The 55676-nt window shown below is 71.8% G+C and carries 50 protein-coding genes and 3 pseudogenes (1 of these 53 cut by a window edge); 19 read left to right on the top strand and 34 right to left on the bottom strand.

The features are described from left to right. Window positions 1-15: 15 nt before the first annotated feature. Together ACZ7L1_RS26695 and ACZ7L1_RS26690 are read right to left on the bottom strand one after the other, a co-directional pair. Window positions 16-1323, bottom strand: a complete 1308-nt coding sequence (locus ACZ7L1_RS26695) for an MFS transporter (protein ID WP_471440544.1) — start codon at window positions 1321-1323, stop codon at window positions 16-18. Between the two features lie 113 nt (window positions 1324-1436). Then, window positions 1437-1625, bottom strand: a pseudogene (locus tag ACZ7L1_RS26690) (LysE family transporter); the annotation flags it as partial. 61 nt (window positions 1626-1686) lie between these two features. Here ACZ7L1_RS26690 and ACZ7L1_RS26685 point away from each other — a divergent pair. Then, the gene (locus tag ACZ7L1_RS26685; protein ID WP_471440543.1) at window positions 1687-2547 is read left to right on the top strand and encodes a LysR family transcriptional regulator ArgP; all 861 of its coding nucleotides are present in this window, start codon (window positions 1687-1689) and stop codon (window positions 2545-2547) included. Between the two features lie 20 nt (window positions 2548-2567). On the opposite strand, the gene ACZ7L1_RS26680 is transcribed toward ACZ7L1_RS26685, so the two are convergent. After that, on the bottom strand, window positions 2568-3428 hold the full coding sequence (locus ACZ7L1_RS26680) for a PDC sensor domain-containing protein (protein ID WP_471440542.1): 861 nt from the start codon (window positions 3426-3428) through the stop codon (window positions 2568-2570). A gap of 385 nt (window positions 3429-3813) precedes the next feature. Here ACZ7L1_RS26680 and ACZ7L1_RS26675 point away from each other — a divergent pair, with 385 nt between their 5' ends. Beyond that, window positions 3814-5013 carry an ABC transporter substrate-binding protein gene (locus ACZ7L1_RS26675; RefSeq protein ID WP_471440541.1) on the top strand — a complete coding sequence of 400 codons (1200 nt, stop codon included), beginning with the start codon at window positions 3814-3816 and terminating at the stop codon, window positions 5011-5013. Between the two features lie 46 nt (window positions 5014-5059). On the opposite strand, the gene ACZ7L1_RS26670 is transcribed toward ACZ7L1_RS26675, so the two are convergent. The 3 genes and pseudogenes from ACZ7L1_RS26670 to ACZ7L1_RS26660 form a co-directional block, all read right to left on the bottom strand. Beyond that, window positions 5060-6547, bottom strand: coding sequence for an FGGY-family carbohydrate kinase (locus tag ACZ7L1_RS26670; protein ID WP_471440540.1), 1488 nt, complete (start codon window positions 6545-6547; stop codon window positions 5060-5062). Continuing rightward, window positions 6544-6723, bottom strand: coding sequence for a hypothetical protein (locus tag ACZ7L1_RS26665; RefSeq protein ID WP_471440539.1), 180 nt, complete (start codon window positions 6721-6723; stop codon window positions 6544-6546). Before ACZ7L1_RS26665 ends, ACZ7L1_RS26670 begins: the two co-directional genes overlap by 4 nt. Before the next feature lie 51 nt (window positions 6724-6774). After that, a pseudogene (locus tag ACZ7L1_RS26660) lies at window positions 6775-6957 on the bottom strand (hypothetical protein); the annotation flags it as partial. A gap of 319 nt (window positions 6958-7276) precedes the next feature. On the opposite strand from ACZ7L1_RS26660, the gene ACZ7L1_RS26655 reads away from it, so the two are divergent. Both ACZ7L1_RS26655 and ACZ7L1_RS26650 read left to right on the top strand, forming a co-directional pair. Beyond that, window positions 7277-7948 (top strand): AIM24 family protein, encoded by a 672-nt coding sequence (locus tag ACZ7L1_RS26655; RefSeq protein WP_471440538.1) that lies wholly within the window; start codon window positions 7277-7279, stop codon window positions 7946-7948. A 107-nt stretch (window positions 7949-8055) separates the two neighbouring features. Next, the gene (locus ACZ7L1_RS26650; protein WP_471440537.1) at window positions 8056-8682 is read left to right on the top strand and encodes an alpha-ketoglutarate-dependent dioxygenase AlkB; all 627 of its coding nucleotides are present in this window, start codon (window positions 8056-8058) and stop codon (window positions 8680-8682) included. 207 nt (window positions 8683-8889) lie between these two features. Here the strand turns inward: ACZ7L1_RS26650 and ACZ7L1_RS26645 are convergent, their stop codons facing one another. Beyond that, on the bottom strand, window positions 8890-9480 hold the full coding sequence (locus tag ACZ7L1_RS26645; RefSeq protein ID WP_471440578.1) for a TetR/AcrR family transcriptional regulator: 591 nt from the start codon (window positions 9478-9480) through the stop codon (window positions 8890-8892). After that, complete coding sequence (locus ACZ7L1_RS26640) at window positions 9477-10943, bottom strand: MFS transporter (RefSeq protein ID WP_471440536.1); 1467 nt, start codon at window positions 10941-10943, stop codon at window positions 9477-9479. Before ACZ7L1_RS26640 ends, ACZ7L1_RS26645 begins: the two co-directional genes overlap by 4 nt. Before the next feature lie 424 nt (window positions 10944-11367). On the opposite strand from ACZ7L1_RS26640, the gene melC1 reads away from it, so the two are divergent. Together melC1 and melC2 are read left to right on the top strand one after the other, a co-directional pair. Beyond that, window positions 11368-11760 (top strand): apotyrosinase chaperone MelC1, encoded by a 393-nt coding sequence (gene melC1 / locus ACZ7L1_RS26635; RefSeq protein ID WP_471440535.1) that lies wholly within the window; start codon window positions 11368-11370, stop codon window positions 11758-11760. A gap of 36 nt (window positions 11761-11796) precedes the next feature. Beyond that, window positions 11797-12621 carry a tyrosinase MelC2 gene (melC2, locus tag ACZ7L1_RS26630; RefSeq protein WP_471440534.1) on the top strand — a complete coding sequence of 275 codons (825 nt, stop codon included), beginning with the start codon at window positions 11797-11799 and terminating at the stop codon, window positions 12619-12621. A gap of 94 nt (window positions 12622-12715) precedes the next feature. Here the strand turns inward: melC2 and ACZ7L1_RS26625 are convergent, their stop codons facing one another. Both ACZ7L1_RS26625 and ACZ7L1_RS26620 read right to left on the bottom strand, forming a co-directional pair. Beyond that, window positions 12716-13150: a PPOX class F420-dependent oxidoreductase gene (locus tag ACZ7L1_RS26625; protein WP_471440533.1), complete on the bottom strand. Its 435-nt coding sequence runs from the start codon at window positions 13148-13150 to the stop codon at window positions 12716-12718. 57 nt (window positions 13151-13207) lie between these two features. Continuing rightward, window positions 13208-13897, bottom strand: coding sequence for a ribonuclease H family protein (locus ACZ7L1_RS26620; RefSeq protein ID WP_471440532.1), 690 nt, complete (start codon window positions 13895-13897; stop codon window positions 13208-13210). A 181-nt stretch (window positions 13898-14078) separates the two neighbouring features. Here ACZ7L1_RS26620 and ACZ7L1_RS26615 point away from each other — a divergent pair, with 181 nt between their 5' ends. Continuing rightward, window positions 14079-15083 carry a zinc-binding alcohol dehydrogenase family protein gene (locus ACZ7L1_RS26615; protein WP_471440577.1) on the top strand — a complete coding sequence of 335 codons (1005 nt, stop codon included), beginning with the start codon at window positions 14079-14081 and terminating at the stop codon, window positions 15081-15083. A gap of 3 nt (window positions 15084-15086) precedes the next feature. Here the strand turns inward: ACZ7L1_RS26615 and ACZ7L1_RS26610 are convergent, their stop codons facing one another. Continuing rightward, complete coding sequence (locus tag ACZ7L1_RS26610) at window positions 15087-15950, bottom strand: Cof-type HAD-IIB family hydrolase (protein ID WP_471440531.1); 864 nt, start codon at window positions 15948-15950, stop codon at window positions 15087-15089. Window positions 15951-16242: 292 nt separating this feature from the next. Between ACZ7L1_RS26610 and ACZ7L1_RS26605 the strand changes: the two genes are divergently transcribed. Next, window positions 16243-17295, top strand: a complete 1053-nt coding sequence (locus tag ACZ7L1_RS26605) for a LacI family DNA-binding transcriptional regulator (RefSeq protein ID WP_471440530.1) — start codon at window positions 16243-16245, stop codon at window positions 17293-17295. Between the two features lie 51 nt (window positions 17296-17346). On the opposite strand, the gene ACZ7L1_RS26600 is transcribed toward ACZ7L1_RS26605, so the two are convergent. The 4 genes from ACZ7L1_RS26600 to ACZ7L1_RS26585 are packed head-to-tail and all read right to left on the bottom strand — an operon-like array spanning window position 17347 to window position 21633. Further along, window positions 17347-18411, bottom strand: a complete 1065-nt coding sequence (locus ACZ7L1_RS26600; RefSeq protein WP_471440529.1) for an endo-1,4-beta-xylanase — start codon at window positions 18409-18411, stop codon at window positions 17347-17349. Window positions 18412-18469: 58 nt separating this feature from the next. After that, on the bottom strand, window positions 18470-19339 hold the full coding sequence (locus tag ACZ7L1_RS26595) for a carbohydrate ABC transporter permease (RefSeq protein WP_471440528.1): 870 nt from the start codon (window positions 19337-19339) through the stop codon (window positions 18470-18472). Next, window positions 19336-20334 (bottom strand): carbohydrate ABC transporter permease, encoded by a 999-nt coding sequence (locus tag ACZ7L1_RS26590; RefSeq protein ID WP_471440527.1) that lies wholly within the window; start codon window positions 20332-20334, stop codon window positions 19336-19338. The genes ACZ7L1_RS26595 and ACZ7L1_RS26590 overlap by 4 nt, the downstream gene beginning before the upstream one ends. 6 nt (window positions 20335-20340) lie before the next feature. Then, a complete protein-coding gene (locus tag ACZ7L1_RS26585) occupies window positions 20341-21633 on the bottom strand; it encodes an extracellular solute-binding protein (protein ID WP_471440576.1) in 1293 nt (430 codons plus the stop codon). A 284-nt stretch (window positions 21634-21917) separates the two neighbouring features. Here ACZ7L1_RS26585 and ACZ7L1_RS26580 point away from each other — a divergent pair, with 284 nt between their 5' ends. Next, a complete protein-coding gene (locus tag ACZ7L1_RS26580; protein ID WP_471440526.1) occupies window positions 21918-24155 on the top strand; it encodes a beta-xylosidase/alpha-l-arabinosidase in 2238 nt (745 codons plus the stop codon). Between the two features lie 217 nt (window positions 24156-24372). Here ACZ7L1_RS26580 and ACZ7L1_RS26575 read toward each other — a convergent pair whose 3' ends face one another. The 4 genes from ACZ7L1_RS26575 to ACZ7L1_RS26560 all read right to left on the bottom strand — a co-directional run bounded on the left by ACZ7L1_RS26575 (window position 24373) and on the right by ACZ7L1_RS26560 (window position 27982). After that, a complete protein-coding gene (locus ACZ7L1_RS26575) occupies window positions 24373-24807 on the bottom strand; it encodes a protease inhibitor (RefSeq protein ID WP_471440525.1) in 435 nt (144 codons plus the stop codon). Between the two features lie 384 nt (window positions 24808-25191). After that, entirely contained in the window at window positions 25192-25716 is a 525-nt protein-coding gene (grpE, locus tag ACZ7L1_RS26570) for a nucleotide exchange factor GrpE (RefSeq protein WP_471440524.1), read from the bottom strand. A 2-nt stretch (window positions 25717-25718) separates the two neighbouring features. Continuing rightward, window positions 25719-27584, bottom strand: coding sequence for a molecular chaperone DnaK (gene dnaK, locus ACZ7L1_RS26565; RefSeq protein ID WP_471440523.1), 1866 nt, complete (start codon window positions 27582-27584; stop codon window positions 25719-25721). Between the two features lie 38 nt (window positions 27585-27622). Beyond that, window positions 27623-27982, bottom strand: a complete 360-nt coding sequence (locus ACZ7L1_RS26560; protein ID WP_471440522.1) for a J domain-containing protein — start codon at window positions 27980-27982, stop codon at window positions 27623-27625. Between the two features lie 294 nt (window positions 27983-28276). On the opposite strand from ACZ7L1_RS26560, the gene ACZ7L1_RS26555 reads away from it, so the two are divergent. Continuing rightward, the gene (locus tag ACZ7L1_RS26555) at window positions 28277-28753 is read left to right on the top strand and encodes a hypothetical protein (RefSeq protein ID WP_471440521.1); all 477 of its coding nucleotides are present in this window, start codon (window positions 28277-28279) and stop codon (window positions 28751-28753) included. Here the strand turns inward: ACZ7L1_RS26555 and ACZ7L1_RS26550 are convergent. Beyond that, window positions 28717-29079: a MerR family transcriptional regulator gene (locus ACZ7L1_RS26550; RefSeq protein ID WP_471440520.1), complete on the bottom strand. Its 363-nt coding sequence runs from the start codon at window positions 29077-29079 to the stop codon at window positions 28717-28719. The genes ACZ7L1_RS26555 and ACZ7L1_RS26550 overlap by 37 nt on opposite strands. 321 nt (window positions 29080-29400) lie before the next feature. Here ACZ7L1_RS26550 and ACZ7L1_RS26545 point away from each other — a divergent pair, with 321 nt between their 5' ends. Beyond that, window positions 29401-30990 (top strand): purine-cytosine permease family protein, encoded by a 1590-nt coding sequence (locus ACZ7L1_RS26545; RefSeq protein ID WP_471440519.1) that lies wholly within the window; start codon window positions 29401-29403, stop codon window positions 30988-30990. Then, window positions 30990-31667 (top strand): cyclase family protein, encoded by a 678-nt coding sequence (locus ACZ7L1_RS26540; protein WP_471440518.1) that lies wholly within the window; start codon window positions 30990-30992, stop codon window positions 31665-31667. Before ACZ7L1_RS26545 ends, ACZ7L1_RS26540 begins: the two co-directional genes overlap by 1 nt. Window positions 31668-31673: 6 nt before the next feature. Here ACZ7L1_RS26540 and ACZ7L1_RS26535 read toward each other — a convergent pair whose 3' ends face one another. Beyond that, window positions 31674-32840 (bottom strand): PucR family transcriptional regulator, encoded by a 1167-nt coding sequence (locus ACZ7L1_RS26535; protein WP_471440517.1) that lies wholly within the window; start codon window positions 32838-32840, stop codon window positions 31674-31676. 127 nt (window positions 32841-32967) lie between these two features. Between ACZ7L1_RS26535 and ACZ7L1_RS26530 the strand changes: the two genes are divergently transcribed. Both ACZ7L1_RS26530 and ACZ7L1_RS26525 read left to right on the top strand, forming a co-directional pair. Beyond that, the gene (locus tag ACZ7L1_RS26530; RefSeq protein WP_471440516.1) at window positions 32968-34137 is read left to right on the top strand and encodes a lactate 2-monooxygenase; all 1170 of its coding nucleotides are present in this window, start codon (window positions 32968-32970) and stop codon (window positions 34135-34137) included. Next, on the top strand, window positions 34134-35171 hold the full coding sequence (locus tag ACZ7L1_RS26525) for a 2-hydroxyacid dehydrogenase (protein WP_471440515.1): 1038 nt from the start codon (window positions 34134-34136) through the stop codon (window positions 35169-35171). Before ACZ7L1_RS26530 ends, ACZ7L1_RS26525 begins: the two co-directional genes overlap by 4 nt. 7 nt (window positions 35172-35178) lie before the next feature. Here ACZ7L1_RS26525 and ACZ7L1_RS26520 read toward each other — a convergent pair whose 3' ends face one another. From ACZ7L1_RS26520 to ACZ7L1_RS26500, 5 genes are all read right to left on the bottom strand, one after another. Further along, window positions 35179-36279: a glutamate--cysteine ligase 2 gene (locus ACZ7L1_RS26520; protein WP_471440514.1), complete on the bottom strand. Its 1101-nt coding sequence runs from the start codon at window positions 36277-36279 to the stop codon at window positions 35179-35181. Window positions 36280-36426: 147 nt separating this feature from the next. Continuing rightward, window positions 36427-38016 (bottom strand): RICIN domain-containing protein, encoded by a 1590-nt coding sequence (locus ACZ7L1_RS26515; RefSeq protein ID WP_471440513.1) that lies wholly within the window; start codon window positions 38014-38016, stop codon window positions 36427-36429. Window positions 38017-38548: 532 nt separating this feature from the next. Next, window positions 38549-38926, bottom strand: a complete 378-nt coding sequence (locus ACZ7L1_RS26510) for a toxin Doc (protein ID WP_200423029.1) — start codon at window positions 38924-38926, stop codon at window positions 38549-38551. A gap of 3 nt (window positions 38927-38929) precedes the next feature. Beyond that, window positions 38930-39175 carry a hypothetical protein gene (locus ACZ7L1_RS26505; protein ID WP_471440512.1) on the bottom strand — a complete coding sequence of 82 codons (246 nt, stop codon included), beginning with the start codon at window positions 39173-39175 and terminating at the stop codon, window positions 38930-38932. Between the two features lie 111 nt (window positions 39176-39286). Next, on the bottom strand, window positions 39287-42382 hold the full coding sequence (locus tag ACZ7L1_RS26500; RefSeq protein ID WP_471440511.1) for a glycoside hydrolase family 2 TIM barrel-domain containing protein: 3096 nt from the start codon (window positions 42380-42382) through the stop codon (window positions 39287-39289). A gap of 365 nt (window positions 42383-42747) precedes the next feature. Here ACZ7L1_RS26500 and ACZ7L1_RS26495 point away from each other — a divergent pair. Further along, window positions 42748-42945 (top strand): annotated as a pseudogene (locus ACZ7L1_RS26495) (ATP-binding protein); the annotation flags it as partial. A 19-nt stretch (window positions 42946-42964) separates the two neighbouring features. Here ACZ7L1_RS26495 and ACZ7L1_RS26490 read toward each other — a convergent pair. Together ACZ7L1_RS26490 and ACZ7L1_RS26485 are read right to left on the bottom strand one after the other, a co-directional pair. After that, window positions 42965-44911, bottom strand: a complete 1947-nt coding sequence (locus tag ACZ7L1_RS26490; RefSeq protein WP_471440510.1) for a ricin-type beta-trefoil lectin domain protein — start codon at window positions 44909-44911, stop codon at window positions 42965-42967. Window positions 44912-45260: 349 nt separating this feature from the next. Then, window positions 45261-46163, bottom strand: a complete 903-nt coding sequence (locus tag ACZ7L1_RS26485) for a helix-turn-helix domain-containing protein (RefSeq protein WP_471440509.1) — start codon at window positions 46161-46163, stop codon at window positions 45261-45263. Window positions 46164-46226: 63 nt separating this feature from the next. On the opposite strand from ACZ7L1_RS26485, the gene ACZ7L1_RS26480 reads away from it, so the two are divergent. After that, complete coding sequence (locus tag ACZ7L1_RS26480) at window positions 46227-47021, top strand: phytanoyl-CoA dioxygenase family protein (RefSeq protein WP_471440508.1); 795 nt, start codon at window positions 46227-46229, stop codon at window positions 47019-47021. Between the two features lie 27 nt (window positions 47022-47048). On the opposite strand, the gene ACZ7L1_RS26475 is transcribed toward ACZ7L1_RS26480, so the two are convergent. The 4 genes from ACZ7L1_RS26475 to ACZ7L1_RS26460 all read right to left on the bottom strand — a co-directional run bounded on the left by ACZ7L1_RS26475 (window position 47049) and on the right by ACZ7L1_RS26460 (window position 50107). Then, the gene (locus tag ACZ7L1_RS26475; protein ID WP_471440507.1) at window positions 47049-47933 is read right to left on the bottom strand and encodes an alpha/beta fold hydrolase; all 885 of its coding nucleotides are present in this window, start codon (window positions 47931-47933) and stop codon (window positions 47049-47051) included. Between the two features lie 66 nt (window positions 47934-47999). Then, a complete protein-coding gene (locus tag ACZ7L1_RS26470; RefSeq protein WP_471440506.1) occupies window positions 48000-48533 on the bottom strand; it encodes a flavoprotein in 534 nt (177 codons plus the stop codon). Window positions 48534-48676: 143 nt separating this feature from the next. Beyond that, complete coding sequence (locus ACZ7L1_RS26465; protein WP_471440575.1) at window positions 48677-48877, bottom strand: ferredoxin; 201 nt, start codon at window positions 48875-48877, stop codon at window positions 48677-48679. A gap of 21 nt (window positions 48878-48898) precedes the next feature. Continuing rightward, on the bottom strand, window positions 48899-50107 hold the full coding sequence (locus ACZ7L1_RS26460) for a cytochrome P450 (protein WP_471440505.1): 1209 nt from the start codon (window positions 50105-50107) through the stop codon (window positions 48899-48901). 260 nt (window positions 50108-50367) lie between these two features. On the opposite strand from ACZ7L1_RS26460, the gene ACZ7L1_RS26455 reads away from it, so the two are divergent. Together ACZ7L1_RS26455 and ACZ7L1_RS26450 are read left to right on the top strand one after the other, a co-directional pair. Next, window positions 50368-51000, top strand: a complete 633-nt coding sequence (locus tag ACZ7L1_RS26455; protein ID WP_471440504.1) for a LysE family transporter — start codon at window positions 50368-50370, stop codon at window positions 50998-51000. Between the two features lie 117 nt (window positions 51001-51117). Continuing rightward, the gene (locus ACZ7L1_RS26450) at window positions 51118-51564 is read left to right on the top strand and encodes a nitroreductase family deazaflavin-dependent oxidoreductase (RefSeq protein ID WP_471440503.1); all 447 of its coding nucleotides are present in this window, start codon (window positions 51118-51120) and stop codon (window positions 51562-51564) included. Window positions 51565-51628: 64 nt separating this feature from the next. On the opposite strand, the gene ACZ7L1_RS26445 is transcribed toward ACZ7L1_RS26450, so the two are convergent. Both ACZ7L1_RS26445 and ACZ7L1_RS26440 read right to left on the bottom strand, forming a co-directional pair. Next, entirely contained in the window at window positions 51629-53965 is a 2337-nt protein-coding gene (locus ACZ7L1_RS26445; RefSeq protein ID WP_471440502.1) for a SpoIIE family protein phosphatase, read from the bottom strand. 128 nt (window positions 53966-54093) lie between these two features. Continuing rightward, the gene (locus ACZ7L1_RS26440; RefSeq protein ID WP_471440501.1) at window positions 54094-55110 is read right to left on the bottom strand and encodes a cation diffusion facilitator family transporter; all 1017 of its coding nucleotides are present in this window, start codon (window positions 55108-55110) and stop codon (window positions 54094-54096) included. A gap of 157 nt (window positions 55111-55267) precedes the next feature. Between ACZ7L1_RS26440 and ACZ7L1_RS26435 the strand changes: the two genes are divergently transcribed. Continuing rightward, window positions 55268-55676: the 5' end (the start) of a glutathione S-transferase family protein gene (locus tag ACZ7L1_RS26435; RefSeq protein ID WP_471440500.1), read on the top strand. The gene runs 617 nt beyond the window's last position; only the first 409 of its 1026 coding nucleotides appear in the window; its start codon is at window positions 55268-55270; its stop codon lies off the right edge, out of view.

Raw genomic sequence — 55676 nt, 5'->3', positions numbered from 1 at the left:
GCGCGGATTGCGGATTCAGATCCGGTATGTGCGCAGTGCGGGCGTCGCCATTGCCAGGACCAGGGTCGCCGCGATGACCAGCAGCCCGCCGCCCGCGATGGCGGCGCGAGCGCCGAGGACCGAGCCGGCCGTGCCGTGGAGGGCGTCGGCGAGGCGCGGTCCGCCCGCCACGACGACCGTGAACACGCCCTGCATCCGGCCGCGCATCTCGTCGGTGGCCGCCGACAGCAGGATCGCGCCGCGGAAGACCATCGAGACCATGTCGGCCACGCCGGCGAGCGCCAGGAACGCGACGGCCACCCAGAGGTTCGTGGTCAGGCCGAGGCCGGTGATGGCCGCGCCCCAGCCGATCACCGCGGCGATCACCATGAGGCCGTGGCGGCGGGCGCGGGAGAACGTGCCGGACAGCAGGCCGCCGAGCACCGCTCCGATCGGGATGGCCGCGAACAGCAGGCCGAGCGCGAGGCCTTCCCCGTAGGGCGCGAACGTCTGCGCGGCGAGCTGCGGGAACAGGGCGCGTGGCATGCCGAGGACCATGGCGATGATGTCGGCGAGGAAGGACAGCAGCAGCACCTTGTGGAGGGAGATGTAGCGGAAGCCCTCGGCGATCGCCTGCCAGCCCGCCCGGCTGTTCGCCGAGGCCGCCTGGGGCGGCAGGGCGGGGAGCCGGACGACCGCCCACACCGTGACGCACAGGGCGAGGGCGTCGATCAGGTACAGCTCGGACAGGCCGATGACGGGGATCAGGGCGCCGGCCAGGAGGGGTCCGGCCACCAGGCCGGTCTGCATGACGGTGGAGCCGAGGGCGTTGGCCGCGGGGAGTTCGTCCGCCGGGACGAGACGGGCGATGGAGGCGTTGCGGGCCGGGGAGTTGAGGCCGAAGAAGGCCTGCTGGAGGGCGAGCAGCACCATCAGGACGACAACCGACTCCAGGCCGGTGACGGCCTGCACCCAGAAGAGCACGGAGGTGACGGCGAGGCCGGAGTTGGTGATCAGCATCAGCCTGCGGCGGTCCATGCTGTCGGCGATCGCGCCGCCCCACAGCGCGAAGAGCGCGAGCGGCAGCAGGCCGGCGAGGCTCGCGTACCCCACCCACGCCGACGAGCCCGTGATGTCGTAGATCTGCTTGGGCACGGCGACCGCGGTGAGCTGGCTGCCGACCGCCGTGACGATCGTCGAGGACCACAGCCGGCGGTAGGCGGGGCGGCGCAGCGGGCGGGTGTCCATCGCCCAGCGTCGCCAGCCGCGAGCCCTGGCCTGTGCCGGTTGCGGGCCCTCCTCCGGGGCCGCTCCGTTGTCGGTCGTGCTCTCGCTCGTGTCCACGGACTTCCTTGCCTCGTACACGTTTCAATTCCGGGTTCACTATCACCGATCCTTCCGGCGGACGGACACCCGGGTCGCTCCTGCGGCGTCGGCGGGTGGGCAATGGCCGCGCCTCAGGCGCCGGCCACGAGCATGCCGCCCGTCGTGATCATCGTCGCCGCCACCAGGCCGTCCAGGACCCGCCAGGAGGACGGGCGGGACAGGAAGCGGGCGAGCAGCCGGGCGCCGAAGCCGAGCGAGGCGAACCAGCACAGGCCGGCCAGAGCCGCGCCGAGGCCGAAGGTCCAACGCAGCGCAGCGCGCCGTGGCCGGCCGCGATCGAGCCGCGCGCCGTGGCCGGCCGCGCTGCGGACGCTGCTCGCGGTGGTGGACGAGGGCACCTTCGACGCCGCCGCCCGTGTCCTGCATGTGACGCCCTCGGCGGTCAGTCAGCGGGTCAAGGCGCTGAAGCAGCGCACCGCGCGGGTATTGCCGACCAGGACCGAACCGGTGCGGCCCACCGAGTCCGGCGAGGTCGTCGTGCGGTTCGCACGCCAGCTCGCCCAGCTGGAGGGGGACGCCCGCACCGCGCTGGGCATGACCGGCGCCGGGGAGACGACGCGCCTGTCGATCGTGGTGAACGCGGACTCGCTGGCGACCCGGTTCCTGCCGGCGCTCACCCGTGTGGCCGAGGAACTGGACATCGGGTTCGAACTGCGCCGCGAGGACGAGGCCCGTACGGCCGCCCTGCTGCGCCAGGGGCAGGTGATGGCCGCGGTCACGTCGTCGCCGGACCCGGTCGCGGGGTGCGGTGTGCGGAGCCTGGGGCGGATGCGGTACATGGCCATGGCGAGCCCCGGATTCGTCCGGCGGTGGCTGGCGGGCTGGCCCGAGGTACCGCTGCGGGACGTGCTCGGCGGGGCGCCGGTCGTCCCCTTCGACCGGTACGACGACTTCCAGGACCGGTTCCTACGGGAGCTGCGGCCGTCCGGTGGTGCGCGCGGGCGGCGGCACCTCGTCCCGACGTCGGAGGGTTTCGTGGACGCCGTCGCGGCCGGAATGGGGTGGGGCATGGTGCCCGTGCAGCAGGCCGGGCCGCTGCTGCGCGCGGGGCGGCTGGTGCACCTGGCCGAGGACCGGCCGGCGGACGCGCCGTTGTACTGGCAGCAGTGGGAGCTGGACTCGCCCGCGTTCGCGGCCGCAGCGGTCGCGGCGGCGGCTGAGGAGGCGCTGGCCAACGGCTGACGTGCCGGGCGGCGACCCCGTCAGCCCTCCGCCACCACGAGGACGAGCGGGATGTCGTCGCACGGGACCAGGCGCAGCCCCTGGTGGCGGCCCGGTCGCGCGTCGGCGAGGAGGGCGCCGAAGTCGGGGCCCTTGGTGAGCGAGCCGACCAGGTGGGCCGGGTCGGCCGAAGCCGCCACCCGGCCGCGGGCGTTGACCAGGTGGGCCGGTGCGGGCAGTCGTCGCAGCAGGGGCATCACGGCCGCCTCGAAGTGCCGCAGATACACGTCGGCGGCGGCGACCCCCACGAAGCGGCCCTCGACGTGGACCGGTGCGGACAGGGTCAGGCTGTACTCGTCGGAGCAGAGGTAGTCGACGTAGGGCCCGGCGACCGCGCGGCAGCCGGTGTCACGGGGCAGGGCGAACCAGTCCCAGTGCGTGTAGTCGGAGTACGCCGACTGCCGCGGGTCCAGATCGAGCAGCAGCGGGTGTACCGAGCCGTCGGCGCGGGTCTGCCACCACTCCAGCCAGGCCGGAACGTCGGTGAGCAGACCGGGTGCCGCGATGAAGCCGACGCCGGAGACCAGCTCCTGCCGGGCGAGGTGGAGATGCAGCCCGGGGCGCAGCGCCGCGAGGTCGTCGGTCGCCGGGCGGCGGCCCCGGGCGCCGATACGGGTCAGCAGCGCCGTGGTGTCGGCACGGACCTGGGCGACGGTGTCGAAGACGGCCTCCAGGGTGCCGCGCACCCGAGCCGCGACACCCGTGTCCGTGACCGGATCGAGGAGTGCGGTCGCCGCGCCCGTACGGCTGCTGCCCACACTCGCGGCAGCGCTCGGACCCGTCGGGGCGGGGGGCGGGACGAGGCAGGGCGAGGAGCCGGGCTGCTTCAGGGAGTCGGACATGACCGCGACCGTATACGCCCCGTTCGCCTCACGCATCTTGACTCAGCGTCAACTCCTTTGCCGCCTGCAGAAGTTGAACCGGACGGCAACGCTCCGTAAGGTATTGGCCACGCCGTCGCCCGAAGGCGCCACCCCGGCCTGCGGGCGAACCCCGGGCAGGGTCACCAACCCGCCCGCGGCCTGGAGCATCGCCCGTTCGCCACCGCACCCCGTGGTGACCGGAGCCGCTCCTGTCATCGCGCCACCCCCATGCGGGCACGGTGCGCGGCCCGACCGCCATGCCGCTCATCCGCGTCGCATCCTGTACGCCCGCGCAGCCACTGTCACCCACCGTCACATTTTCACCCCCGATTCCCCCCACTCCCCCACACCCGTGGAGACTTCCTTGCGACTGAACAGATCCCTCAAAACGACGGCCGCCGCCTGCTCCCTTCTGCTCGTCAGCGCCTGCGGACTGTTCGCCGAGTCGAGCGCGTCCTCCTCGGCCGGCTTCAACCCGCCGGACCTGAAGGCACAGTCGGAACTGGGCCGGACGGAGGGGCAGGTGAACCTGATCTCCTGGGCGGGCTATGTCGAGGACGGATCCTCGGACCCGAAGGCGGACTGGGTCACTCCCTTCGAAAAGCAGACAGGATGCCAGGTTCACAACAAAGTGGCGGCCAGCTCGGACGAGATGGTCAAACTGATGAAGACCGGCGCCTATGACGCCGTCTCCGCTTCGGGCGACGCCTCCCTCAGGCTCATCGCCTCCGGAGAGGCGGCCCCGGTGAACACGGACCTGGTGCCCAACTACAAGGACGTCTTCTTCGGGCTGAAGAACCAGAACTGGAACTCCGTCGACGGCACGGCGTACGGCATCCCCCACGGCCGCGGCGCCAACCTGCTGATGTACAACACCAAGGAGGTCTCGCCCGCCCCCGTCTCCTGGTCCGCGGTCTTCGACGACGCGGCCAAGTACAAGGGTCACCTCACCGCGTACGACTCCCCGATCTACATCGCGGACGCAGCCCTGTACCTGCACGACACCCAGCCGGGACTGGGTATCGAGAACCCCTACGCGCTCGACCAGAAGCAGTTCGAGGCGGCCGTCGACCTGCTGAAGCGGCAGCACGCCAACGTGGGCGAGTACTGGAGCGACTATCTGAAGGAGATCGCCGCCTTCAAGAGCGGCGACTCCGTCATCGGCACCACCTGGCAGGTCATCGCCAACCTCGCCCAGAGCGAGGGCGCCGAGGTGAAGGCCGTACTGCCGCAGGAGGGCGCCACGGGGTGGTCCGACACGTGGATGCTCTCGTCCAAGGCGAAGCACCCCAACTGCGCCTACAAATGGATGAACTGGATCATCTCCCCGAAGGTCAACGCGGAGGTCGCCGAGTACTACGGCGAGGCGCCCGCCAACATCAAGTCCTGCGACCAGACCAGCGACCCGGCCTTCTGCGACACCTTCCACGCCACCGACGAGAGCTACTGGAAGGACATCGCGTTCTGGACGACGCCCATCGAGCAGTGCCTCGACGGACGTACGGACGTCAAGTGCGTGCCGTACACGAAGTGGGTGCAGGCCTGGACCGAGATCAAGGGCTGACCCGGCTCTGAAGGGCGTCCGCCGTGCCGCCTCGGCGCGGCGGACCTCACGCCGGCGGGGCCTTCGCGGTCTCGCGCTGGTGACGGGCGAGCGCATGCCCGATGTCACGGGTCGCCGGGTACAGCCGCAGATACAGGTCGTAGAGGTCGTCGTAGCGGGACCGCGGGCGGGCGTCGGGGGTGACGCGCTCGCGCACCGGGTTCCAGTCGTCGATGTCGGTCTCCCCGATCGCGCTCGCCGCCAGGAACGCGGCGCCGTAGCTGGCGCCGAGCGTGACGGTCCTGATCTCCTGTTCGAGGCCGGTGACATCGGAGACGATACGGGTCCACAGGCCTCCGCGGGTGCCTCCGCCGACGGCGACGACCCGGCGGATGTCGGCACCGGCCGCGCGCATCGCCTCCACGTTGTGCCGTACGCCGAACGCGGTGGCCTCCAGCGCGGCGCGGTAGAGGTCGCCGCGGGTGTGCTCCACGGTCAGTCCGGCGATCACTCCCCGGGCGTCCGGGTCGGCGACCGGGGTCCGCTCCCCCGCGAAGTAGGGCAGCATCAGAAGGCCCCTGGCGCCGGCCCCGGAGGCCTCCGCCTCGGCGAGCAGCGCGTCCGCATCGCCCTCGCCGAGCAGGTCCCGCAGCCAGTCGGTGATCACCCCCGAGGTGGCCATACCGCCCGCGAGGCTGCGCGTCCCCGGCAACGCGCCGACGGTGCTCCACAGTTCGGGCACGAGCAGCCGCTCCGACACGGTGTTGATGAGGAACATGGTGCTGCCATACATGAGCATCAGGTCGCCGGTGTGCTGGGCGCCGACGCTCAGCGCCTCCGACCAGGCGTCGATCGTCCCCGTGACGACCGGGATGCCGGCGGGGAGCCCGGTGATCGCGGCCGCGTCGGCGGTGACGTGGCCGGCGATGTCACCGGGCCAGTACAGGGGCGGCAGCTCGAGGTCCGGTGCGATACGGCGCGCCCAGGGCCGGTACCAGACCTGGGCGGTGGAGTCGTACAGCGGCACGGACTGGCTCGCCGAGTGGTGGTCGAGGACGTACCGGCCGGTGAGCCGGTTGACCAGGTAGGAGCTGGGCATGTACAGCCGCCGGGCGCGGGCGGCGACGTCGGGGCGGTGCTCCCCGAGCCAGGCGATCTTGGGTCCCACCGCCTGGGTGGACAGCAGGGATCCGCAGCGCCGCAGGACCGCGTCGCGGCCCAACTCGGCGTCGAGACGGGCGATCTGGGCGGTGGCGCGGGTGTCGACGCCGTAGAGGATCGCCGGGTGCAGCGGGGTGTCCGTCTCGTCGGCGAGGGCGACGCAGGGGCCCATTCCGCTGACGCCGACCGCGTCCACGTCGGTGCCGGGGGCTAGCAGTTCGTGCGCGAGCGATACGAACTCGTCCCACCAGACCCGGGCGTCCATCTCGACGTGGCCGGGGGTGGGGCGGCTGACCGTGTGCGGGCGCGTGGCCGTGCGGAGAACCGTTCCGTCGTCGCCGACCAGCACGCCTTTGCCGCTGGACGTTCCGATGTCGACACCGAGCACCGTCATTCGTTCCCGTCCTCCCGCATCGAGACTCCCGGGACATCGTTCCCCGCTTCGCCGCCGATCACCGGTCGAACGGGAGAAGCCGGCGCCGAGCGGCGTGGCGTCGCCCAGAACCCCGCGTCCGTGCCGAGCTCCAGGCCGAGCAGGACGTCGTTCTCGGTGGAGCGGGCGGTGAGCATCTATACCGGGTGTCGTCGTCGCGGCGCAGCACCCGGCACACACGGCCGATGCCCGCCCCGGCTCCCCCCGAGCGGGCGGGTCCAGTCACGCGGTGACGTGCCCGGCTTGCGGTTGTAGTTGATGGCCACCACGTAGTCGAAGGCGCCGGCGAGCGACTCGCCCTCAAAGCCGGTGCCGAGGGCGGTGAAGCCGTGGGAGTGGTCGTACGGCGGCCGGGTGCCGGGGCCGGGCAGTTCCTCGGGCGCGTCCGGTGGCGCCGCGGGCGAGGACGCGGGTGCGGGCGGGCCCTTGGCCCCGTCGGCGGCGATGGCCGCGCGCGTCTGTGCCGCCCCGCCGCCCGACTGGCACCCGGCCGGCAGCAGGGAGGCGGCGAGCACGGCTGCCGGTACACGTATTGCTGTGATCATGCTTCGACGGTGACTGAGACATGTAAAGAAGTGGTGAGGACGCGACCCGTCCGAACCGAACTACTCATGAAGAACCATGAGTTGTTGCGGTTTCAGAACAGCCGTGATCTTGGCGGAGCGGAGCCGTCCGGGACAGGATGCCCGCATGAAGGGTGATCTCTTTTCCAGTGACCACATGGTGCAGCCCGCCGCCGCCCCGGGCATGTCCCTACAGAACGCCAAGTCCATCCGGTACGTCGTCGGCGGCGAGATGTTCGCGCGGCAGGGCTCGATGGTTGCCTACCGCGGGGACCTGAGGTTCGAACGCAAGGGCCAGGGCGTCGGCGGAATGCTCAAGCGGGCGGTCACCGGTGAGGGACTGCCGCTGATGTCCGTGCGCGGGCAGGGCGAGGCGTGGTTCGCGCACGAGGCGCAGAACTGCTTCACCGTGGACGTCGAGCCGGGTGACGAGTTCACCGTCAACGGGCGCAACGTGCTCTGCTTCGACGCGAGCCTGTCGTACGAGATCAAGACCGTGAAGGGCGCCGGGATCGCCGGCGGCGGGCTGTTCAACAGCTTGTTCACCGGGCATGGCCGACTCGGCCTGATCTGCGAGGGCAATCCGCTGGTGATACCCGTCACGCCCGAGCTGCCGGTGTTCGTCGACACCGACGCGGTGGTGGGCTGGACGGCCCGGCTGCACACCTCGCTGCACCGGTCGCAGTCCATCGGCTCGATGCTGCGCGGCGGTTCGGGTGAGGCGGTGCAGCTGAAGCTGGAGGGCGAGGGGTACGTCGTCGTACGGCCCAGTGAGCTGACTCCGCAGAAGGAGCACTGACGAAAAGGGGCCCCGCTCCGCGAAGGGAGCGAGGCCCCTGCTGGTCAGTGCACGCATCACCGGGACGCGATTGAACATACATTCGAATCGCGCAGTACGCTGCCTGTATGGCCGCGCATCTCCAGGGCTCGCTGTTCGACCAGACCGACGACATCCGGCTCGGCTCGCTCGACGGGCTGCGGCGGACTCATCTGGGCGCCGGGGCGTGGATCGATGTGCTGCCGGGCTGGCTCGGCGGGGCCGACGCGCTGTTCGTACAGCTGGCCGAGGAGGTGCCCTGGCGCGCGGAGCGGCGGCACATGTACGACCACACGGTGGACGTGCCGCGGCTGCTGGCCTTCTACCACGCCGGGGACCCGCTGCCGCACCCCGTCCTGGAGGAGGCGCGCGACGCCCTGTCCGCGCACTACGCGACAGAACTCGGCGAACCCTTCGTGACGGCCGGTCTCTGCTACTACCGGGACGGCCGGGACAGCGTCGCCTGGCACGGGGACCGCATCGGCCGCGGCGCACGGGAGGACACCATGGTCGCCATCCTGTCCGTGGGCGTGCCGCGTGATCTGGCACTGCGACCGCGCGGCGGCGGGCAGGCCGTTCGGCGCCCGCTCGGGCACGGGGACCTGATCGTGATGGGCGGCTCCTGTCAGCGGACGTGGGAGCACTCGATCCCGAAGAGCAGCCGGGCGACCGGACCCAGGATCAGTATCCAGTTCCGGCCGGCCGGGGTGGGCTAGTGCTGTGGCCGGAAAGGTTTGCCGGAAAGCTCGCGGCGTCCGGTGCGGTGCATCGCAAAGCGGAGCGTCGCCCGCGTACCGGATGTACTCGGGCGATGCGACAACGCGGCGAGGTGCCGTGCCGGGCGTCGCGAGCCGGTGAACCTTTCCGGCCACAGCACTGGAGTCCGGCTTTAGGATCAGCTCGGCTGTAAGGAACAGTCCTGTTCACCCCGGGTCAGGGTTCAGCTGTGCCTGTACGGCCGGTGCCCATCGGTCGGCGATGTCGTCGAGGTCGGCTGCGCGCAGGTGGGTGCCGCGCGCAATGCCGAACATCACGCCGAGGCCCAGCAGGGCGCTCACCGCGAGTTCGGCGCGCAGGCCCGCGTCGGGACCGCTCAGACGCGCGGCGAGGCGGTCGCTGACCTGGGTGCGGAAGTTGGCGCGCAGGATGTCGCCCTGCTCGCCGTGCAGGGGCGCGAAGACGATGCGCAGGAGCGGGTCGGCTCCCTGTCGCGTCTGGCTGAGCAGCACATGGCGGACCATGTGCCGGCCGAGGTCCTCGAGCGGTGCGTCCAGCAGGGCGGCGGAGTCCGCCTCGAAGGACATCACCTGGGAGAAGAGGGTGTCCTTGTTCCCGAAGTACTTCAGGATGAGCGGCGGGCTGACCCCGGCCCGGTCGGCGACCGCCTTGAGCGTGATGTCCGCGTGCGCGTGCCGGGCGAGCAGATGACGGGCGGCGCGCAGGATGGCGGCCTTGGTCGTCTCGGCGTCGCGGCGGGTGGGGGCGGTGGCCGGTGACGTGGTCACGGTGCTCAGGCTCCTTCCAGCGCCGTGTCGGGCGACGGCGTCCTGCGCCCGGGGGTGCCGCCCGGAGTGCGGTCCCCCGGGATGGCGAGGGCGGTGGCACACGCCACGAGGGCGACCGTACCCGCCATCGCGAACGCCAGCAGATAGCCGTGCAGCGTGGGGACGGGGGCGCCCCCCACCAGGGCGGTGTGGTGAACCAGAACGGCGGCTACACAGGCGCTGCAGGTGGCCTGGCCGATGGTGCGCATCAGCACGTTGACGCCGTTCGCGGAGGCGGTCTGCCCCGCCGGCACGGCGCGCAGGATGAGGGTGGGCAGCGCCGAGTAGGCGAGGGTCGTGCCGGTGGCCACGACCGACGCGCCCACGATGATCATCCACAAGTGGCGGCTGTCCGCGATGCGTACGGCGTATCCGAGGGTGAGCACGGCCGCGCCGAGGGCGAGGGTGGTCCGGGGGCCTCGGGCCTGCGAGATGCGGGCGGACACCGGGGAGAACAGCAGCATGATCACTCCGCCGGGCAGCAGACACAGACCGCCGCCCACGACGGACAGGCCGAGCCCGTAGCCGGTGGCCTTCGGCGCCTGGACGAGCTGTGCCGTCACCAGCGAGTTGGCGTAGAAGCCGAAGCCGACCAGCAGGGCGGTGAGGTGCGGCAGGGCGACGCGGGGGCGGGCGGCCAACCGCAGGTCGACGAGGGGCCGTTCGGCGCGCAGCTGTTGCAGGCACCACAGAGCCAGGACCAGCACGCTGCCCGCGAACAGGCCGAGGATCCGCGCGCTCCCCCATCCCCAATGGCCGCCCTGCGACACGGCCAGCAGCAGACAGACCAGCCCCGCGGCAAGGCCCAGTGCGCCGAGGACGTCGAAGCGTCCGGGGGCGCGGACGGGCGACTCGCGCACCGCCCACCGGGCGAGGGCGAGACCGGCGGCGCCCAGGACGGTGGTCACCCAGAACATGGCGTGCCAGTTCACGTACTGGATGACGAGCGCGGCCAGCGGCAGGCCGAGGGCCGCGCCGATGCCGACGGTGGAACTCATGAGGGCGACCGCGGATCCGGTGCGCTCGGGCGGCAGCTCGTCGCGCAGGATGCTGATCGACAGCGGGACGACCGCGGCGGCCGCGCCCTGGAGCGCCCGCGCCGTGATGAGCACGCCGATGTCGGACGAGAGCGCGCAGAGCACCGAGCCCAGCGTCATCAGGGCCAGTGCGGTCAGCAGCACCCGTCGCTTGCCGTACATGTCCCCGGCGCGCCCGAGCACCGGGGTGAGCACTGCTCCGGACACCAGGGTGGCGGTGACCATCCAGGAGACGGCGCCCGCGGAGGCGCCGGTGAGCCGGGGCAGGTCGGGCAGCAGGGGGACGACGACCGTCTGCATGACGGCCATGAGGATGCCGCCGAAGGCCAGCGCGGGAACCGCCGGCCGGTCGCGCGCTTCCGGCCGCCCGGCCGGTCCGGCGGCTATGGGGGCCATGCGCACTCCAGTGGATCGACAGGGGGAATCCCGGTGAATGGCGATTCACCATAGCGGGTGAATGGCCATTCACCCAAGGATTCACCCAGGGAATCACCAAGGTTTTGACGCTGGTGACGTCGCCCGATCCCCCAACAGCCCTGCCGACGAAGGCGGTTCGCGCCACATATGAGGCGTGAGCCGGGCCACGAGACGGCCGTCAGGAGAGAAAGATCCACTTCCAAACCCCCTGGAGAAAGCGGAATTTCCTGTTCCAACGCCCCCCGATCAGCCGCGACAGCAAGATCATCTTGGTTCAACTTTGTAGGGCAAGGCGGCAATTGTCCTGATCGTAGCCAACCACCATCGCTCGATTTCCAGGGCTCACCGGTCGGCGGATAGGCAGGACACATCACATCAACCCCCTTCGTCCCGGAGGATTCGTATGCCCCGACTCACCCGCCGCCGCGCCCTCGCGGCAGGGGCCGCCGTCGCCGCCACCGCCGGCCTGTCCACCCCGTCGGCCGCGGCCCCGGGCCACAGCCACGACGACAGCCACGACGACAGCCCTGGACACAGCCACGGCCACGGCGCGCCGGAAGCCTTCGACGAAGTCTGTCTGGGCCGCCGGATACAGGGTCGCCCGCTGGTCGGCGGCCACCACCACGGTGCGGGATACGGCGTGTTCATCGACGGGGTCGAGCTGCACGTGATGCGCAACGCGGACGGCAGCTGGATCAGCGTGGTCAGCCACTACGACCCGGTGCCGAGCCCGCGTGCCGCCGCGCGCGCGGCCGTGGTCGAACTGCGGGGCGCCCCGCTGGTCCCCCTCACCTGATCGCCCGCACCCAATATCTTTCGGAGCCTCCCGCACATGACCGTACGCAAGAACCAGGCGACGCTCACGGCCGACGAGAAGCGGCGGCTGGTCGCCGCGCTCGTGGAACTCAAGCGCAGCGGCCGCTACGACGCCTTCGTCACCACCCACAACGCCTTCATCATGGGCGACACCGACACAGGGGCCCGGACGGGGCACCGCTCGCCGTCCTTCCTGCCCTGGCACCGCAGATTCCTGATCGAGTTCGAGCGGGCGCTCCAGTCCGTCGACTCCTCCGTCGCCCTGCCGTACTGGGACTGGACCGCCGACCGCTCGCCGCGCGCCTCGCTGTGGGCACCGGACTTCCTCGGCGGCACGGGGCGCCCCCTGGACGGACGGGTGATGGACGGGCCGTTCGCCGCGTCCACCGGCAACTGGACGATCACGGTGCGCGTGGACGGTCGCACATATCTGCGGCGCTCGCTCGGCGGTGGCGGACGCGACCTGCCGACCCGGGCCGAGGTCGACTCCGTGCTCGCGATGTCCACGTACGACACGGCGCCCTGGAACAGCGCGTCGGACGGCTTCCGCAACCATCTCGAAGGATGGCGGGGCGTCAACCTGCACAACCGCGTCCATGTGTGGGTGGGCGGTCAGATGGCCACCGGGGTCTCCCCCAACGACCCGGTCTTCTGGTTGCACCATGCCTACGTCGACAAGCTGTGGGCCCAGTGGCAGCGCCGCCACCCCGGCTCCGGCTACCTTCCCACGGGCGGCACACCGGACGTCGTCGACCTGGAGGAGCCGATGAGGCCGTGGAACGACGTGCGCCCGGCCGATCTGCTGGACCACAGGGCGTACTACACGTTCGACACCGACTGACGGCCCGGCCCGGACATTCGCCGCCGACCGACGGCCGGGGGCCTCGGCAGCGGACAGCCGGCTCGCGGGGTTGTGACAGGGATTCCCGGCCCTCTCAGTGCGAGGACGACGCCCAGGGCCCGACGCCGCCGACGCGCTCGATCGTGTAGCGCACGATGAACCCGGGTCCCCTGGGTGCCGGGAACTCGGCGTCCGGGGCCATGTAGACCTTGGCGAGGCGGTTGAGCAGGTCCCAGGCGCCGTCGCTCGACTCCACCGCGGCCCGCGCCCGCAGTACGGCGTACTGGTTCAGGAAGACCCCGGGCACGCGCGGGGCGTCGAAGGACAGCACGACCCGCGGGTCCCGCTCGATGTTGCGCAGCTTCACCTGCCGCGCCATATGGCCGCTGACGACGTCGTCGCCGTCCAGTCCGATCCAGATGACGGTCACCTGAGGGCTCCCGTCCGGGTTGATGGTGCTCAGATGCGCCATGGGGCCGGACTCGATCAGCTCCCGCAGCTCATCCGGCAGACGGCTGTTCCCGTTCATGGCTCAGGAACGTACCGCTCAGTGCGCGAGGGCGCCCGGGAACCACGGAAACTCGTCTCAGGTGTCGTCGGCCGTACGGCAGTCCGGGTGACCCCAGCCCTGGGCGTTCTTGGCGATGGGCTCGCCCGCCGCGTACGGGCGGCCGCAGACGCAGCGGCCCGGGAATTTCGCCTTGATCGTGCGCGTGGTGGTCCGCTTCCGCGCGGGCGCGCCACGGCGGGCGGGGGCGGCGGCGGCCGGCTCGGGCGACGGCGGCGGCTCCGGGGAGCCGTAGGCGCTGCCCGCCGGCTTCTGCACGGTGGCCGCCTGGCTGGCGGCGCGGTCCGCGAAGTCGTTGAGGCGGTCGCCGCCGACCTGGTGGGCGGGTACGTAGCGGAACTCCACCTCGCGGCCCGCGAGCAGCTCGTCGATGCGGACGACCAGTGCCTGGTTGGCGACGGGCTTGCCGGCGGCGGTCTTCCAGCCCTTGCGCTTCCAGCCGGGCAGCCAGGTGGTGACGGCCTTCATCGCGTACTGGGAGTCCATGCGGATCTCCAGCGCGATGCCCGGGTCCACCGCGCTCAACAGCCGTTCCAGCGCGGTGAGTTCGGCGACGTTGTTGGTCGCGGTGCCCAGCGGGCCGGCCTCCCAGCGGCTCGGGATCTCGTCGAGGTCGGCGACGACCCAGGCCCATCCGGCGGGTCCCGGGTTTCCCTTCGAAGCCCCGTCGCAGGCGGCCACAACACGTTCAGGCATGCCCCTGATCATGCCACGCCCCGGCCGCCGCCCGGGCCCCGGGCCGGGCACGGCCGGGCACCCGCGCTGTCCGCAAGGCACAGACCGATGCTGCAACGCTCGGGCCGCCCCGAGCACGGAGGCCGTGCCGCGCGCCGGAGCGTCGGCATGGCGACACTGGAAGGAGGCAGTCGTGGACGGGACGGGGCACGTGATGCGCGCATGGGTGGTGGACCGGCCGGGGCCCGTCCAGCGGGAGCCGCTCGCTTGCGTGGAGCGGCCGGTCCCGGTGCCGGGCTCCGGTGAGCTGCTGGTGCACGTGCGGGCGTGCGGTGTGTGCCGTACGGATCTGCACGTGGCCGAGGGTGACCTGCCGGTGCGGCGGCCGCGGGTGACGCCCGGGCACGAGGTGGTCGGCGTGGTCACCGGGATCGGCGGGGGCGTGAGCGGGTGGGCGAGCGGCGACCGGGTGGGCGTGGCGTGGCTGCGCCGCACGGACGGCACGTGCCGGTACTGCGTGCGCGGCGCCGAGAACCTCTGCCCGGCCTCCGAATACACCGGCTGGGACGCCGACGGCGGCTACGCGGAGTACACCACCGTGCCGGCCGCCTTCGCCTACCGGCTGCCGCAGGAGGTGGACGACGTGGCCTCGGCGCCGCTGCTGTGCGCGGGCATCATCGGCTACAGGGCGCTGCTGCGGACGTCCCTGCCGTCGGGCGGGCGCCTCGGGCTGTACGGGTTCGGCGGCAGCGCGCACCTGTGTGCGCAGGTGGCGCTGGCGCAGGGGGCCACGGTGCATGTGCTGACCCGGGACGAGGCCTCGCGGAGGCTGGCGCTCGAGCTCGGGTGTGCGTCGGCGGGCGGTGCCTACGACGCGCCGCCGGAGCCGTTGGACGGGGCGATCCTGTTCGCGCCGGCCGGTGATCTCGTCCCGGTGGCGCTGCGGGCGCTGGACCGGGGCGGGGTGCTGGCGATCGCGGGCATCCATCTGAGCGACGTCCCGGCCCTGCGGTACGAGAGCGAGCTGTTCTACGAGAAGGAGTTGCGCAGTGTCACCTCGAACACACGCAAGAACGGCCGGGAGTTCCTGGACCTCGCCGCCAGGTACGGGGTACGGGCGACCACGCACCCGTACCCGCTGTCCGAGGCGCGGCGGGCGCTCGGCGACCTGAAGGCCGGGCGCTTCGACGGGGCGGCCGTGCTGGTGAACGACCTCTGAGTGTCAGCCGGTGGGCAGGTGCATCAGGCGGGTGATGGTGCGCAGAACGCCGTTCTCGGTGTTGGGGGGCGCGAGGTGGCGGGCGCGGCGGACCACGTCCGGGTGCGCGTTGGTCATGGCGAAGGACCACTCCGCGGCGTCGAGCATCTCCAGGTCGTTGAGGTAGTCGCCGAACGCCAGCGTCTGCGCGGGTGTGATGCCGAGGGCGCGCTGGAGCCTGCGCAGGGCGGCGCCCTTGTTGGCGGTGCGGTTCATGATGTCGACCCAGTGCTCGCCCGAGACGACGACCTGGTGGGTGGCCGTGATCGGCTCCAGGGCGGGGGCGGTGGTGCGCTCGACGGAGCCGAAGTCGAAGAGGGCCACCTTGAGGAACTCGTCCTCCACGGTGGTGAGGTCGTCGACGGGCTTCAGCAGGGCGTAGTACCTGCTCGCCTCGGCCATGAAGGCGTCGTCCGTGCGCTCGACGTAGGCGGAGTTCTTCCCGCACAGGACCGCTCCGACATCCACGCCGTCGGCCGCGAGCCGCCGTGTGGTCCCGACGACGCGGGCGGCCACCGCGGGGTCGAGGGGGTCGGAGCTGAGCTCCACGCCGTCACGGACGACATACGTGCCGTTCTCGGCGACGAACACCATGCCGTCGTCGGCGTCGGCGAACTGACGGGCGAGCGTGGCGTACTGGCGGCCGCTGGCGGGGCTGAACAGCACGCCGCGACGCCGCAGCTCGGCGAGGAGGGGCCACAGCCCGTCGGGGATGCGTCCGCTGCCGTCGAGGAGCGTGCCGTCCATGTCGGTCACGACGAGCCGGATGTCGACGGGGTCGCTCGGCAGCTCGGGGGCGGTGAGGAGGCAAGCGGGCGTGGCGGACATGTCCTGCTTTCTGTGTGAGGCCGAGGGAGGGGGGCTCGGCCGGGGGTCTGCTGTCCTCGGCGCCGTTGCCTCGTCAGGCACCCGATGATAGTCGGCGCTCTTCTTCGAGGTGATCGAGGGTGCTCCTGGGGACCGGCAGCCCGACGCGACCTCGGCCGGGATACCGAACGGGCCAGGACTAGGCTCGGGCGCGCAGGACGTCCCTCTCACACGGCTTCACACGACCGCCGTTTTTCCGGAAGACTTCTGCAAAGTTTCGAGAGTGCGTCCCGGAGCAACGGAGGTGGGGCAAGTGGCAGCGCACGAGGCCGACGCGGAGGAGGCACACGAGGAGCGCGGCAAGGTCACGATCACGGAGATCGCCCGGCAGGCGGGGGTCTCGGTGCCCACCGTGTCCCGTGTCGTCAACGGCCGCTCCGACGTGGCCCCGGGGACCCGTGCCCGGGTCGAGGACCTGCTGCGCCGGCACGGCTACCGCAAGCGCGCATCGGCGGCCGGCACCCGCGCCGCCCTGCTCGACCTGGTCTTCAACGACCTCGACAGCCCCTGGGCCGTGGAGATCATCCGGGGGGTCGAGGAGGTGGCCCACGCCGCCGGGGTGGGCACGGTGGTGTCGGCGATCCACGGGCGCTCCGGCGACGCCCGGGAGTGGATGCAGAACCTGCGGGCGCGGGCCTCCGACGGGGTCATCCTCGTCACCTCGGTGCTCGAGCCGGTCCTGCACGAGGAGCTGCGCATCCTGGGCGTGCCGATCGTGGTCGTCGACCCGGCCGGCTCCCCCGCCCTGGACGCGCCCACCATCGGCGCGGCCAACTGGTCGGGCGGCATGGCGGCCACCGAGCATCTGCTGAGCCTCGGGCACCGCCGCATCGGACTGGTCGCGGGCCCGCCCCGGCTGCTGTGCTCGCGGGCCCGGCTGGACGGCTACCGCGCGGCGCTGGAGGGCGCCGGGATCGCCGTGGACGAGTCCCTCATCGTGCCCGGCGACTTCTACCACGAGTCCGGGTTCACCGGCTGCAACGCCCTTCTTGACCTGCCCGAGTCGCCGACCGCGATCTTCGCGGCGAGCGACCAGATGGCGCTGGGCGTGATCGAGGCGCTGCGGCGGCGCGGGCTGCGGGTGCCGGAGGACATGAGCGTGGTGGGTTTCGACGACCTTCCGGAAGTCCGCTGGTCGGCTCCGCCGCTGACCACCGTGCGCCAGCCGCTGGCCGAGATGGGCAAGTTGGCCGTGCGTACGGTGCTGCGGCTGGCCCGTGACGAGCAGCCGGACTCGCCGCGCGTGGAGCTGGGCACGGAGCTGGTGGTGCGGGCCAGCACGGCGCCGCCGCGGAAGGTGGGCTGACACGTGTGGCCCGGCGGTGCGGACACCGCCGGGCCACGACGCGGTACGCCGTTACTTCCCTCCCAGCGCCTCTCGGAGCGCGAAGTACGCCGGTTTGGGCCGCAGTTGGTCGTCCCACGGCAGGGCGGCGCCCTCGCCGGGGAAGACCGCCGGGATCCACGAGTACTTGTCGGTGTAGTCCCACACCGTGACGCCCACGCAGCGCCGCACCGCGAGGCACGCCTTGGTCAGATCGCGGTACCAGGTCGCCTGCTCGGCCAGCTTCTCGTCGGTGGCGGGCAGTTGCATACGGACGTCGACCTCGGTGAGCGCGGTGTCGAGACCGAGCCGCGAGAAGCGACGCAGGTTGTCCTCCAGCGTGGACGGATAGCCGTACTGCAGGGCTAGATGGGCCTGGAAGCCGATGCCGTCGAGCGGGACGCCCTGCGCCTTGAGGTCCTGGGCGAGTCGGTGGTAGGCGTCGCTCTTAGGGCCGGTGGCCTCGATGTTGTAGTCGTTGAGGTACAGCTTGGCGTGCGGGTCGGCCTGGTGGGCCCAGCGCAGCGCATCGGCGATGTAGCCTGGGCCGAGCGTCTTGTACCAGATGGTCTCGCGGTAGGTGCCGTCCTCGTTGAACGCCTCGTTGACGACGTCCCAGGAGTAGACCTTGCCGCGGTAGTGCCGTACCTCGGTGGTGATGTGCTTCTTCAGCACGGCGCGCAGTTCGCCGGGCGTCCAGTCGCGCGAGGTGAGCCAGTTCGGCAACTGGCTGTGCCAGACCAGGGTGTGGGCGCGGACACGCTGGTGGTTCTTCCGGGCGAGGTTCACGATCTCGTCGCCCTTGGCCCAGTCGAAGACGCCCTGCTCGGGCTCGGTGGCGTACCACTTCATGCCGTTGCCGGGGGTGATCATGTCGAACTCGCTGCCGAGGAGCGCGGTGTAGGCGCCGTCGGTCAGTTCGGGGTTGTCCGTCGCGCTGCCGAAGTAGCGGCCGTGCCGCTGAGCGAGTTCGGCCAGGGTCGGCGGCTTCTCCTTCGCCTGGGCCGCCGGGCCGGTGGCGAGGCCGACGCCCACGAGGAGCGCGGCGAGGGAGCCGGCCAGTCTGAGCCGGGTGCGGGACGGGGTGCTGGTGCGCATGGTGCGACTCCTCACAGTCAGGTGTGTGCTTGAGCCGTACGTTGGCGGGACGGGTGCGTCATCCCTTGGTGGCGCCCGTGGTGAGGCCGCCGACGAGCTGGCGTTCGGCGACCGCGTAGAAGGCGAGGGCGGGGACCATGGCCAGGACGAGGTACGCGAAGACGCGGGCGGTGTCCGAGGCGTACTGGCCCTGGAACTGCTGGACGCCGACCGGGATGGTCCACCATTTCGGCTCGTTGAAGACGAGCAGCGGCAGCAGGAAGTTGTTCCAGCTGCCGACCACGGCGAGGACGGAGACGGTGCCGAGCGCGGGTCGCGCCATCGGCAGCAGCACCCGCCAGAAGAAGCCGAACGGGCCGCAGCCGTCGAGGGTGGCCGCCTCCTCCAGTTCGCCGGGGATCTCCCGGAAGAAGCCGCGCAGGATGACGATCGTCATCGGCAGTCCGAAGGCCGCCTGCGGGAGGATCACGCCCAGCGGGTTGTCCAGCAGGTCCATCGAGCGCAGCAGCAGGAACAGGGGCAGCACCGCCACCGCGAAGGGGAACATCAGCCCCACCGTGAACAGCGTGAACAGCACCTCGCGACCGCGGAAGGCGAACCGGGCGAAGGAGAACGCGGCGAGCGCGGACACCGCGACGACGAGGACGGTCGTCGCCACCGCGATGAACGTGCTGCTGCCGACCATCCGCCAGAACGAGCCGGAGCCGAGGATGCCCGTGTAGTTGGACGTCACCCAAGGGTCGGGCAGCCCGATCGGGTTGCGGGAGAGCTGGTCGGTGGACTTGAAGCCGGACAGCAGGGCGTACAACACGGGCACGGCCATCACCGCGCCGACGACGACGAGTACGGCGTGCACCGGCAGGGTGCGCGCCCGGGTGGCGCCCTTGCGCGGTGGCCGGGTGGTGGAACCGGCCTTGGTCAGCGTCATGCGCCGTCTCCTCGCATCGTGGTGGTGGCTCCTTCCAGGTCGCGGCGGAGGACGAACCGCTGGTAGGCGAGGGCGAAGACGAGGCTGATGCCGAACATGACCACGCTGATCGCGCTGGCGTAGCCGACCTGGTAGCGCTTGAAGCCGTACTGGAACATGGTCACGGCCATCGTCTCCGAGTGGTGGTCGGGGCCGCCCGTGGTGACCACCCACACCAGGTCGAAGAGCTGGATCGAGCCGATGACCGACAAGAACGCGCTGATGCGCAGTGTGGGGGCCAGCAGTGGCAGGGTGACACTGCGGAACCGCTGCCAGGGCCCCGCGCCGTCGATGAGCGCCGCCTCGGTCAACTCGGCCGGGATGCCCTGCAGTCCGGCCAGGTAGAGCATCATGTGGAAGCCGAAGTACTTCCACATCATGACGAGAAACAGGGTCGCCATGACGGTGGAGGGGTCGGAGAACCACTTCCCGCCGAGGCTGCCGAGGCCGATGTCGCTCAGCAGGTGGTCGGCGAGGCCGTCGTCCGGGGCGAAGAGCATGCTGAACAGCACGCCGGTGATGGCCTCGGACAACACGTAGGGGGCGAAGAACAGCATCCGGTAGACGGCCCGGCCGCGCAGCCGCTGGTTGAGCAGGACGGCCATGGCGAGCGCGAACGGCAGCTGCAGCGCGAGCGACAGGACCACCAGCATCAGGCAGCGCCACAGGTCGCCGAGGAACACCGGGTCCTGGAAGAGCCGGGTGAAGTTGTCGACGCCGACGTAGTCCGAGGGCATGCCGAAGCCGCCCCAGCGGAAGAACGCGGCGTACACGGCGAACAGCAGGGGCAGCAGGACCAGGACACCGAACAGCACCAGGGCCGGCAGTTGGAAGGAGACCGCGGTGAGCCAGTGCAGCGCGCGCCGCCGAGCCCGCCCGCGGGCCGCGGCGGCGGCCGGGGGCGGAACGACGACACCGGGGCCGGATTGCTTGTCCGGGAGATAGGTGGAGGTCATCGCCGGCTACTGCTCTTCCTTCGCGACCTTGGTGATCGACTGCGCGACCTGCTCGGGTGACTTGGAGCCGGCGATGAGGGCGGCGACGCTGTCGTTGACCTCCTGGCCGACGGCGGGCGCGTAGGCCTGGTCGAGGTAGAGCTGGAAGCCGGTCGCGTTCTTCAACTGCTGGTTCACCGCCTTGAGGTTGGGATCGGCCAGGGCGTCCTCGGCCGCGGTGACCACCGGTATGACCCCGGTCCTGGCGACCAGGGTGCGGTCGGTGGCGGCGGAGGCGAAGAACTTCAGGAAGTCGATCGCGGCCTGTGGGGCGCCCTTGCGCACGGCGTGGCCGCCGCCTCCGCCGAAGACCTCGGTGAGGGAGCCCTTGCCGCCCTCGACCGTGGGGAAGGGGAAGAAGCCGAGATCCTTGCCGATGCCCTTGCCTTCGCTCTTCTCCGTCTGGGGTGCCCACTGGCCCATCAGCTCCATGGCCGCTTTGCCGTTGCCGACGGCCGCGGCCTGGCCGGTGGGGGTGGAGTAGGCGGCGCCCAAAAACCCCGTCTGGAACGGCTGGAGTTGGACGAGGTCCTTCAGGTGCTGCCCGGCCTCGACGAACCCGGCTCCGGTGAAGTCCTTGCTGTCACTGGCCTTCCGGAGTGCGTCGATGCCGGCGGTGCGCATGGCCAGGTAGGCCCAGTAGTACATGCCGGGCCACTTCTCCTTGCCCGCCAGGGCGATGGGGGTGATGCCGGCGGACTTCAGCTTGCGCACGGCGTCGAGGAAGGCGCTCCACGTGGTCGGCGGCGCGCTGACGCCCGCCCGCTCGAAGAGCGCCTTGTTGTACCAGAAGCCGACCATGCCCATGTCGAACGGGATGCCGTAGACCTTGTCGTCCAGCAGGTACGGCTGCCGCGCGACCTGCAACAGCGAGCCGCTCCACGCCTTGGTGCCGTCGGTGAGGTCCTCGACCAGCCCGGCGTCGACCTGCTGCTTGAGGACACCGCCGCCCCAGGTGTGGAAGATGTCCGGCAGCTTTCCGGAAGCGGTCAGCGCGGTCATCTTCGACTTGTACGCCTCGTTCTCCAGCGCGACGATCTTGATTTTCACCTTGGGGTTCTGCGCCTCGAACTGCCGGGCGAGGGAGGCCCAGACGCCCTTCGCGGGGTCTGTGGTGGTGATGTTCCACCACTCGATCGTGGTCGTCCCCGACGACCCTCCGTCCGAGCCGCCGCCTCCGCAGGCGCTCAGTGCCGTCATTCCGAGACCGGCGGCGGAGGCGGCCAGGAAGCCGCGGCGGGACAGAGCCGGGTCGCCCATCATGAGCTCCTTGGGGTACGGGACGGAACGTCCACATCCGTCCGATGAGGTGATCACAACAGTCAGGACTGAAAAGTTTCCGAAACGCTCCGGAAACGGGACTGCTGCCGCACCCTAGAGACAGCCCACGAAACGTGGCAACCCCCTGTACGCCGCGAATTCCCGCCCAACCGAGAACGGTCGCCGGGGCGTTGACAGCCCCCAGGTCGCCCCGTAACTTCCGAGCACATCAGTCCGAGAATTTCTGACGGATTCCGGAAACCCCCCTGGGATCAAGGAGTTCCATGGTCCAGCCCTGGCAGGACACGACGCTGCCCGCTCCTGTACGCGCGGCCGATCTGCTGGCCCGGATGACCCTGGAGGAGAGACTGGCCCAGCTGTACAGCGTCTGGCTCGGCACCTCCGCCGACGGCGAGGATGTGGCGCCGCTGCAGCACGAGGTGGCCGAGGACGTCGACCTGGATGCCCTGCTCCCCCATGGACTCGGCCAGCTGACCCGCCCGTTCGGCACCGCCCCGGTGGAGCCGGAGAAGGGTGCCGTGCGTCTGGCGAACCTCCAGCGCAGGGTCGCGGCGGCCAACCGCTTCGGCATCCCCGCGCTGGCCCACGAGGAGTGCCTGACCGGCTTCACCGCCTGGCGCGCCACGGTCTTCCCGACGCCGCTCGCGTGGGGCGCGTGCTTCGATCCGGCGCTCATCGCGGAGATGGCGGCAGGCATCGGCGACGGCATGCGCGAGGCCGGCATCCACCAGGGGCTCGCGCCCGTGCTCGACGTGGTGCGCGATCCCCGCTGGGGCCGCACCGAGGAGTCGATCGGCGAGGACCCGTACCTGGTCGGGACCATCGGCACGGCCTACGTACGCGGCCTGCAGTCGGCCGGGGTCATCGCCACGCTGAAGCACTTCGCGGCCTACTCCGCCTCACGCGGCGCCCGTAACCACGCGCCCGTGTCGATCGGTCCGCGGGAGCTCGCGGACGTGATCCTTCCGCCGTTCGAGATGGCGGTGCGCGACGGCGGGGCACGGTCGGTGATGCCCGCCTACAACGACCTGGACGGGCTGCCCGCCCACGCCCACGCCCCCCTGCTGACCGAACTGCTGCGGGAGGCGTGGGGGTTCGAGGGCACGGTCGTCTCCGACTACTTCGGCGTGTCCTTCCTCGAGTCCGCCCATCGCGTGGCGGACTCGCCGGGCGGGGCGGCCGCGCTGGCCCTGACCGCGGGCGTCGACGTGGAACTGCCCACCGTACGCTGCTTCGGCACCCCGCTGCTCGAGGCGGTCCGCTCCGGACAGGCGCCGGAGCCGGCGGTCGACCGGGCCGTGCTGCGCGTGCTGACCCAGAAGTGCGAACTCGGGCTGCTGGACCCAGACTGGGAGCCGCAGCCGCCGCCGGTCCTCGACCTGGACCCGCCGCGGCTGCGCGAGTTGGCGGCACGGGTCGCCGAGGAGTCGGTGGTGCTGCTGGCGAACGCGGGCGGTGTGCTGCCGCTCGGCGACGGGGGGCGGATCGCCGTCGTGGGCCCGCTCGCCGACGATCCGGCCGGGATGATGGGCTGCTACGCCTTCCCGCGCCACGTCGGCGTGGAACACCCGGACGTGCCGATGGGGGTGAGGGTGCCGACCGTGCGGGAGGCGCTGGCGGCCGAGTTCCCGGGCGCCCGGCTCGTCGACGACCCCGCCGCGGCGGATCTGTGCGTCGCGGTGCTGGGTGACCGCTCCGGGCTGTTCGGGCGCGGCACCTCGGGCGAGGGCTGTGACGCACCCGACCTGCACCTTCCGGACGGCCAGGGCGAGTTGCTCGACGCCCTGCTGGAGACCGGGACTCCGGTGGTCCTGGTCCTGCTGACGGGGCGGCCCTACGCACTGGGCCGCTGGGCAGACCGGCTGACCGCCGTGGTGCAGGCGTTCTTCCCCGGTCAGGAGGGCGGCCGGGCCGTCGCGGGGGTGCTGTCCGGCCGGGTCAACCCGTCCGGGCGGCTGCCGGTGAGCGTGCCGCGGGACCCCGGCGGGCAGCCGTGGACGTACCTGACCCCGCCGCTGGGGCAGGTGAGTGGTGCCAGTTCCATCGACCCGACGCCGCTGTTCCCGTTCGGGCACGGGCTGTCGTACACGCGGTTCGACTGGGAGGCGCCGCAGGTCGACGACCCGGCTCCGGCCACGGACGGCGAGACGTCGCTGCGGCTCACGGTCCGCAACGCGGGGGACCGGGCCGGCACGGAGGTCGTGCAGATCTATCTGCGCACCCCCGTGGCCCGGGTGGCGCGTCCGGTGACGCGTCTGATCGGTTACGCGCGGGTGCCGCTGCGGCCGCAGGAGTCCGCGGTGGTCCACGTCACGGTCCCGGCCGACGCGGCGGCGTACACGGGCCCCGACGGCTCACGAATCCTCGAGCCGGGGCCCCTGTTCGTCGATCTGGCCACCTCCAGCACGGACACCCGCCATACGGTCGAGCTGACGCTGACGGGCGAGAAGCGGGTGGTCGGGCACGACCGCCGGTTCGGGTGCGAGGTGAGCGTGAAATAGCCGAGACGTCCCGGCCACCTGGTCGGAACGATGACCGCAGGACCACATCGTGGGCGCTGGGCCGTCGAGGCCGAGTGATTCCGGGGGCCGGCCGGCAGCCCCACTCTGTCCGGCCGGCCCCCGGCGGGGGATCGCGTGGCGTGTCGCGACAGGGCTCGCACTCCCCAGTCACGAGCCTTGGATCCTTGCTCGCGTCAGTCCGCGCGACCCCGGTCTGTCAGAACTCGAAGACGGCGGTCCCGTAGGAGTTCTTCACACACTCGTTGGCGAAGGTGCGCTGGTAGTCGACGCGCTTGCCCTGCCAGACGCCCTGCACGGTGACGACCACCGGGTTGTAGAGCTTGGTGCACATGACGCCCTCCTGGTACGACAGGGCATCCAAGTCGCCACCGACGGCGCGGAGTTCGGCGCAGGCATCGGGGGCGTCGGGATGACTGCCGGAGGCGGTCGGGGCGCAGTTCAAGGTGACGGCGCGCTCAGGGGTGGCGGTGGCGGCCTGCTGACCGCGGCCCATGGTCAGCACGAGCGCCGACGGGGCGTAGAGGGTCGCGGGGGCGGCGGTCGGGGCGGCGAGCGCGGACCCCGTGAGGGGGCCGCAGACGGCGGTGGCCGTCAGGGTGAGGGTCGCTGCCCAGCGCGCGGTGTTCGGCATTGTGTGCATCCTTCCGCTCGGGTCGGGTCGCCGGCACGGCCCCGACGGAGCCTGTGCCGGAGCCGTCCGGTCGGGTGCCGGTTCGGCGAGCGCGAGTCTGCCGACTCCTGACACGAAACTCACATCGACCCCTCACATTTCAGTAACTTTGAGTATTGAATCAGTGGCGTGATGTCACAGAAATCGAACGCTCAGGGCCTGAAACTGAGCGGGTGAGGGTCGCTGGAATCGGTCGAATGGCCGGATTCCCCCGCCTCGGCAATCGGCCTGAAACATTCCGCTTATCGGCTTGAGCAAGCGCTCTCTCCTGTCCGGGCGAACCGTCGGCCCGGAAAGGGGGCCGAACCCGCGGGGTCCGGCCCCCTCCTCCACGGAACTTCTGCGTCACCCGGCGGCGGGACCGCCCCGTTCGCCGCCGGCCCGCTCCACGGCGCTCCCCTCGTCGACCCGGGTCGCGCCGGACGGCGGCGGTCCCGCGACGGTCACGCGGGCCGGACGCAGCAGGCGGTCGCCGACCCGGTAGCCGGGCGTCAGGATCTCCGTGCACATCAGGCGGTCGGCGTCCGGGACGACCACATGCGTGACCGCCTCGTGCCACTCGGGGTCGAAGGGCTCACCCTCCTCCCCGAACGTCTGCAGGCCCACCGAACCCAGCTGGGTCCCGAGGACCTCCGCGACGGCTCTGAGACCCGGCGTCATCGCCTCCTGTCTGCGGGCGGCCTCGACGGCGTCCAGCACGGGCAGCAGTGCGCGCAGGACGTTCTCGACGGCGATCTCGCGCACCGCCATGCGGTCGCGCCGCACCTGCTTGCGGTAGTTGTCGTACTCGGCCTTCACCCGCTGCAGGTCGGCGGTGCGCTCGTCGAGCAGACGCCGCAGCTCCGTGCTCCGCGGCCGGCTCCGGTCCATGGTCAGCCCGCCCGTGACGTGTCGTCGTCGTCCACGATCTCGGCGTCCACGACCTCCTCTTCGGCCTTGGCACCGCCGCCCGCCGCGGCACCCTGCTCCGATGTCGTGCCGCCCTCGGCGCGCGCCTTGTCGTACATGGCGCTGCCGATCTTCTGGGCCGCGGCGGCGGCCTTGTCGATGGCCTGCCGGATCGCCGCGGTGTTGTCGCCCTTGAGCTGCTCCTTCAGTTCGGCGACGGCACTTTCCGTCTCGCTCCTGGCGTCGGCGGGTATCCGGTCCGCGTTGTCGGCGATGAGCCGCTCCGTCTGGTAGACGAGTTGCTCGCCCTGGTTGCGGGTCTCGGCGGCCTCGCGCCGCTTGCGGTCCTCCTCGGCGTGCTGCTCGGCCTCGCGGACCATGCGGTCGATGTCGTCCTTCGGCAGGGCGGAGCCGCCCGTGACGGTCATCTTCTGCTCCTTGCCGGTGCCGAGGTCCTTCGCCGTGACGTGCATGATGCCGTTGGCGTCGATGTCGAAGGAGACCTCGATCTGCGGCACTCCGCGCGGGGCCGGCGGCAGACCGGTCAGCTCGAACATGCCGAGCTTCTTGTTGTACGCCGCGATCTCGCGCTCGCCCTGGTAGACCTGGATCTGCACCGACGGCTGGTTGTCCTCCGCCGTCGTGAAGATCTCCGAGCGCTTGGTCGGGATCGTGGTGTTGCGCTCGATCAGCTTGGTCATGATGCCGCCCTTGGTCTCGATACCCAGCGACAGCGGCGTGACGTCCAGCAACAGAACGTCCTTGACCTCACCCTTGAGCACACCCGCCTGCAGCGACGCGCCCACGGCCACGACCTCGTCCGGGTTGACACCCTTGTGCGGCTCCTTGCCGGTCAGCTCCCGCACCAGGTCGGTCACCGCGGGCATCCGGGTGGAACCGCCCACGAGGATCACGTGGTCGATGTCGGACACCTTGATCCCGGCGTCCTTGATCGCCTGGTGGAACGGCCCCTTGCAGCGCTCCAGCAGATCGGCGGTCAACTGCTGGACCTGGGCGCGTGTCAGCTTCTCGTCCAGGTGCAGCGGGCCCTCCGAGGAGGCCGTGATGTAGGGCAGGTTGATCGTGGTCTCGGAGGAACTCGACAGCTCGATCTTGGCCTTCTCGGCGGCCTCGCGCAGCCGTTGCACCGCCATCTTGTCCTTGGACAGGTCGACGCCGTACGCGTTCTTGAACTGCTTGACCAGGTGGTCGACGATCCGCTGGTCCCAGTCGTCACCGCCCAGGCGTGTGTCGCCGTTGGTGGCCTTGACCTCGATGACGCCCTCGCCCATCTCCAGCAGGGACACGTCGAAGGTGCCGCCGCCGAGGTCGAAGACGAGGACGGTCTGGTCGTTCTCCTTGTCGAGTCCGTAGGCCAGCGCGGCCGCCGTCGGCTCGTTGATGATCCGCAGGACGTTCATCCCCGCGATCTCCCCGGCCTCCTTGGTGGCCTGCCGCTGGGTGTCGTCGAAGTACGCGGGCACGGTGATCACGGCGTCGGTGACGTCCTCACCGAGGTAGGCCTCCGCGTCCCGTTTCAGCTTCTGCAGCACGCGCGCGGAGATCTCCTGGGCCCGGTACTGCTTGCCGTCGATGGTGCCGCTCTCCGGGAAGCGCCAGCTCTGGTCGTCCATGTGGCGTTTGACGGAGCGCGCGGTGCGCTCGACGTTGGTCACCGCCTGCCGCTTGGCCACCTCGCCGACCAGCACCTCGCCGTTCTTGGCGAAGGCCACGACCGACGGCGTGGTCCGGGCGCCCTCGGTGTTGGTGATGACGGTGGGCTCGCCGCCCTCCAGGACCGCGACCACCGAGTTCGTGGTGCCGAGGTCGATACCGACCGGACGTGCCATGGGGCTTCCCTCCTCGTCGTCCGTCTTCCTCCAGCGGGTCAGAGGGTCCGTTCCACCCGGACCGGGCCCGCGCGCAGGAGGGGCGCCCGTACCGGGATCCGCCCCGTGGCAGTCGTCACGACGGCCGCAACACCACGCACCGGCGCGGGGACGGCAGCGGGCGCAGCGCGTCGCCGGCGGTCCAGGGCCGCGCGTGCGGCGGGGTCACGGAGCGTCTCGTAGGCGCCGAGCACCCGCGCGAGCGCCTCCTCGGTCACCTCGTCCGACCGGGTGTCGGGGTGCAGTCGGCGTACCAGGCGCCGGTACGCCGAGGTGATCCGGTCGGGCGAGGCCGAGGGATCCACCCCGAGGACGTCGTAGGGGTCCGGCGCGGCGCCGGCGGCCCTCCGCGTGTCCACCGTCCCACCTCCTCGCCCACTGCGAGCGGCCCGGCGGGTGCCCCTCCGGGCTGCGGGTTCGCACCTGACTTCCTCACTAGTCTGGATAAAACTTGAGTCGCCTCTTGTCAAGCAGGGCCCGGCGAGGTATATGGGTGCCCGTAGGCACCGGTGAACGCCCACCGGAGCGGGGGCTCTTTCATCGTCCGCCTCGATCCGCCGGGCGTCGATCCGGAGTCCGCCGACGTGAACGTGGAGCGCGATCCTGACCGTGGGCACCGATTGTCCCGCCACCGACGTCAGGGTGATCGCCAGGTGACCGAAACCGGGTGCGGCGGGCGACCGCGCAATCGCGGTGCGCAGGCGGGCACCGTCGTCATCGCCCGTCCGATCCCGGCCGACCGATCGGAGGTGGTGTGTGTGATCACCGAACTGGCCGTCGAGCGTGTCGAGTTCACCTGTGGCTCGTGCTGGCACCGCTGGAGCCTCGACTACGACGTCCAGCGGTCCACGGACGGCCACGGGGACGAGTGGGAGTACTTCTATCGGGACAACACCCCCGTACCCTCCCCGTACACACTGCAGGGTGCGCCGCCGTGCGTGCACTGCGGCCGCCGCTGGGTCGGCCGTCTGGTGGCGCGCCGTCCCGTGCCGCTACCCGGCGGCTCCGACGCCCCGCGCAGCCCGGTGCCGGGAGACGGCAGCCACCGCCCGGAGCGGCACGACGCGCCGCTGCTGCCGGCCGACGCCCACCCTCAGCCGGAAGCGGCTCCCGGCCGCTCGTCCGGGTGACCGTCCGCCCGGCTCCGTTCCCCGGGCGGCGCGGCCGCGGCGCGCGCGGCGGCCAGGTCCTCCTCCAGGATCCCCACCCGCTCGCGCAGTGTCAGCACGCGCCGCACCCCGGCGAGGGTGACCCCTTCCGCGACCAGGTCCATCACCTCGGCCACCCGGTCGATCTCCCGCCGGGAATAGCGGCGCTGGCCGCCCGTGGAGCGGGCCGGGACCACGATGCCGTGGGCGTCCAGCCGCCGCAGGAAGGCGGGCTGGACGCCCAGCATCTCGGCGACCTGGCCGATCGTGTACAGCGCGGCATCGGCATCGTCGATGGAGAGGGCCATCCCGACTCCTCGGTCCGAGGGACCAGACCTCCACCTCAGATTACAGATTTCCTGTCTGCCCCAGAACAGGGTGGAAGGCCATCGGGTCGCATCATCGGGTCGCATGGCCCGTCCAGGGTCCGTGGTGGATGAACCATCCACCGAGCGCTCCCGAACTGGATGAAGAATCCTCTGGTGCCGGCCACGTCCGCGGTTTTAACGTCGGCGAATCCCCGTGGGACGGCTTCCTCGCGCACCGCACACCCCTGCGGTGGTCCGGAGCCGTCCGGCCCCGCAGCGCCACGAACGCGCTCCACCGTCCCTCCCCCCGCTGGAGCCCCGTTGCCCGAGAATTCCACCCCCTCCGCCGCCGCGCCGCCCTCCCTCACCGAGGTCGAGGCGTACGGCGTGGAGCGCATCCCGGACGCCGACCGCACCGCGACTCCGCTCGACCTGTTCCGGGTCGCCTTCGGCGGCGCGAACACCTTCTCGACCTGTGTCCTCGGCGCCTTCCCGATCCTGTTCGGCCTCTCCTTCCGACAAGGACTCGCGGCGACGGTCCTCGGCGTGGTCGCCGGTGCGCTGATCCTGTGCCCCATGGCGGTGTTCGGCCCGGTCAACGGCACGAACAACGCGGTCTCCTCGTCCGCGCACCTCGGGGTGCACGGCCGCGTGGTCGGATCTTTCCTGTCCCTGCTCACGGCCATCGCGTTCTTCTCGATCTCGGTGTGGAGCTCCGGCGACGCCCTGGTCGGCGGCGCGCACCGGCTGTTCGGGCTCGAGCGCAACACACCGTCGTACGTCGTCGCCTACGCGCTGTTCGCCGGTCTGGTGCTCGCGGTGTGCGTGTACGGCTTCCGGTTCATGCTGTTCGTCAACAAGATCGCGGTGACGTCGGCGACGGTACTGTTCCTGCTCGGCGCGGTCGCGTTCGCCGGGGACTTCGACCCGTCGTACGCGGGTGTCTTCACCGCCTCGGCCGATCCGGCGACCAAGGCGCTGTTCTGGCCGTCCTTCATCGGCGCCGCGCTGATCGTGCTGTCGAACCCGGTGTCGTTCGGCGCGTTCCTCGGTGACTGGTCGCGCTACATCCCCGCGGACACGCCGCGCCGCAAGGTGGTCGGCGCCGCGTTCCTGTCGCAGATCGCGACGCTGCTGCCGTTCGTGTTCGGGCTCGCCACCGCGAGCATCATCGCCAAGCAGGCGCCGAAGTACGTCGACCCTTCGGCCCCGGACTTCGTGGGCGGACTGCTCGCGATCTCACCGACCTGGTTCTTCCTGCCGGTGTGCCTGCTCGCGCTGATCGGGGGCATGTCGACGGGCACGACGTCGCTGTACGGGACGGGCCTGGACTTCTCGTCCGTCTTCCCACGGCTCACCCGAGTGCAGGCGACGCTGGTGGTGGGCGTGCTGTCGATCGCGTTCATCTTCATCGGCCGTTTCGGGCTGAACCTGGTGCAGTCGATCTCCACGTTCGCCACGATGATCATCACCTGCACCACTCCCTGGATGGTCGTGATGATGCTGGGCTTCTACACCCGGCGCGGCTGGTACGACCCGGACGCGCTCCAGGTCTTCAACCGCCGTCAGCGCGGCGGCCGTTACTGGTTCGCGCACGGCTGGAACTGGCGGGGCATGACCGCCTGGTGGGTGGCGGCGGTGATCGGCGTGCTGTTCACGAACATCCCGGGCCAGTTCGTCGGCCCGCTCGGAGACCTGGCGAACGGCGTCGACATCAGCCTGCCGCTGTCACTGGCCGTCGCCGCGGTCCTGTACCTGGCGCTGCTGCGGCTCTTCCCCGAGCCGCGGGCGGCGTACGGGCCCGAGGGCGCGCGACTGGCCCGTACCGCCGAGGCGCCTGTGCCGCCGATCACCGGTCCGGGCGCGCCGCAGGGCGACTGCGCTCCGGCACTCGCGGTCGAGGGCGGCTGATGGAGTCCTGGCTCGACCTGTCGGTGCCCGTGGTCACCGGGATGCCCGTGTATCCCGGTGACCCGCAGGTCGAGGTGGAGCGGGCACTTCGGGTGGCCACGGACGGGGTCAACGTGCTGGCGTTGCACCTGGGTTCGCAGTCCGGCACGCATGTCGACGCGCCGTACCACGTGGACTCGGCGTGGCCCGCGCTGGACGCGCTGCCGCTGGAGCGGTTCGCGGGCCCGGCGGTGGTGGCGGACGTAAGGGGCCTGCCGGCCCGGACGCCGATCACACGCGAACTGCTCGCGCCCGCGCTGAGCCTGCTGCGACTGCGGCCGGGCGCGATCCTGCTGGTGGCCACGGGCTGGTCGGCGTACTGGGGCACGGACGCCTATCCGGCCCATCCCTGGCTGACGCCGGAGGCGATGGAGGCGGTGGTGGGCGCGAGCGTCCGCACGGTCGGCGTGGACGCGCTGAGCGTGGACGCGACCGGCGACCCGGACCTGCCCGCGCACCGGGTGCTGTGCGGGGTGGGCGGGGTGATCGCCGAGAACCTGCGGGGCCTGGACCAGGTCGTCGCCGCGCAGGCGGCGGGCCGCCCGGTCGACGTGTTTCTGTTCCCGCTGCACCTGCCGGGCGCGGACGGCGCACCGGTCCGGGCGGTGGCCCGTGTGGGTACCGGAGCCAGGGCGTGAGGCCCGTCAGGCCCTGAGTGTGCGGGCGATGTCCAGGGTCAGGCGCTGCCAGGGGTCGCGTGGGTCGCGGGACGTCAGGGTGTGCACGCGGCGCAGGCGGTAGCGCAGGGACTGGGGGTGGAGGTGGAGGGCGCGGGCGGCGGCGGTGGCCGAGCCCGCGTCGATGTACGCCGTCAGGGCCTTGAGCAGGTGGCGTTGTTCCGGGTCGGTGAGGGGGCCTAGGACGAGACGGGCGATGTGGTCCGGGGTGGCCGCCGGGTGCCCGGCGAGCAGGGCCAGCACGTGTGCGTCGGCGTCGTCGAGGACGCGGCCGGGCCGGTGGGCGTGGGCGGGGGCCGTGTCGAGGGCGTCGGCGGCCAGTCGGTGGGCGACGGCGACCCGGTCCAGGCCCTCGCCCGTGATCGCGCAGCCACGCCACACCCGGGCGTCCAGGAGGGCCGGTGCCCGGCCGACGGCCGTGGCGGGCAGCAGCAGGACCGCGCGGGAGCCGCGCACCGTCGACAGCGCCCCGGCGCCGCCGAGCGCACCGAGGAGTCCGGCGGCGGCCTCGTACGACATGTCGGGGCCGCCACCCGTCGCGGGCTCGGCCACCAGCAGGCAGTACGGGTCGGGGAGTTGGACGCCCAGCCGGGCCGAGCGGTCCGTCAGCGCGCCCACCGAGGCGTGCCGGCCGGCGATCAGGTCGTCGAGCAGCAGTCGCAGCGCGCGGTCCCGGTCCCCGGCCAGGTCCTCGGTGGTCGCCGCGTACGCCGTGGCCATCTCCTCCGACAGGGTGTCCAGAGCCGTCAGCAGGACCCGGGCCAGGGCGAGGCCGTCCGCCGCCGTGAGCGCGCGCCCACGCGCGGCGACCTCGTCGGTGAGGACTGCGGCGGCCACCCGGTAGGCGCGCAGCACGGCCTGCACGGGGCGGCCGTCGGCGGCGCGGGCCGCCGCGATCCCGCGGAAGCGGCGCAGATCGGCCGGTCCCAGGGTGCCGTCGGTTGCCCACAGGTCCAGCAGCCGGTCCACGCCCCAGGCCGCGATGGCCCGGACCTCCGGCAGCCGGCTGTCGTCGAGCGAGGCGTACACCGGCACCGTCGCGTGGACGGCGGCGACGACCGCCTCCACGACCCGCGGGTCGGCGACGGTCTCCGCCCGGACGGCGCTGCGGGTCTTGAGCGGCTCACTTGTCACAGGGTGATGATTCCAGCCGTGCGATGTGCGCACCACGGTGGACGGACCTTGTCACGTTCGCCAGGATCATCGGCGTACAGCGTGGTCGTACTACGCGGTCTCAGGGACGAGAGGCGGGACGTACGGGATGGCGAAGCACTGGGCGGACTTCCAGTACGAGATCTATCTCAACGGCATGACGGGCGCGGTACCGCGGCTGCCCACCGATCTGACCCGGCTGGAGGCGCTGACCGAGCAGCGGCTCGGTCCCGGCCCGGTCGGCTATGTGGCGGGCAGCGCGGGCACCGGCAGCACCGCCCGGGCGAACCGGGCCGCGCTCGAGCGGCACCGGATCGTGCCGCGCATGCTGCGGGACGTGCACGAGCGCGACCTGTCCGTGGAGGTGCTGGGGCGGCGGCTGCCCGCACCGCTGGCCCTGGCTCCGATCGGCGTGCTGTCGATCATGCATCCGGACGCCGAATCGGCGGCGGCGCGGGCCGCGGCGGCGCAGGGCGTGCCGTTCGTCCTGTCCTCGGCGTCCAGCACGCCGATGGAGCAGGTCGCGGAGGCGTCGGGTGACGGTGAGCGGTGGTTCCAGCTCTACTGGGCCAAGGACCGCGAGGTCACCCGCAGTTTCCTCGCCCGGGCGAGGGCGGCCGGTTTCACGGCGCTGTTCGTGACGCTGGACACCCCGCTGCTGGCCTGGCGGCCCCGCGACCTGGACCAGGCGTATCTGCCGTTCCTGCACGGGGTGGGCACCGCCAACTACTTCTCCGACCCGGCGTTCCAGGCGGGTCTGGCCAAGCCGGTGCACGAGGACCCCGACGCGGCCGTGCTGCACTTCGTGAACATGTTCGCGGACCCCGGGAAGACCTGGCCGGACCTGGCGTTCCTGCGGGAGCACTGGGACGGTCCGATCGTCCTGAAGGGCATCCTGCATCCCGACGACGCCCGCGCGGCCGCCGACGCCGGGATGGACGGGGTGGTGGTCTCCAACCACGGCGGCCGGCAGGTGGCCGGTTCGGTGGCCGCCGCGGAGGCGCTGCCACGGGTGGTGGAGGCGGCCGGGGACCGGCTGACCGTGCTGTTCGACAGCGGGATCCGCACCGGCGACGACGTGGTCAAGGCGCTCGCGCTGGGGGCGCGGGCGGTGCTCGTGGGACGGCCGTACGCCTACGGTCTCGGGCTCGACGGCCAGGCGGGCGTCGAGCACGTGATCCGCTGTCTGCTCGCCGAGTTCGACCTCACCCTCGCCCTGTCCGGGCACGCCCGCCCCGCCACGCTCGGCCCCGCCGACCTGCTCGAGGAAACCCGATGACCCACACGACCGGCACCACCGGCGCCGACAACGCCACCGACGCCTCCGACGCCTCCGACGCCTCCGACGCCAACAACGTCCTGGCCGTCGTCTCGCCGCACGTCGGCGGGCGGCAGGCGGGTTCCGCGCTCGCCACCTTCTTCCCCGGCGAGGCGCGGGTGACCGTGGTGGAGAGGACCGACGAGGATCCGGTGGCGCTGCGCGAGGCCCACGTCATCGTCACGGGGCTCGGCCCGGTCACCGCGGAACACATCGCCGCGGCACTGGAGTTGAGACTGATCCAGTGCGCGAGTCACGGCTTCGACTACGTCGACCTGGACGCGGCTCGCGGCCGGAACATCCCGGTCTGCAACATCGGCTCGAGCGGCGCCGAGAAGCAGAACGTGGCCGAGCAGACCTTCGCGCTCATGCTCGCCCTGGCCAAGCAGCTGGTCCCGGCGCACACCGCGCTCGTCGACGCCGACTGGGCGCTGCCCCGGCTGCAGCAGTCGATCACCGAGCTGTCCGGCAAGACCCTCGGCATCGTCGGGCTCGGCCACATCGGCCAGGAGGTGGCACGTCGGGCGGCCGCCTTCGACATGTCGATCGTGTACGCGGGCCCGGAGCCGTTGGACGCGGAGACGGAGGCCCGGCTCGGGGCCCGGTACATGGGCCTCGACGAACTGCTGCGCACCTCCGACTACGTGACGCTGCACGCGCCCCTCACCGACGCGACCCGGCATCTGCTGAACGCCGAGCGCCTGGCGCTGCTGAAGCCCACCGCGTTCGTGATCAACACGGCGCGGGGCGCCCTGATCGACCAGGACGCGCTGGCGGACGCGCTGGAGACCGGCACGCTGGCCGGGGCGGGGATCGACGTCTTCGACCCCGAACCGCCCACCGCGGCCCTGAGGTTGCTGAAGGCGCCGAACGTGGTGCTGTCGCCGCATGTCGCCGGTGTCACCCGGGAGACGCTGGTACGGATCGCGCTGGCGGCGGTCCGCAACGCGGCGGACTTCCTGACGAGCGGGGAAGTTCACGACGTCGTGTCCTGACGCAATGTCAGGACTGCGGCTCGCCCTGGGTGTGGCGTACGCACTCCAGGACGACGTCGCGCAGGCTCCCGGTCCGCTCCATGAGTTCCCGCTGCACCCGGGCGCCGTTTCCCCGCTCCAGCAGCCCGGTCACGGCCTGATCCGCTCGGTCCACGTCATCGGTGCCGGCCAGCGCGTCACCGACGTGGTCGAGCAGGTCCCGCACCACCGACTCCGCCGGCATGCGGCGCATCGTCCTCGGGTGCAGCAACTCACGCGCCAGGCCGGCCCGGGCCGCCTGCCAGGCGGCCAGCCGCAGCAGACTCACGCTGTGGTCCACCGGCTCCCGGCCCGCCCGCCACTCGCGCGCCGCGGTCTCCACCAGCCCGCGGGCGAGGGTGGCGATCAACTGCGCGGTATCCGCGTGCAGGCAGACATCGGGGACCCGGATCTCCACCGTCGGGTACCGCTCGGACAGACGCGCGTCGAAGTAGACCATCGCCTCGTCGAGGATGACTCCGGTGGCGACCATGTCGGCCACCCGCCGGTGGTACCGCTCGGGAGAACCGAACAGCTCGGTCGGCCCCGCGGAGGGCCAGCGCCCCCACACCCGGCTGCGGTAGCTGTCGTAGCCGGAGTCCCTGCCCTGCCAAAAGGGGGAGTTGGCGCTCAGGGCGACCAGTACGGGGAGCCAGGGCCGTACGCGGTCGACCACCGCGACGGCCTCCTCGTCCGACTCGACCGAGACGTGCACGTGACAGCCGCAGACCAGCTGTTCCCGCGTGGCGAGGCCGTACTGCTCGGCCATCCACCGGTAGCGGCGGTTCATGCTGAGGGACGGGCTCACCGGCAGCGGTGAGGTGGCCAGCGCGGCCACGGCGCAGCCGATCCCCCCGGCGTGTTCGGCCGCCTCCCGGCGGCAGCGGACGATCTCGGCGCCGAGTTCCGCCATGTCCGTCTGCGGATGCGTGGCGAACTCCAGCATCTGACCGTAGAGCTCCTTCTCGAACAGGCCCTCGTCCGCCTCGTCCTGCGCGGCGCGGGCGAGCACCGCGGCCGACAACGCCTTCGGCTCACCGGTCTCCGGGTCGACCAGGAGGAGTTCCTCTTCCACACCGACGGTCCGCACGTCATGCCGCCTCTCTGTCCGTCTGCCGCGACCACTGGTGATCACGGAGTCATCCGCCCACCCCGACTACCCTCCCGGACGGACGGTAGTCGGCATGAGGGCGCGGCCCTCGGCTCGCCGGTGTGTCTCCCGGAGCGGAGCGGTGGCTCAGACAGGATCGAGGGTGGGTCCGTCTGCGGCCGCCTGCTGCCCGTACGAGCGGGGGTCGGTCGCCCACCGCTGGGCGTCGGAACCGTCCCGGTCCTTGACGACGATGTCGGCGTCCGGGTCGGGGCTCGCGGGCGTGACGGCGAGGCCCGCGCCCCACCGCGGGAGCAACTCGCCCCCTACGGTGAGGTCGTAGCGGACGTCGTCGGCGTGCGTCTGGCCCGCCTCGACGCACGGGGCGAGCGTGACAGCTCCGTCGGTGGCGTGGGAGTCGAGGCACAGGCCCGGGTCGGCGACACTGCGCAGCAGGCCGTCGCTCTCGTACGACCACTTCTGGGTCCACGCCGACGAGCAGGTCGCGAGCCGGGTGCCCGCACCGGCCCTGACCGTGCCGCGGATGTCGAGGCAGAGACCGGCGGCGGCGCGCAGCCGGGTCTCCTGCGGGGCCGTGGGCAGTCCGGCCGTGTCGGACGGCGCTTGGGGGCCGGAGCGGGGCGAGGGGGAGTTCGGGCCGCCGGTCGCGCTCGTGGAGGCGACCGGGTCGGCGCCGCTTCCGTCGTCGGTCCAGACTCCGGTGACCAGCAGGGTCAGCAGGACGGCTACGGTGGCGAAGCCGACGCCGGTCAGCAGGTTCCTCGACTTCCGCTCCCCCGCGGTGATCCTGCGGCCCGCCGCGGGGATCCGGGTGAGCAGCCGGTGGCGTCCGCCCCCGCCCGGGCGCCGTCCGCGGGAGCCGGTGCGCGCGGGGTGTGGGGTGCGGCCGTGCCGGGAGTCGAGGTAGCGCCGGGCGCCCCAGCCGAGGACCGCCTCGGCCAGCAGTGCGCCGAGGCCGTCCTCGCACCGGCGCAGTTGTTCGGCGGCGCAACGGCAGTGGCGGCACTGGAGGACGTGCTGGTACACCTCGGGCAGCAGGTCACCGCCGCGGCGCAGGGGGATGTCGAGGAGCCGGTTGTGGAAGCGGCATTCGGCGCTCGGCGCGAGTTCCCGGTGGGCGCGTACACAGCCGGTCCGGAATTCTTCGCGTGCCTGTTCCAGTGCGGCCGCCGCGGTCTCGGAGTCCATGCCGAGCAGAACGGCAGGGACGGATATGTGTTCGGCTTCGACCTCGGTGTGCCACAGCAGGGACTGGGCGAATGGGGACAGAGCACGGAAAGCGTGTTCGGCGAGGGCGCTGTTTTCGGGTGTCAGGAACTTCGCGGCGCGCATACCGCGACCCCCCGCGGGTTTCCTCAGCTCCGGCAGAACACCGGATATCCGGTCCTCCGCCGCCCATTCCGCGACCGTGTCCCGGACCGCGACGAGAAGGCCCGGACGCAGCGCCACCACGGAACGGGAGCGGGTGAGGTCGCCGAGGACCCGGTGGAAGGCGGCGGCGGTGGCCATCGCGGCGACGTTGCGTGAGGAGGCGAGGCAGATGACCGCGTAGTCGTACGCCGCCTGCCAGTGTCTGGCCATCAGCAACGCGACGGGCAGGGTGGTCTCGCCCACGGGCCGGCCCCTGAGCCGGGCGGCCAGGTTCTCGTCGGATTCTCCCGGTGCCGCGCCGGGACGGGGCGGATAGGGCGGACGCGGGGGGTGGGGGGTGTGCACTGAGCGGGTTCCTTCCAAGGCACAAGGTCGCACACGGAGTTCTGTACGCCGAAAGAACCCGACTGCTGGGCCTTTTCGGCGCCGCGCCGGGAAAAGGGCCACGGGTGACGGCTGCACGGCGGTCATCGGCTGATGAGCCTTTTGAGCTCGCCAACGGCCCGGAATAGCGAGCAGCGATGCCGCCCCGGCCATTGCCCCTGCGCAGACAGGTCACCTTTGCACAGGTCACTCATGGCCAACAAGGCACTTGAACAACATCGGCACCAGGAAAAGGAACAGGGGAGCTCTTGGCGCCAACTCCCTCATTGCGTAACCGCTTTCGCTGTCCCACGCGCCCCGTGTGAACCGCGCGCCCACGCCGGCGCCGCTCGCACGCTCCCGCCGCGGCGGGGCTCCGTAGTCCACTGGAGCCGGCCTCTCTTCGGCCCCGCGCGGCACGGCGGCACTGCCGCGCGCAACGGGCCGCCGACCCTGATCTCCCGCCCTCGGTCGGCGGCCCAGAAGGCGGGCGGGACAGGGGATGTGAGCGACCTCAGATCTGCCAGGACCGCAGTCGGTCCGCTGCACCGTAGACGTCGGCCTTGCCGGAGATCAGGTCACGGGTGAGGTCGACGAGGGCGCCGTAGGGCGGGTCGATGCCGACGCCGCTGACGAACATGTACGCGACCGCGGTGGCGCAGGCGAAACGGGCGTTCGCCGACGGCAGCGGCTTGAGCAGCGCGAGGGTGTGCAGCAGGGCGGCGGCGCGCCAGGCCGGGTCGGAGTCCACACCGAGGCGGGGCGGGTCCACGCGGTGCCGGGCGACCGCGGCGACCAGCGCGGAGAAGTCGTTGATGACGGGCTGGTCCGGCAGGACCTCTTCGTGGCGCTGGAGCAGCCAGGGCACGTCGATATGGATGACGGAGGTCATCGGTCAGGCGTCCTGCCCCTCGCCCCTCACGGGTGGCTCGTCGTCGGGGAAGGCCGCCGCGAACTCGTCGGCGTGCGTGGCGAAGAACCGGCGGAAGGCCTCGGCGCCCTCCTGAAGGGCCCGGTGCCGCGCGATGTCGGCCGCGGCGGCCTCACGCACCAGGGCCTTCATCGACGTACCGCGCTCCTTGGCGATCTGCCGCAGGTCCTCTAGCTCCCGATCACTGAACTCCACGTTGAGGGCTGGCATGCCGTAACGGTACAGCGAGGGTACTTACTCGTAAATACCCCCAGGTCAGCGTGGGGTGCCCACGGTACCGGCGGCAGTGCGGCACAGCCGCCGGTACCGACAGAGCCGGGCTCAGCCGGACGGGACCTCCAGCCGGCTGATGCGGACCGCGCCGTCGGCGGCGCCCGGGCGGGCACTGGTCATCGTCAGGCGCAGGCGGGAGCCGCGGACCGCGTCGAAGGTGATCACGGTCGGGGCGTCGGAGGCGGTGGCCCGGTCCACGGCGGCGCCGGTCACGGGCACGTACCGCTCGCCGTCCCAGACGGAGACCTCGACCGAGGCGGGCTGCGCGTGGGTCGCGTCGACGGTGAAGGAGACCTCGACGCGGTCCATGGTCCGTCGGCGCCCGAAGTCGACCGACACCCAGTCCTTCGGCCGGGCACCGTTGAAGGCGGGCAGCAGGGCGGTGGCCGACTTGTAGAAGGCGTTGGACCACCCGGTGGCCGGATCACCGTCGAGCATGGCTGCGGGAAGGGTGTCGGGGCGGCCGGAGTAACCGGCGTCGGCCTGGGGGTAGGTGGGGGCTGCCGGGAGGTCGGGCTTGAACACCGGCGCCGGTGTGAGCGCGGTGGACGGCGCTGCAGTGGTGCGGACGGTCGCGGTCGCGGTGCGCAGCCCGTCCGCCCGGGCCGTCACCTTCAGGGCACCAGCCCTGGCGCCCGAGCGCACGATGGCGAGCGCCTTCCCGTGGAAGGCGGTCCGGGTGGTGGCCTGGTAGCGCTCGGCGCTCTCCTCCCGGCCGTTGTCCAGCCCGGCGAGGGAACCGCCCTTCACGTCGAAGGTGATCAGATCCCCGGCGTCGGGCACCACCACGCCGTGGGCGTCGACGACTTCGGCGGTCACGAAGAGGAGGGAGCGGCCGTCGGCCGCCAGGGACGTGCGGTCCGGAGTCAGGCGCAGGGCGTGCGCCGGCCCCGTGGTGCGCAGGACGTCGGTCGCGACCACCTTGCCGTCCCGTCGCGCGACCGCCTTCAACTCGCCCGGTTCGAAGGGCACCTTCCAGGTGAGGTGCAGCTTGCCCGCGCTGCCGTTCGGGCTCGTGTAGCTGCCGGGGTAGGGGCCCGAGGTGAACGTCTTGTCGTCGCCGGTCGCCTCGGTGGTCTCCAGATAGGTACGCCCGTCCGTCGTCTTCTTGGTGTCGAACTTCCTTGTCCCGAGGGACTTCCCGTTCAGGAACAGCTCGACGGTGTCGACGTTGGCGTACGCCCAGACCTCGACCGTGTCCCCCTTCTCGTGGTTCCAGGTCATGGGCACCAGATGGACCATGGGCTCGTTGGTCCACTGGCTCCTGAACAGGTGGTACATGTCCTTGGGGAAGCCGGCCGTGTCGACGGCGCCGAAGAAGGACGCCTTCACCGGGAAGACGTCGTACGGCGTGGGCTCCCCGATGTAGTCGATGCCCGACCACAGGAACTGCCCGGCGAACCACTTCCGGTCGCGGTCCTTCTTGTGCCCGTACTCGCCGCTCATGGTCCAGGAGGCGAGGTTGTTGTCGTACGAGGAGGTGGCACGTCGGCCGGGAGTGTGGTTCTCGCCGGTGTTGAGGTGCTCGGGCTCCTGGTAGGTGCCGCGCGTCGAGGTCTCGGACGACGACTCGGACTCGAAGAGGAACAGGTGCGGGTAGGCGGCGTGCAGGGCGTCCACAGACTTGGCGGTGTTGTAGTTCAGTCCGAGGCCGTCGAGCTTGGCGAGCATGAGGTCGGCCGCCGATCCCTTCTTCGGGACGCCGCGGTATTTGTCCGAGCCGATGACGAGCGGGCGGGTGTCGTCGACGGCCTTGATCGCGCCTATGATCCGGTCCGCCATGGCGAGCCCGACGGTGGACGTGGAGTCGGGGATCTCGTTGCCGATGGACCACAGGACCACGGCCGGGGAGTTGCGGGCCGCGAGCACCATCTCGGTGGCGTCCTTCTCGCACCAGTCGTCGAAGAACCGGTGGTAGTCGTACGTGGTCTTGCCGGTGTGCCAGCAGTCGAACGCCTCCACCATCATCACGATGCCCAGCTCCTCGCAGACCTGGATCATCTGCGGTGAGGGCGGGTTGTGGGAGGTGCGGAAGGCGTTGACCCCCATCGACTTCATGATCGTCATTTGCCGGCGTACGGCGTCGATGCTGATCGCCGCCCCGAGCGCGCCCTGGTCGTGGTGCAGGTCGACACCCTTGATCTTGGCGTGGGTGCCGTTGAGGGAGAACCCCTCGTCCGGGTCGAAGCGGAAGGAACGGATGCCGAAGGTGGTGTCGCAGCTGTCGACGGTCTCGCCGCCCACCCGTAGTTCGGTGTGCAGGGTGTACCGGTGGTCCGGGGTTGCGAAGTCCCACAACCTGGGCCTCGGCACGGTGAGTTCATGGGTCTCGGTCGTGGCCCCGGCGACGGTGACCGTGGAGGACGTCCGGGCGACCGTCCGGCCGTCGGGGTCCGTGACCGCCGAGCGGATCTCCACCTCCGCCGTGGCGCCCGACTCGTTCACCACCGAGGTGCGCGCCCGGACGACGGCACGCGCATCGGTGATGTCCGGTGTGGTGACGTGGGTGCCCCAGCGTGCCACGTGCACCGGCTCGGTGATCACCAGCCGGGCCTCGCGGTAGATGCCGCTGCCCGAGTACCAGCGGCTGCTCGGGAGCTGGTTCTGGACCTTGACCGCGAGGACGTTCTCGGTGGTGCCGTCGGTGTGCAGCAGATCGGTGAGGTCGAAGGCGAAACCCGTGTAGCCATAGGGGTGGCGGCCGACCTCGGAGCCGTTGCAGTAGACGTACGAGTCCATGTAGACGCCGTCGAACTCCACCGATGTCCGCTTCCCGGCGAGCGTCGGCGGCAGGGTGAAGGCGATGCGGTACCAGCCGAGACCGCCGGGGAAGAAGCCGGTGCCGCTGGTGGTGCCGTGCTCGGTGGTGGGGGTCTGTTCGATGCTCCAGTCGTGCGGCACCGCGACCTCACGCCAGGCCGAGTCGTCGTACCCGGGCGATGCGGCGTCGGCATAGGCGCCGGTCGGGTCGGTGATGCCGCCCGGGTTGACCAGCGCGAACCGCCAGCCGTCACGGAGGGCCACCGTCCGGCGCCCGGGGGCCCGGGCGGCTGCCGCCACCGGGGCGCTCCCGGCGCCGAGGAGTGCGCCGGCGGCCGGGGCTGCCGTGCCGGCGATCAGGACCGATCTACGCGTGACCGTCATGGGCGGCTCTCCCTCATCAGGCCCCAGAAGTACTCACAACTGATCGTGACCAAACAGATTCTGACGGTGTGGCACACACGCCCGTCAAGGGTGCGGCAGCTTCCTTCTGCCCCACCGGCCACCTCCAGCCGGACCCGCCCCCTTCTTCCGGTGGGGCCCGGCGTCCCGCCCCCTTCACGGCCGACGACGTGCTGCTCGCCGAGGAGATCACGGCCCGGGCCGCGGTCTGCGTCGACAACGCCCGCCGGTTCTCCCGCGAGCGCAGGACCACGCTCGCCCTCCAGCGCAGTCTGCCGCCCCGCACCCTGCCGCGGACCGCAGCGGTGGAGGCCGCCTCCCGCCACCTGCCCGAGGCGCGCGCCGGTCGGCTTATCCATGACGCCGCGACACTCATCTGCGAGGTCTCCGACACCAGCCACACCGCCCCGCACCTGCGCCGGGCCAGGATCTACGAGGGCGGCCGCGGACTGCTCCTGATGGCCCAGCTCACCCAGCGATGGGGCAGCCGCCACACCGCCGACGGCAAGACGATCTGGGCGGAGCCGAACCTGGTCCAGGAGTGACGCACGGCCGCCCGCCCGGTCAGCGCCGGCCGCCCCCACCGCCGTCGCGGCCCCAGCCCCCGTATCCGCCGTATCCGTCCCAACCGCCGTACCCGCCCCGGCCGATCGAAGCGCAGTACGGGGAGGAGCACGCTCCCCATCCCTGGGACGAGGGCCGACTCGTCCCCGAGGTGGGTCGGGCGGGGGTGGGAGCCGGCTCCGGGGCGCTGCGAGGTGCGGCGCTCGGGGACGCCGGGGTGGCCGTCCCGGCGCCGGTGCCCCAGTTGACCGACTGCATCCGCAGTGAGTTCGGCGTGTCGGTGAGCCAGCGCTGGGTGCCGTCCCCTGTGCGCGGCTTGACCACGAGCCCCGCGCCGGTGGCCGGCGAGGCCGGGGTCAGGGCCAGGTCCTGGTTCCAGCGCGGGACGATCGCGCCCTGCACGGTGAAGTCGTGGCGGACGTTCCTCGACTCGGGCCGGGGCTGTTCCGCGCACGGGGCGAGCTGCACCGAGTAGCCGAGGTGGGAGTCGAGACACAGTCCGGGTGCGGCGACACTGCGCAGCAGCCCGTCCGTCTCGTACGCCCACTGCTGGGTCGCGGACGAGGCGCACGAGACGAGTACGGCCTCGGCGCCGGCCACCGCCTGCCTGCGGTCCAGGCCGATGCACAGCCCGCTGTCCTGGTTGCGCAGCCGGCCGCGGAAGGCGCCGGTGGGCACCTCGGCGGCGGCGCCGACCCACGAGGGCGATCCGGAGGCGCTCGCCCGTGCTCCGGGGCTCGGCTCATCGGACGGCGCGGCGGTGCCGGCCGGGGCGCTCCCGCCGGAGTGGGCGACGGACCACACCACCAGCGGCAGCAGGATGAGCGCACTCACCGTCGCCACGGCGAGGACGAGCTGCCGGCGCTGCGGGGAGCGGCGCGGGGCCTTGTGCGCGGCGGCGGCCCGGGGGGCATGGCCGGGCTCGCTGCCGGGTGCGTCCGTGACGGGCCGGTACTCGGCGTCGGCAGGCGCCTCGGGCGCGGCGGTGAACCACCCGTACGCGTCGGCGGGATCGGCCGGCGGCTCGGCGGCGGCGAACCGCCGGTCCGCGTCGGCCGGGTCGACCAGCGGCTCTCCGCCCACGGGCGCTGGCGGGACCGATTCGGCCGCCCGGCTGCGTGCGGCCGCGTCGTCGAGGTACGCCTGTGCGCCCCAGCCGAGCACGCCCTCGGCGAGGAGGAGCGGAAGCCGGGGGCGGAAGCCCTCCAGCTGCTCGGCGGCGTGGTGGCAGTGCGCGCAGCCGTCCATGTGCAGGCGCAGGTCGGGGTCGAGGACGGGGTTCTCCCGGCGGAGCGAGACGTCCAGCAGGCGGGCGTAGCGGCGGCACTCCTCGTCGGGCGCGGACTCGCGGTGGACGTCCAGGCATGCCTCGCGCAGCTGCTCGCGCGCCCGCTCGAGCCGCACCTCGGCGTCGCCTGTGTCCATCCCCAACAGGGCCGCAGGAACGGCGAGTTGCTCACGCTCCACCTCGACGTGCCACAGCAGACAGCGCGCCTGCTCGGCGAGCCGCGGGAAGGCGCGGGAGACCAGCCGCCGGTTCCCGGGCGGCAGCAGCCGTGCCGCCGCGCACTCGCCCAGGGCGGGGTCCGAGCGGAGGACGGGGTGCAGCAGCTCGCGCCGGTGGTCGGTGCCCCATTCGGCCGCCAGGCGCCGTACGGCGACCAGCAATTGGGGCCGCCAGGCCGCCGTGGGTCCGCCCTGGCGCGCGGAATCCTCGAAGAGCCGGGTGAATGCGGCGGTGGTGAGCATTCCCGCGGGATGCGCACCGCCCGCGCACAGGCGGGCGTAGGAGAAGGCGGCTTCCCAGTGCCGATCGAGCAGCTCACCCACCGGATGGTGCACGGGCCTCTTCCCGGCGGACTTCTTCAGTTCTGCGGCGAGCTGTTCGTCAGTGACGTCGTACGACGGAACGGGATCGGGGGAATGGTTCAGGCCCCCACCTTTCACGTCCACGTTCCTCCAAAAAAGCCACGCGAGGTTCTTAGTACATACCAATGGAGGCACGACCCGGCCGACAGCACGCGGGGTGTCCTTGAGAGGGTTATCCGGCAGGCCGAACTCCACCCGGGGCAGCTCTCGTGGAGCGGGCGGAGATCGACGGCGCCTGCGTGCGTCGCGGTGAAGGCAATGGTCCGCGCGCTGACGGGGAACACCTTTGCACAGGTCACCGAGTCCGAACAAGAGAGCCCCTCGGTTTTCCATTTGACCTTTCAGATTCGGCCTGTTGACGAAATGTCAGTCAACTGCGGAGCGGTCACCGTGAATTCCCTGCCGTCGGCCCGTCCGCATCCGGAATTCAGCCCGAGCCACCCCGTTGTGCGGCCCGGTAGGCGCCCGGCGGTGTTCCATAGCGCCTACGGAAGAGACGGTTGAAGTGGAACGGGCTGCCGAAACCGGATGCGGCGGCCACCCGTTCGACCGAGAGTTCGGTGGCTTCCAGGAGACGGGCGGCATGCCGCAATCGCGCTTCGCGCAAGGCGCTCATCGGGGAGCGGCCCAGTTGCTCGGTGAAAAGGTGTGCGAATCGGGACGGGGAGAGGGAGGCACCCTCGGCCAGGGACCGCACGGTGTGCGGCGCGGCCGGGTCGGCGGCGATCAACGCCTCGGCGAGGCGGATCCGTTCGTCGATTCCGGAGGGGGACGGGCCCGCCCGGGCGGTGGCGAGCAGCACGATCTCCTCGAGGCAGCACAGGGCCAGCTCGCGGGCGACGGCACCGTGTGCGACAGCGACCTCGCCGTCGACGGGCGGCACCGGTTCGGGCGGTGTGCCGAGCCCGCCCCAACGGGCGTCGGCCAGCATGCGACTGAAGGCCGTCTCGATACGCTCCCGCCCGTGTCCGGCGTCGACCGCGTAGAGACGGTCACCCACCTCATGGGGCCCCAGCCGGCCGACCCAGGAACTCCGCGCCTGGCAGTGCACCCACCAGAACGCCCAGTGCCGGGCACCGGGCGCGATCCCGTACCGGTGGGGCACACCGGGCCCGAGCACCACCAGGTCCCCGTCACCGGCCGTCACCCGGGTGGCGCCCTGGCCCAGGGTGCCCCGCCCGCCGGTCGTCCAGGTGAACAGCCAGCTGTCGGCTCCCCGTGGCCGGTTGATGCCGTATCCCGGCGGCTGGTCGAAGCGTCCGACCGTCACCAGGCCGGGTGGCGGGGCCGGGACAGCAGTCCCGGGCAAGTCGTCAGCACACACAGGCATCCTCCCCACAGGAACTCCCGCCTAGCGTGAGGTACACACCAGACCGTTGAGAAGGGAAGGCCCATGGCAGTCACCGGCATGGAGGGGTTCGAGGAGGACGGGTTCGCTGTCGCGCGCGGGCTGTTCTCCCGGGCCGAGATCGACGCCCTGTGCGCCGAGTTCACGGCGCTGAAGGACGCGGGACCCCTACCGGGGCACTTCGAGCCCCGCGCGTCCGCGGCGGACGAGGCCGCCGATCCGCTGCTGGTCCACCCCCGCGTCATGCACCCGCACCGCATCAGCGAGCTGTCGCTGCGCTTCCTGCTGGACCCGAGGCTCGGGGAGGTTCTCGAGTCGCTGCTGGGCGAGGAGGTGCTGGCCGCGCAGAGCATGTTCTACTTCAAGCCGCCGGGCGCCCGGGGTCAGGCGCTGCATCAGGACAACTTCTATCTGCGGGTGGAGCCGGGCACCTGTGTGGCCGCATGGATCGCCTGCGACGTGATCGACCGGGAGAACGGCGGCCTGGAGGTGGTGCCGGGCACGCACCGCATGGACCTGTTCTGCCCGGAGGAGGCGGACATCGAGCTGTCGTTCGCTCGTGAGTACGTGCCGCCACCGCCCGGCCTCGAGCCGGTGCCCGTCGTGATGGAGCCCGGCGACGTGCTGTTCTTCAACGGCAGCCTGGTGCACGGCTCACAGCCCAACCGCAGCGCCGACCGCTTCCGCCGCTCCTTCATCGGCCACTACGTCGGCGGCTCCGCGGAGCGCATCGGCGCTTACTACGACACCCTGACGATGGACGGCACACCCGTCGCGCTGCCCGAGAGCGAGGGCGCGGGCCCCTGCGGCACCGAGTTCGCCGCCGTGGGTCCGCACTGAGCACCACGGTCAGGGCGGAAGGCACGGTCAGGACGTGAAGGCGAGGATGGCGTCCGCGACCGCCCGCGGGTTCTCCAGCAGCATGGCGTGCGTGCCGTCGATCGGGGCGACGGTCACATCGGGCCGTTCCTCGGCGAGGGCGGCCAGGTCGCGGGCGAGCCCCCTGGCGTAGGCGAGCATCATCGGATCGAACCAGTCCAGGCCGGGGACGGAGGGCACCTGCCGCTGGGCCCGGCCGAGGAGCAGCGGCGCGGTCATCCTGCGGAACAGGGCGAACAGGTCCAGCGAGTCGACGACCTCGAGCATCTGCAGCGCCTGTTCCCGTCCCGGCCGCAGTTCCAGAGCCCCGTCGTCCCGCTCCCGCACGGAGCGCCGGACGCCGGCCTCCAGCAGTTCGTAGGGGATGCCGAGGCGCTCGGAGATCGCGCGCTGTTCGGCGAGGAGGTCCTTGAGCCCGTCCGGGGGCAGCTTCCTGTCCTGTCCGGCGTTCAACTCCCGTACCTGGGCGAGGTGCTGGGCCACATAGTCCGGGGCCAGGCCCACGTACTGGTCCGGGCGCCCCCAGCCGAACCCGTCGAGGTTCACGGCTCCGGGGGTGACGTCCTGGTGCTCCAGCGCGTACACCACGGCGAGGATGCCGCCGAAGGAGTGCCCGACGGGAAGAGCGCCCGGGATGCCGTGCGCCGTCAGGACCTCCTCGAGGTCGCCGAGCACCTCGGGCAGGCGCCAGGGTCCGTCCGGCGAGAGGCCGTGGCCGCGCAGGTCGACGGCGAGCACGCGGTGCCGGGACACGAGGAGGGGGGCCACGGCCGCCCAGTCGGCGAGCGTTCGCCCGGCGCCGTGCAGGAGCAGCAGGGGCGGCCCGTCGCCCCCGTGGTCGTGCACGGCCAGCGCGATACGGTCTGCGGTCATGGCACGACAGTAGAGCGTCAGGTCGGCGTACGTCCTGGTGATACGCCCTGGTGAACCGGGCCCCCGTCAGGCGTGCGGCCCCAGGAGGGCCAGGGCCCGCTCCCAGCGGAACCGCGGGCGGGTGCCGTCCTCGGCCGCCTCTCCGGCGTACGGGTCGCCGAACCGCACCCCCATGCCGGTGAGGCGTTCGAGGCTCGCGCGGTAGGCGGGGTGGGCCGCCAGTGCCTCGCTCACACAGGGCAGGACGGCGATCGGGACACCGAGCCCGTACGCCTCGCACAGGGTGCCGAGGGCCAGGGTGTCGGCTATGCCGGCGGCCCACTTGTTGATCGTGTTGAAGGTGGCGGGGGCCACGACGACCGCGTCGGGGTCCGGGAACGGCCGGGGGTCGCCCGGGGCGCGCCACACGGACCGGATGGGGCGGCCGGTCCGCTCCTCGACGGCGGCCGTGTCGAAGAACCGGAGGGCGAGCGGGGTGGCGATGACGCCCACCTCCCAGTCCGCTTCCTGCGCGGCCGTGATCAGCTCGGGGACGTCCTGTGCGACGCCGGCGGCGCAGACGACGACGTGGAGGAAGGGTTTGCTGTCGTGTCGGGTCACGCCCGCACCCTAGTGATCACGGCGCGCGGCAGGTGGCCGGTTCGGTCTGTTCGGTCTGTTCGGTCTGTTCGGTCTGTTCGGTCTGTTCAACCGGTTCGGTCCGTTCGGCCGGTTCCTCCCGGGCCCGCCGGGGTCGGCCTCCTTCAACTTCCCTTCTCGGAGACGGTGATGGCGCCCACCGGGCAGGCGCGTGCCGCCTCCCGCACCAGTGGGTCGCCACCGCCGTTCTCCTTGCCGGGCAGCACCTGGCTGAAGCCGTCGTCGTCCTGGGTGAAGACTCCTGGGGCGGTCAGGGCGCACTGGCCGGCTCCGATGCAGACGTCCGGGTCGATGGAGATGGAGATGTCGGTCATGGCCGCAGCCTCCTACCAGTTCACGGGGAGTTCCAGCATCCCCTGGACCGTGTCGCCCGGTTTGAAGGGGATCTCCTCCGCCGGGGCGGCGAGCCGCAGTCCGGGCAGCCTGTCGAAGAGCGTGCGCAGGGCGATCTCCAGCTCGGCCCGCGCCAGGTTCTGGCCGAGGCACTGGTGGATCCCGAACCCGAAGGCGACGTGGTGACGGGCCGGGCGGTGCCAGTCGAGGGTGTCCGGTTCGGGGAAGGCGGCGGTGTCGCGGTTGATGACGGACGTGGAGAACAGGACGCCCTCCTCGGCCCGGATCCTCCTACCCGCGATCTCGATGTCCTCGGTGGCCACCCGCACCAGCCCGTCGGCGATGGACAGGAAACGCAGCAGCTCCTCCACCGCGGCGGACATCAGACCCGGGTCGGCGCGCAGTTCGGCCAGCTGTTCGGGGTGGTGCAGCAGGGTGAAGGTGCCGAGGGAGATCATGTTGGCGGTCGTCTCGTGCCCGGCGACCAGCAGGAGCGTGGCCAGGGAGACCAGCTCGTCCCGGTCGAGGGCGCCCTCCCGCAGTTGCTCCTGGATCAGCTCGTCGAGCAGTCCGTCCCCCGGTTCCTCATGCTTGCGGTCGATCAGCTCCTCGAAGTAGGTGTTCAGCCGGTCGCGGGCGTCCTGCGTGTCGGCCACGGCCGGACCGCGCAGCAGCCTGCGCGACTGCTCCTCGAAGAAGTCGTGGTCGGCGTACGGCACGCCGAGCAACGCGCAGATCACCATCGACGGCAGCGGCAGCGCGAAGGCGCTCACCAGTTCGGCCGGCGGGCCCGCGGCCTCCATGGCGTCCAGGAGCCGGTCGACGATGGCCTGGATGCGCGGGCGCAGTGCCGTGGCCCGCTTGAGCGTGAAGCTCGGCACCAGCATGCGGCGCTGGGTGCGGTGCTCGGGATCGTCGACGCCGAGCAGGGCGAGCCTGCGGTTGCGGGCGGCGGCGAAACGTGCGGTGACGGCGGGGAACGCGGACCGGGTCCGGTCGGAGGACAGGCGCGGGTCGGCGAGCAGCGCACGGGCGGTGGCGTGTCCGGTGACCACCCACACGTCGCGGCCGTCGTAGAGGGTGACCCGGGTCAGGGGTCGGGTCGAGCGGAGCGGCTCGTAGGCGGTGGGCGGATGGTAGGGGCAGGTGCGGTCCTGGGGGAAGGCGACGGGTTCTGACACGGTCGTACCGGTTTTCGTCATGAATGACCTCGCACGAAGATTCCCTTTGCCGATCATCATTAGATGCCTCGGGCATCTACAGGGCCACTCGAAGTTCGGCCAGATGCGTCGGCCGCCGCATATGGCCAAAGTAATTCGCTTGCCCGTGCGCCGCCGGTCGTCCAGGCTCTGCGCATGCCGATCGCCGAAGCCCTTCTGTCGCCGTCCTCCGCCGCCGTTCACGGGGTCCGGACACGACAGCAGCACTGCGGCCGGCCGCGGAGGCCCATGACCTACCTGCCATGACCGCCGCACTCGTCGCCGGCCTGGTCGCGGGCTACGGCATCGCGGTGCCCGTCGGTGCGGTCGGGACCTACCTGGTGTCCCTGACCGCCCGTACGTCCCTGCGGACCGGAGCGTGCGCCGCGCTCGGTGTCGCCACCGCCGACGGGCTCTACGCCCTGGTGGCGACCGCCGGCGGCAGCGCCCTCGCCGCGGCGCTCCAGCCGGTGCTGGTCCCGTTGCGCTGGGCGGCGGCGCTGGTGCTGGCCGCGCTCGCCGTGCACGGCGGCGTCCGCGCCGTGCACCGGTACCGCTCGTCCCGGACCGCCGCGACGTCCGATGCGGTGCCGCCGGGCCCCGCGCGGGCGTATCTCGGTCTGCTGGGCGTCACGCTGCTCAACCCCACCACCGTCGTCTACTTCGTCGCGCTGGTGGTCGGCAGCCGCACCACGGAGACAGTACGGCTCCTGGACCAGGGCGGGTTCGTGCTCGCGGCGTTCGCCGCGTCCGCGAGCTGGCAGCTGCTCCTGGCTGGCGGCGGTGCACTGCTCGGCCGGGCACTGACCGGGCGGCGCGGCCGGCTGGTGACGGCGCTGGTCTCCTGCGCGGTCATCGCGGCGCTGGCGACCCGGATGCCGGCCGGCGCGTGGTGAGGATGAATCCGCCGACGGCTGGTGTTGAATCGTGAACCGTGTGGCCCGCGGCCCCGGGCACGGGTCCGCGGCACCACCGACGAGACAGCAGTCGTACACGACGATGGGACGGATGCCATGCCTCTTGAGGGCGAGTACGAGCCCAGCCCGGAGCAGTGGGTGCGCGAACAGGTCGAGCTGTACGAGAGTTCGGGCGGCACGAAGGGCACGACGCTGCTCGACACGGGGCTTCCCGTGGTCATCCTCACCACCCTCGGCGCCAAGTCCGGCAAGATCCGCAAGACTCCCGTGATGCGTGTCGAACACGAGGGCCGGTACGCCGTCGTGGCCTCGCTGGGCGGCGCGCCCAAGCACCCCGTCTGGTACCACAACCTGAAGCAGCATCCCACGGCGGAGCTTCAGGACGGCCCGCAGCGGCAGGAGATGACGGCCCGTGAGGTGACGGGCGAGGAGAAGGCGGCGTGGTGGGAGCGGGCCGTCGCCGCGTATCCGCCGTACGCCGACTACCAGAAGAAGACCGACCGGGCGATCCCCGTCTTCGTGCTGGAGCCGACCGGGACGTGACCCCCTCTCGCCGAGCCGCACGGGCCGCTGGTCCGTGCGGCTCGAACGCGGTGCGGGCCGCCGGTCAGGCCGACAGCGGCTGTTCGGCCCAGATCGTCTTTCCCTCGCTGGTCTGCCGGCTGCCCCAGCGCTGGGTGAGCTGGGCGACCAGAAGCAGGCCGCGGCCTCCCTCGTCGTAGGCGTGCGCGCGACGCAGATGCGGTGAGGTCGAACTGCCGTCGGAGACCTCGCAGATCAGTGAGCGGTCCCGGATCAGCCGCAGCTGGATGGGAGGCCCGCCGTAGCGGATCGCGTTGGTCACCAGTTCGCTGACGACGAGTTCCGTGACGAAGCCGGCCTCGTCCAGACCCCAGTCGGCGAGCCGGTCGACGGCGTACTGCCGGGCCGTGGCCACGGACGCGGGGTCCGGCGGAACGTCCCAGGTGCCCACCCGGTCGGCGCCCAGGGCCCGGGTGCGGGCCAGCAACAGGGCCACGTCGTCGCCGGGCTCCTCGGACAGCACCGACTTCAGGACCGTGTCGCACAGCGCGTCGAGGGAGCCGCTCGGGGTCGCCAGGGCACGGCACAGCTCGGTGGTGCCGTGGTCCAGGTCGCGCTCGCGACCCTCGCCGATCAGCCCGTCCGTGTACAGGGCGATCAGCGAGCCCTCCGGCAGGTCGAGCTCCCTCGCCTCGAAGGGGAGACCGCCGACGCCGAGCGGCGGACCCGCAGACATCGTGACGAGCCGGGCGGTGCCGTCGGGGGCGAGGACGGCCGGCGCGGGGTGTCCCGCGGCGGCCAGCGCCAGGCGGCGGGTGACGGGGTCGTAGACCGCGTACAGGCAGGTCGCCCCGAGTTCGCCCACCTCGTCGCCGCCCTCGCCCGTGACCAGGTGGATGACCAGGTCGTCCAGGTGGGTAAGGAGTTCGTCGGGCGGCAGGTCCACGTCGGCCAGGGTCCGCACGGCCGTGCGCAGCCGGCCCATGGTGGCCGAGGAGCGGATGCCGTGTCCGACGACGTCACCTACGACGAGGGCGACTCTGCTGCCGGACAGCGGGATCACATCGAACCAGTCACCGCCGATACCGGCCAGCGATCCCGACGGCAGATAGCGGTGGGCCACCTCCACCGCGGCCTGTCCCGGCAGGCCGCGCGGCAGCAGGCTGTGCTGGAGGGCGAGCGCGGTCGCGCGTTCGCGGGCGAAGCGGCGGGCGTTGTCGACGCAGACGGCCGCCCGGCTCGCCAGTTCCTCGGCGAGCACGGCGTCGTCCGCGGCGTAGGGGCCGGGACTGACGGTACGCACGAACACCGCGACGCCCAGGGTGGTGCCGCGGGCTCGCAGCGGCACCGCCACCAGGGAGTGGGCGCCCCTGCGGTACGCGGAGTCGCCCATCCCTCGGACGTTGCGCTCCTGCACCCAGCGGTCGAAGTCGGGTTCGCCGGCCCGGCGCAGCACGGCGCGGCCTTCGCGCAGGGCCCGCGCGGGCGGCGAGAAGGGAGGATGGGTGTCGACGTCTCCGAGCCGGACGGCCGCCTCGGGCGTGCCCTCGGTGACCGACCGGTGGGCGATGCGGCGCAGGACGACGTCTCCCTCCGCCTCGACGGGCGGTTCGTCCGCGCCGAGAACCCAGTCGAGCAGGTCCACGCTGGCGAAGTCGGCGAACCCGGGGACGACCACCTCCAGCAGCTCCCCGGCGGTGCGCGGCACGTCCAGCGTGGTACCGATGACGGTGGAGGCCTCGTTGAGCATGACCAGGCGCCGGCGCGCCCAGTACTGCTCGCTGTTGTCCACGGCCGAGATGGCGACGGCGGTCATCTCGCCGGGTGCGCCGCACACCGGCCACATGTCGATGGTCCAGGCGTGCTCCCGGCGCTCCGACGGGGCGCGTGTGTAGCTCTCGTAGTGCAGCGGGAGCCCGGTCTCGGCGACCCGGCGCAGCTGGCGGTGGAAGCGCCGGCCGGACTCGTCGTCGGCCACCGTGTCGGGCAGGTACCGCCCGGTCAACGTGTCGGCGTCGACCTGCAGGATCTCGCCGGCCCTGTCGTTGGCACGGATGTAGCGCTGCCCCAGGTCGAAGACGGACATCGCCACCGGCGCCTGCTGGAAAGCCCTGGCCACCAGCACCGCGTCCGCCGTGGCGGGCGCGGTGGTGACGACGAATCCCTGCGGGGAGCCGTCCGCCCCCGTCACGGGGTGCACGCTCAGGCACAGCGGGACGGCGTGGCCGTCGCGGTGGCGCAGGACGGCGGTGCCGGTCAGGGCGGTCAGCCCCGGCTGCGCCGCGTCCTCGGCGAGCAGCTCCTGTGCGGCGCGTCCCACGACCTCCTCGGCCGTGTATCCCGTCAGCCGCTGGGCACCCTCGCTCCATCCCGTCAGCGTGCCCCGGGCATCGACGATCGCCGCAGCGGCGGCTTGCTCCATATCCTCAGAATGATCCCTGGGGTGCGCAGCCTCAACCGGGCGCCGACGCGGCGGCCGCGGTCGTACGGTGCACGCGCGGCCCGTCGGAACTGACCTGCATGACGCGCTCTGCGCGGGGCAACCGTGCCTCAGGCCCCGCCGTGTTCCCCCGTCGCGGCGGGGCTCTTCGTGTGCGTGTCCGGCTGCCGGGACGCCGCGCGGGTCGGGGCGTCCGTGATGTCGAGGAAGATCTGGTCGGCCTGGGGGACCTCCCGGGTGAGCGAGCGCTTGATGCGCACCGCGACGTCCTCGACCTCCTCGCTGTCCAGGCCGGGGACGAGGTCGATCCGGGCGGCGACCAGGATGGACTCCAGGCCCAGCTGCATGGTCTGCAACGCCTCCACGCTGTCGATCTCGGACTGTGCCTGCAGCAGCTCCTGGATCCGGCGGCTGAGGTCGGGATCGGCGGCCTGGCCGATCAGCTGGTCGCGGGCGTCACGGCCGAGCCGGTAGGCGACGTACACGAGCAGCGCGCCGATCGCCAGCGACGCGGACGCCTCCCACACGACCTGCCCGGTGACCATGTGCAGCGCCATGCCGACGATCGCGAGGACCACGCCCAGCACCGCCGTGCTGTCCTCGGCGAGGACGGTCCGCAGCGCGGGGTCGCGCAGTACCCGCAGGGACGTGCCGTGCTGCCGGCGCACCTGGTGCAGGGCCCGCACCAGGGAGACGCCCTCCGACACCAGCGCCACCCCGAGCACCACGAGCCCGGCGACATAGCCGCTGTGCGACTCCTCCGCGCCGCTCTTCAGCGCCTCGATGCCCTGGAAGAAGGAGAAGCAGCCGCCCATGACGAAGATGCCGACGGCCGCGAGGAGCGACCAGAAGAACCGTTCCTTGCCGTAACCGAAGGGGTGACGCCGGTCGGCCGGGCGACGGCTGCGGCGCAGCGCGGCCAGCAGGAAGATCTCGTTCAGGCTGTCCGCGACGGAGTGCGCCGCCTCGGACAGCAGCGCCGGCGAGCCGGCGAGGAGTCCCCCGACGGCCTTGGCCACGGCGATCAGCAGGTTGGCGCCGAGCGCCACGAGCACCGTGACACGTGTGCTGCCGTCCGAGGACCCGTCGCGCCGCTCCGGCTCGGGTCGCGGCGGCCCGTCGTCCAAGGGCGCCCGTGTGACTGCCGTACTGTTCCGTTCCCTGTCCGAGGATGTCTCGCTCACCTCGCCCGATTGCCCCCATCCGCGCCTCTCACACGGTGTCGGGACGCAAATCGGGGAACCCGAGCGGCGTGCGACGGAAGCCGGTGCGAGGAGGGGCCGCATGACCGACGGCAACAGCGAGTACAGCAACAGCGCGTACGGGAAGAAGCAGTTCAAGCGGTCCAGGAGCCACTTCGCCGACCGCATCACCGCTGATGGGCGCGACGGCTGGCCGGTGGAGGCCGGCCGCTACCGGCTGGTGGCCAGCCGGGCCTGCCCCTGGGCGAGCCGGGCCGTGATCTCGCGGCGGCTGCTCGGGCTGGAGAACGCCCTGTCGCTGGCCATCGCCGATCCCATCCAGGACGACCGCAGCTGGCGGTTCACCCTCGACCCCGACGGCCGCGATCCCGTCCTCGGCATCCGCTACCTCAGCGAGGCCTACGACGCCCGTGAGACCGGATACCCCGGCGGGGTCAGCGTGCCGGCGGTCGTGGACGTGCCGAGCGGCCGGCTGGTCACGAACGACTACC

The organism is Streptomyces sp. NPDC107546 (genome assembly GCF_055639175.1).
The sequence above is the reverse complement of the archived record's forward strand: the minus strand, read 5'-3'. Positions and strand labels throughout refer to the sequence as shown.

Bases quoted from the DNA above. Each gene is read 5' to 3' on its own strand.
- ACZ7L1_RS26680 (WP_471440542.1), bottom strand. From the start codon at position 3,428: ATGTCCGACTCCCTGAAGCAGCCCGGCTCCTCGCCCTGCCTCGTCCCG.
- ACZ7L1_RS26670 (WP_471440540.1), bottom strand. From the start codon at position 6,547: ATGACGGTGCTCGGTGTCGACATCGGAACGTCCAGCGGCAAAGGCGTG.
- ACZ7L1_RS26665 (WP_471440539.1), bottom strand. From the start codon at position 6,723: ATGCTCACCGCCCGCTCCACCGAGAACGACGTCCTGCTCGGCCTGGAG.
- ACZ7L1_RS26655 (WP_471440538.1), top strand. From the start codon at position 7,277: ATGAAGGGTGATCTCTTTTCCAGTGACCACATGGTGCAGCCCGCCGCC.
- ACZ7L1_RS26650 (WP_471440537.1), top strand. From the start codon at position 8,056: ATGGCCGCGCATCTCCAGGGCTCGCTGTTCGACCAGACCGACGACATC.
- ACZ7L1_RS26640 (WP_471440536.1), bottom strand. From the start codon at position 10,943: ATGGCCCCCATAGCCGCCGGACCGGCCGGGCGGCCGGAAGCGCGCGAC.
- melC1 (WP_471440535.1), top strand. From the start codon at position 11,368: ATGCCCCGACTCACCCGCCGCCGCGCCCTCGCGGCAGGGGCCGCCGTC.
- melC2 (WP_471440534.1), top strand. From the start codon at position 11,797: ATGACCGTACGCAAGAACCAGGCGACGCTCACGGCCGACGAGAAGCGG.
- ACZ7L1_RS26625 (WP_471440533.1), bottom strand. From the start codon at position 13,150: ATGAACGGGAACAGCCGTCTGCCGGATGAGCTGCGGGAGCTGATCGAG.
- ACZ7L1_RS26620 (WP_471440532.1), bottom strand. From the start codon at position 13,897: ATGATCAGGGGCATGCCTGAACGTGTTGTGGCCGCCTGCGACGGGGCT.
- ACZ7L1_RS26615 (WP_471440577.1), top strand. From the start codon at position 14,079: ATGCGCGCATGGGTGGTGGACCGGCCGGGGCCCGTCCAGCGGGAGCCG.
- ACZ7L1_RS26610 (WP_471440531.1), bottom strand. From the start codon at position 15,950: ATGTCCGCCACGCCCGCTTGCCTCCTCACCGCCCCCGAGCTGCCGAGC.
- ACZ7L1_RS26600 (WP_471440529.1), bottom strand. From the start codon at position 18,411: ATGCGCACCAGCACCCCGTCCCGCACCCGGCTCAGACTGGCCGGCTCC.
- ACZ7L1_RS26595 (WP_471440528.1), bottom strand. From the start codon at position 19,339: ATGACGCTGACCAAGGCCGGTTCCACCACCCGGCCACCGCGCAAGGGC.
- ACZ7L1_RS26590 (WP_471440527.1), bottom strand. From the start codon at position 20,334: ATGACCTCCACCTATCTCCCGGACAAGCAATCCGGCCCCGGTGTCGTC.
- ACZ7L1_RS26585 (WP_471440576.1), bottom strand. From the start codon at position 21,633: ATGGGCGACCCGGCTCTGTCCCGCCGCGGCTTCCTGGCCGCCTCCGCC.
- ACZ7L1_RS26580 (WP_471440526.1), top strand. From the start codon at position 21,918: ATGGTCCAGCCCTGGCAGGACACGACGCTGCCCGCTCCTGTACGCGCG.
- ACZ7L1_RS26575 (WP_471440525.1), bottom strand. From the start codon at position 24,807: ATGCCGAACACCGCGCGCTGGGCAGCGACCCTCACCCTGACGGCCACC.
- grpE (WP_471440524.1), bottom strand. From the start codon at position 25,716: ATGGACCGGAGCCGGCCGCGGAGCACGGAGCTGCGGCGTCTGCTCGAC.
- dnaK (WP_471440523.1), bottom strand. From the start codon at position 27,584: ATGGCACGTCCGGTCGGTATCGACCTCGGCACCACGAACTCGGTGGTC.
- ACZ7L1_RS26550 (WP_471440520.1), bottom strand. From the start codon at position 29,079: ATGGCCCTCTCCATCGACGATGCCGATGCCGCGCTGTACACGATCGGC.
- ACZ7L1_RS26540 (WP_471440518.1), top strand. From the start codon at position 30,990: ATGGAGTCCTGGCTCGACCTGTCGGTGCCCGTGGTCACCGGGATGCCC.
- ACZ7L1_RS26530 (WP_471440516.1), top strand. From the start codon at position 32,968: ATGGCGAAGCACTGGGCGGACTTCCAGTACGAGATCTATCTCAACGGC.
- ACZ7L1_RS26525 (WP_471440515.1), top strand. From the start codon at position 34,134: ATGACCCACACGACCGGCACCACCGGCGCCGACAACGCCACCGACGCC.
- ACZ7L1_RS26510 (WP_200423029.1), bottom strand. From the start codon at position 38,926: ATGACCTCCGTCATCCATATCGACGTGCCCTGGCTGCTCCAGCGCCAC.
- ACZ7L1_RS26505 (WP_471440512.1), bottom strand. From the start codon at position 39,175: ATGCCAGCCCTCAACGTGGAGTTCAGTGATCGGGAGCTAGAGGACCTG.
- ACZ7L1_RS26500 (WP_471440511.1), bottom strand. From the start codon at position 42,382: ATGACGGTCACGCGTAGATCGGTCCTGATCGCCGGCACGGCAGCCCCG.
- ACZ7L1_RS26485 (WP_471440509.1), bottom strand. From the start codon at position 46,163: ATGCCTGTGTGTGCTGACGACTTGCCCGGGACTGCTGTCCCGGCCCCG.
- ACZ7L1_RS26480 (WP_471440508.1), top strand. From the start codon at position 46,227: ATGGCAGTCACCGGCATGGAGGGGTTCGAGGAGGACGGGTTCGCTGTC.
- ACZ7L1_RS26475 (WP_471440507.1), bottom strand. From the start codon at position 47,933: ATGACCGCAGACCGTATCGCGCTGGCCGTGCACGACCACGGGGGCGAC.
- ACZ7L1_RS26460 (WP_471440505.1), bottom strand. From the start codon at position 50,107: ATGACGAAAACCGGTACGACCGTGTCAGAACCCGTCGCCTTCCCCCAG.
- ACZ7L1_RS26455 (WP_471440504.1), top strand. From the start codon at position 50,368: ATGACCGCCGCACTCGTCGCCGGCCTGGTCGCGGGCTACGGCATCGCG.
- ACZ7L1_RS26450 (WP_471440503.1), top strand. From the start codon at position 51,118: ATGCCTCTTGAGGGCGAGTACGAGCCCAGCCCGGAGCAGTGGGTGCGC.
- ACZ7L1_RS26445 (WP_471440502.1), bottom strand. From the start codon at position 53,965: ATGGAGCAAGCCGCCGCTGCGGCGATCGTCGATGCCCGGGGCACGCTG.